The 57,671-nt window shown below is 62.3% G+C and carries 49 protein-coding genes and 4 pseudogenes (1 of these 53 running past the window's edge); 27 read left to right on the top strand and 26 right to left on the bottom strand.

The genetic code is table 11. The annotated features are described in order from the left end of the window. The 3 genes from SKA58_RS19015 to SKA58_RS19005 form a co-directional block, all read left to right on the top strand. Window positions 1-1,012, top strand: partial view of a replication initiator protein A gene (locus SKA58_RS19015; RefSeq protein WP_021224606.1) — the 3' portion only. 254 nt of this gene lie to the left of the window's left edge; 1,012 of the gene's 1,266 nt are visible here — the last part of the coding sequence; its start codon lies beyond the left edge, outside the window; its stop codon occupies window positions 1,010-1,012. Window positions 1,013-2,308: 1,296 nt separating this feature from the next. Next, window positions 2,309-2,659 carry an antitoxin Xre/MbcA/ParS toxin-binding domain-containing protein gene (locus SKA58_RS19010; RefSeq protein ID WP_009824070.1) on the top strand — a complete coding sequence of 117 codons (351 nt, stop codon included), beginning with the start codon at window positions 2,309-2,311 and terminating at the stop codon, window positions 2,657-2,659. A 107-nt stretch (window positions 2,660-2,766) separates the two neighbouring features. Continuing rightward, entirely contained in the window at window positions 2,767-3,243 is a 477-nt protein-coding gene (locus SKA58_RS19005) for an RES family NAD+ phosphorylase (RefSeq protein ID WP_232209513.1), read from the top strand. Between the two features lie 6 nt (window positions 3,244-3,249). On the opposite strand, the gene SKA58_RS19000 is transcribed toward SKA58_RS19005, so the two are convergent. Both SKA58_RS19000 and SKA58_RS18995 read right to left on the bottom strand, forming a co-directional pair. Then, entirely contained in the window at window positions 3,250-3,657 is a 408-nt protein-coding gene (locus tag SKA58_RS19000) for an antitoxin Xre-like helix-turn-helix domain-containing protein (RefSeq protein WP_009824068.1), read from the bottom strand. Window positions 3,658-3,738: 81 nt separating this feature from the next. Continuing rightward, on the bottom strand, window positions 3,739-4,905 hold the full coding sequence (locus SKA58_RS18995) for a hypothetical protein (protein ID WP_009824067.1): 1,167 nt from the start codon (window positions 4,903-4,905) through the stop codon (window positions 3,739-3,741). Between the two features lie 221 nt (window positions 4,906-5,126). Here SKA58_RS18995 and SKA58_RS18990 point away from each other — a divergent pair. Beyond that, window positions 5,127-6,286 (top strand): annotated as a pseudogene (locus SKA58_RS18990) (tyrosine-type recombinase/integrase). 313 nt (window positions 6,287-6,599) lie between these two features. On the opposite strand, the gene SKA58_RS18985 reads toward SKA58_RS18990, so the two are convergent. The 15 genes from SKA58_RS18985 to SKA58_RS18915 all read right to left on the bottom strand — a co-directional run bounded on the left by SKA58_RS18985 (window position 6,600) and on the right by SKA58_RS18915 (window position 23,399). Then, a complete protein-coding gene (locus SKA58_RS18985; RefSeq protein WP_009824065.1) occupies window positions 6,600-7,121 on the bottom strand; it encodes a molybdenum cofactor guanylyltransferase in 522 nt (173 codons plus the stop codon). A gap of 1 nt (window position 7,122) precedes the next feature. After that, window positions 7,123-8,340 (bottom strand): molybdopterin molybdotransferase MoeA, encoded by a 1,218-nt coding sequence (locus SKA58_RS18980; protein WP_009824064.1) that lies wholly within the window; start codon window positions 8,338-8,340, stop codon window positions 7,123-7,125. Between the two features lie 9 nt (window positions 8,341-8,349). Beyond that, entirely contained in the window at window positions 8,350-9,138 is a 789-nt protein-coding gene (gene cobA, locus SKA58_RS18975; protein WP_009824063.1) for a uroporphyrinogen-III C-methyltransferase, read from the bottom strand. Next, window positions 9,125-11,734 carry a nitrate reductase gene (locus SKA58_RS18970; protein WP_009824062.1) on the bottom strand — a complete coding sequence of 870 codons (2,610 nt, stop codon included), beginning with the start codon at window positions 11,732-11,734 and terminating at the stop codon, window positions 9,125-9,127. Before SKA58_RS18970 ends, cobA begins: the two co-directional genes overlap by 14 nt. Next, window positions 11,734-12,069 carry a nitrite reductase small subunit NirD gene (gene nirD / locus SKA58_RS18965; protein ID WP_021224520.1) on the bottom strand — a complete coding sequence of 112 codons (336 nt, stop codon included), beginning with the start codon at window positions 12,067-12,069 and terminating at the stop codon, window positions 11,734-11,736. Before nirD ends, SKA58_RS18970 begins: the two co-directional genes overlap by 1 nt. A 5-nt stretch (window positions 12,070-12,074) precedes the next feature. Continuing rightward, window positions 12,075-14,597, bottom strand: a complete 2,523-nt coding sequence (nirB, locus tag SKA58_RS18960) for a nitrite reductase large subunit NirB (protein WP_009824060.1) — start codon at window positions 14,595-14,597, stop codon at window positions 12,075-12,077. Between the two features lie 208 nt (window positions 14,598-14,805). Further along, a complete protein-coding gene (locus SKA58_RS18955; RefSeq protein WP_009824059.1) occupies window positions 14,806-16,014 on the bottom strand; it encodes a hypothetical protein in 1,209 nt (402 codons plus the stop codon). A gap of 79 nt (window positions 16,015-16,093) precedes the next feature. After that, window positions 16,094-17,338: a nitrate/nitrite transporter gene (locus SKA58_RS18950; RefSeq protein WP_009824058.1), complete on the bottom strand. Its 1,245-nt coding sequence runs from the start codon at window positions 17,336-17,338 to the stop codon at window positions 16,094-16,096. Between the two features lie 218 nt (window positions 17,339-17,556). Next, a complete protein-coding gene (locus SKA58_RS18945; RefSeq protein WP_009824057.1) occupies window positions 17,557-18,771 on the bottom strand; it encodes a CmpA/NrtA family ABC transporter substrate-binding protein in 1,215 nt (404 codons plus the stop codon). Beyond that, window positions 18,768-19,349, bottom strand: a complete 582-nt coding sequence (locus SKA58_RS18940; RefSeq protein WP_009824056.1) for an ANTAR domain-containing response regulator — start codon at window positions 19,347-19,349, stop codon at window positions 18,768-18,770. Before SKA58_RS18940 ends, SKA58_RS18945 begins: the two co-directional genes overlap by 4 nt. Window positions 19,350-19,634: 285 nt before the next feature. Next, the gene (locus SKA58_RS18935) at window positions 19,635-20,660 is read right to left on the bottom strand and encodes an HPP family protein (RefSeq protein ID WP_009824055.1); all 1,026 of its coding nucleotides are present in this window, start codon (window positions 20,658-20,660) and stop codon (window positions 19,635-19,637) included. 56 nt (window positions 20,661-20,716) lie between these two features. After that, window positions 20,717-21,928, bottom strand: a complete 1,212-nt coding sequence (gene hmpA, locus SKA58_RS18930; protein ID WP_009824054.1) for an NO-inducible flavohemoprotein — start codon at window positions 21,926-21,928, stop codon at window positions 20,717-20,719. A gap of 49 nt (window positions 21,929-21,977) precedes the next feature. Then, window positions 21,978-22,256: a DUF1971 domain-containing protein gene (locus tag SKA58_RS18925; protein ID WP_009824053.1), complete on the bottom strand. Its 279-nt coding sequence runs from the start codon at window positions 22,254-22,256 to the stop codon at window positions 21,978-21,980. Window positions 22,257-22,258: 2 nt separating this feature from the next. Further along, entirely contained in the window at window positions 22,259-22,945 is a 687-nt protein-coding gene (locus SKA58_RS18920; protein ID WP_021227573.1) for an alternative oxidase, read from the bottom strand. A gap of 16 nt (window positions 22,946-22,961) precedes the next feature. Beyond that, a complete protein-coding gene (locus SKA58_RS18915) occupies window positions 22,962-23,399 on the bottom strand; it encodes a group III truncated hemoglobin (protein WP_009824051.1) in 438 nt (145 codons plus the stop codon). A gap of 92 nt (window positions 23,400-23,491) precedes the next feature. Here SKA58_RS18915 and SKA58_RS18910 point away from each other — a divergent pair, with 92 nt between their 5' ends. The 6 genes and pseudogenes from SKA58_RS18910 to SKA58_RS18890 all read left to right on the top strand — a co-directional run bounded on the left by SKA58_RS18910 (window position 23,492) and on the right by SKA58_RS18890 (window position 27,793). Beyond that, a complete protein-coding gene (locus SKA58_RS18910; RefSeq protein WP_009824050.1) occupies window positions 23,492-23,917 on the top strand; it encodes an RrF2 family transcriptional regulator in 426 nt (141 codons plus the stop codon). 362 nt (window positions 23,918-24,279) lie between these two features. Beyond that, window positions 24,280-24,600: pseudogene (locus tag SKA58_RS18905) on the top strand (integrase); the annotation flags it as partial. Between the two features lie 64 nt (window positions 24,601-24,664). After that, window positions 24,665-25,012, top strand: a complete 348-nt coding sequence (gene tnpB / locus SKA58_RS18900) for an IS66 family insertion sequence element accessory protein TnpB (protein WP_009824048.1) — start codon at window positions 24,665-24,667, stop codon at window positions 25,010-25,012. A gap of 61 nt (window positions 25,013-25,073) precedes the next feature. Then, a pseudogene (tnpC, locus tag SKA58_RS18895) lies at window positions 25,074-25,934 on the top strand (IS66 family transposase); the annotation flags it as partial. After that, window positions 25,852-26,187, top strand: a pseudogene (locus SKA58_RS20445) (integrase); the annotation flags it as partial. The pseudogenes tnpC and SKA58_RS20445, both read left to right, overlap by 83 nt. Before the next feature lie 367 nt (window positions 26,188-26,554). Then, window positions 26,555-27,793 (top strand): integrase, encoded by a 1,239-nt coding sequence (locus tag SKA58_RS18890; protein WP_009824046.1) that lies wholly within the window; start codon window positions 26,555-26,557, stop codon window positions 27,791-27,793. Window positions 27,794-27,941: 148 nt separating this feature from the next. Here SKA58_RS18890 and SKA58_RS20160 read toward each other — a convergent pair whose 3' ends face one another. From SKA58_RS20160 to SKA58_RS18865, 6 genes are all read right to left on the bottom strand, one after another. Continuing rightward, window positions 27,942-28,499, bottom strand: a complete 558-nt coding sequence (locus SKA58_RS20160) for a hypothetical protein (RefSeq protein ID WP_176489146.1) — start codon at window positions 28,497-28,499, stop codon at window positions 27,942-27,944. 38 nt (window positions 28,500-28,537) lie between these two features. Further along, window positions 28,538-29,302 (bottom strand): class I SAM-dependent methyltransferase, encoded by a 765-nt coding sequence (locus tag SKA58_RS18885; protein ID WP_021245286.1) that lies wholly within the window; start codon window positions 29,300-29,302, stop codon window positions 28,538-28,540. Window positions 29,303-29,462: 160 nt separating this feature from the next. Next, entirely contained in the window at window positions 29,463-30,335 is an 873-nt protein-coding gene (locus SKA58_RS18880; RefSeq protein ID WP_021245287.1) for an alpha/beta fold hydrolase, read from the bottom strand. A gap of 215 nt (window positions 30,336-30,550) precedes the next feature. Continuing rightward, entirely contained in the window at window positions 30,551-31,492 is a 942-nt protein-coding gene (locus SKA58_RS18875) for an MlaD family protein (protein WP_009824042.1), read from the bottom strand. Between the two features lie 70 nt (window positions 31,493-31,562). Beyond that, window positions 31,563-33,176 carry an ABC1 kinase family protein gene (locus tag SKA58_RS18870; RefSeq protein ID WP_009824041.1) on the bottom strand — a complete coding sequence of 538 codons (1,614 nt, stop codon included), beginning with the start codon at window positions 33,174-33,176 and terminating at the stop codon, window positions 31,563-31,565. Further along, window positions 33,169-33,663 (bottom strand): MarR family winged helix-turn-helix transcriptional regulator, encoded by a 495-nt coding sequence (locus SKA58_RS18865; RefSeq protein ID WP_009824040.1) that lies wholly within the window; start codon window positions 33,661-33,663, stop codon window positions 33,169-33,171. The genes SKA58_RS18870 and SKA58_RS18865 overlap by 8 nt, the downstream gene beginning before the upstream one ends. Window positions 33,664-33,885: 222 nt before the next feature. On the opposite strand from SKA58_RS18865, the gene SKA58_RS18860 reads away from it, so the two are divergent. The 9 genes from SKA58_RS18860 to SKA58_RS18825 all read left to right on the top strand — a co-directional run bounded on the left by SKA58_RS18860 (window position 33,886) and on the right by SKA58_RS18825 (window position 43,776). Next, window positions 33,886-34,995 (top strand): ABC transporter permease, encoded by a 1,110-nt coding sequence (locus SKA58_RS18860; protein ID WP_031291247.1) that lies wholly within the window; start codon window positions 33,886-33,888, stop codon window positions 34,993-34,995. After that, window positions 34,992-35,780 carry an ABC transporter ATP-binding protein gene (locus SKA58_RS18855; RefSeq protein ID WP_009824037.1) on the top strand — a complete coding sequence of 263 codons (789 nt, stop codon included), beginning with the start codon at window positions 34,992-34,994 and terminating at the stop codon, window positions 35,778-35,780. The genes SKA58_RS18860 and SKA58_RS18855 overlap by 4 nt, the downstream gene beginning before the upstream one ends. Next, entirely contained in the window at window positions 35,780-36,709 is a 930-nt protein-coding gene (locus SKA58_RS18850; protein ID WP_009824036.1) for an MlaD family protein, read from the top strand. The genes SKA58_RS18855 and SKA58_RS18850 overlap by 1 nt, the downstream gene beginning before the upstream one ends. Further along, window positions 36,706-37,404: an ABC-type transport auxiliary lipoprotein family protein gene (locus SKA58_RS18845; RefSeq protein ID WP_139114816.1), complete on the top strand. Its 699-nt coding sequence runs from the start codon at window positions 36,706-36,708 to the stop codon at window positions 37,402-37,404. Before SKA58_RS18850 ends, SKA58_RS18845 begins: the two co-directional genes overlap by 4 nt. Before the next feature lie 399 nt (window positions 37,405-37,803). After that, a complete protein-coding gene (locus tag SKA58_RS18840; protein ID WP_225870697.1) occupies window positions 37,804-38,382 on the top strand; it encodes a DUF4142 domain-containing protein in 579 nt (192 codons plus the stop codon). Window positions 38,383-38,531: 149 nt separating this feature from the next. Beyond that, entirely contained in the window at window positions 38,532-39,005 is a 474-nt protein-coding gene (locus SKA58_RS19695) for a hypothetical protein (RefSeq protein ID WP_009824033.1), read from the top strand. Window positions 39,006-39,573: 568 nt separating this feature from the next. Beyond that, window positions 39,574-40,722 carry an HlyD family secretion protein gene (locus SKA58_RS18835; protein WP_009824032.1) on the top strand — a complete coding sequence of 383 codons (1,149 nt, stop codon included), beginning with the start codon at window positions 39,574-39,576 and terminating at the stop codon, window positions 40,720-40,722. Between the two features lie 53 nt (window positions 40,723-40,775). Next, window positions 40,776-42,281 carry an MDR family MFS transporter gene (locus tag SKA58_RS18830; RefSeq protein WP_009824031.1) on the top strand — a complete coding sequence of 502 codons (1,506 nt, stop codon included), beginning with the start codon at window positions 40,776-40,778 and terminating at the stop codon, window positions 42,279-42,281. A 7-nt stretch (window positions 42,282-42,288) separates the two neighbouring features. Next, window positions 42,289-43,776, top strand: a complete 1,488-nt coding sequence (locus SKA58_RS18825) for an efflux transporter outer membrane subunit (protein WP_050763085.1) — start codon at window positions 42,289-42,291, stop codon at window positions 43,774-43,776. Between the two features lie 204 nt (window positions 43,777-43,980). On the opposite strand, the gene SKA58_RS19690 is transcribed toward SKA58_RS18825, so the two are convergent. Next, on the bottom strand, window positions 43,981-44,859 hold the full coding sequence (locus SKA58_RS19690; protein ID WP_009824028.1) for an AAA family ATPase: 879 nt from the start codon (window positions 44,857-44,859) through the stop codon (window positions 43,981-43,983). After that, a complete protein-coding gene (locus SKA58_RS18815; RefSeq protein WP_004212864.1) occupies window positions 44,786-46,186 on the bottom strand; it encodes a Mu transposase C-terminal domain-containing protein in 1,401 nt (466 codons plus the stop codon). The genes SKA58_RS19690 and SKA58_RS18815 overlap by 74 nt, the downstream gene beginning before the upstream one ends. A 191-nt stretch (window positions 46,187-46,377) precedes the next feature. On the opposite strand from SKA58_RS18815, the gene SKA58_RS18810 reads away from it, so the two are divergent. Both SKA58_RS18810 and SKA58_RS18805 read left to right on the top strand, forming a co-directional pair. Then, complete coding sequence (locus SKA58_RS18810; protein ID WP_009824027.1) at window positions 46,378-46,950, top strand: recombinase family protein; 573 nt, start codon at window positions 46,378-46,380, stop codon at window positions 46,948-46,950. Between the two features lie 289 nt (window positions 46,951-47,239). Then, window positions 47,240-48,442: an aspartyl protease family protein gene (locus SKA58_RS18805; RefSeq protein ID WP_013039112.1), complete on the top strand. Its 1,203-nt coding sequence runs from the start codon at window positions 47,240-47,242 to the stop codon at window positions 48,440-48,442. Here SKA58_RS18805 and SKA58_RS18800 read toward each other — a convergent pair. Beyond that, on the bottom strand, window positions 48,436-48,771 hold the full coding sequence (locus tag SKA58_RS18800) for a MerR family DNA-binding protein (RefSeq protein WP_442852455.1): 336 nt from the start codon (window positions 48,769-48,771) through the stop codon (window positions 48,436-48,438). The genes SKA58_RS18805 and SKA58_RS18800 overlap by 7 nt on opposite strands. 158 nt (window positions 48,772-48,929) lie before the next feature. Between SKA58_RS18800 and SKA58_RS18795 the strand changes: the two genes are divergently transcribed. From SKA58_RS18795 to SKA58_RS18770, 6 genes are all read left to right on the top strand, one after another. Beyond that, window positions 48,930-49,556: a cation transporter gene (locus tag SKA58_RS18795; protein WP_004212870.1), complete on the top strand. Its 627-nt coding sequence runs from the start codon at window positions 48,930-48,932 to the stop codon at window positions 49,554-49,556. Beyond that, window positions 49,556-51,523 (top strand): cytochrome c/FTR1 family iron permease, encoded by a 1,968-nt coding sequence (locus SKA58_RS18790; protein ID WP_009824024.1) that lies wholly within the window; start codon window positions 49,556-49,558, stop codon window positions 51,521-51,523. Before SKA58_RS18795 ends, SKA58_RS18790 begins: the two co-directional genes overlap by 1 nt. Window positions 51,524-51,596: 73 nt before the next feature. Further along, window positions 51,597-51,893: a hypothetical protein gene (locus SKA58_RS18785; protein ID WP_007406840.1), complete on the top strand. Its 297-nt coding sequence runs from the start codon at window positions 51,597-51,599 to the stop codon at window positions 51,891-51,893. A 60-nt stretch (window positions 51,894-51,953) separates the two neighbouring features. Then, window positions 51,954-53,231, top strand: coding sequence for a TolC family protein (locus SKA58_RS18780; RefSeq protein ID WP_004212875.1), 1,278 nt, complete (start codon window positions 51,954-51,956; stop codon window positions 53,229-53,231). Further along, the gene (locus SKA58_RS18775; protein ID WP_004212877.1) at window positions 53,231-54,409 is read left to right on the top strand and encodes an efflux RND transporter periplasmic adaptor subunit; all 1,179 of its coding nucleotides are present in this window, start codon (window positions 53,231-53,233) and stop codon (window positions 54,407-54,409) included. The genes SKA58_RS18780 and SKA58_RS18775 overlap by 1 nt, the downstream gene beginning before the upstream one ends. Window positions 54,410-54,412: 3 nt before the next feature. Next, window positions 54,413-57,658, top strand: coding sequence for an efflux RND transporter permease subunit (locus SKA58_RS18770; protein WP_004212878.1), 3,246 nt, complete (start codon window positions 54,413-54,415; stop codon window positions 57,656-57,658). Window positions 57,659-57,671 lie beyond the last annotated feature (13 nt).

The raw sequence follows: 57,671 nt of genomic DNA, 5'->3' as shown, positions 1-57,671 counted from the left end.
GCCAACGATCAGGCTTCAGCCAGGCGATCTCCTTAAGCGCGTCTGCTGGGGGATCAGCGGCCGCGCTTACGAGCGTTTGATCGGCGCGCTTGATCGCCTGCAGGCGACGACGATCAAGACCAACATTCGGGCGAATTCGAAGTCGCGCGAAACCACCTTTTCGTGGATCGACAGCTATACCCATCTGGTCGACGAACGAACCCAGCGATCGTTGGGCATGGAGATCACGCTCTCTAAGTGGTTCTTCGACGGCGTAATGGACAAGCGGAACGTCCTCGCGATCTCGCCACTTTATTTCGAAATCACCAGTGGCCTCGGCAAATGGCTCTATCGAGCAAGCCGCAAGCATGCTGGCGGGAACGGTGTCGAAGGTTTCACGATCGGGTTCGAGACGCTTCACCAGAAGAGCGGAAGCGAAAGCTCCCTACCCTCTTTCAAGAACAAGATCCTCGAATTGGCGCGAGCGAACAGCCTGCCCGAGATAAGCCTGGAGGTGATCGGCGCCGACACCCCGCGCCCGAAGCTCAAGATGGTGATGCGCCGCCATCTCGAAGAGCAGAGCGCCAAGGCCTTGGAAGTTGCCCAGTCCGCCTTGCCTCCGCCTCAGGCCGCCCGCCCTGCTCCGACTCGCGCTAAGCCCGCGGCTGAGGTTCCGGAGCCCGCATCGTTCGTCAACGCGAGCCTGACACGTGGGCTGATCGCAAAAGCGGTTGCCGGCCTCAAGGTGGTAGATCCGGCATCGAGTACCGATCCTCATGATCCCGGCTATGCAGCGGCAGCCGCTACGATGCCCCGCGCTCGTACCGGACGTGCGCAGGATGTGCTCGATCGCGATATATATGACGCGATCCGCGCCGAATGCCCAGGCTGGGACCTCGACGTCCTCATGAAGCAATTCGACGCCTTCTTGAACGCGAACCCGAACGAGATGCCGCGAAACTACTCGAAGCGCTTCTACGGCTTCATGAAGAAGCACCACGAGCGCAATAAACACTCTCTCCCCGGCTTCTGATCGTACGCCGGCCGTCCGCGCCGTCAGAGGCTGGCATTTGGGTCCCCCGGCCGACGTGTTTTCAGAAATCGTCGCACGCTCACGCAGCGGATGTTTGTTCGCGCGAAATTTTGCCGTCCCTATGCCATTGTGGGATCTGCGACAGCGACCGCAGCGTGATTCTAAAAACACGTTCTGCAGTCCCGAGCATCGGGCCGCAGAACCGCGAATTCGCAGTCGCCCGGATGCTAGTTGGCTCGGATGCTCAGCGTACCACCATCCTCCGCCTTGGACGGAGGTGGCCTCTCAGATCTCAACGAGGGGAGGGAGGTGAAACCGCATTCCCGAAAACACGACGAAGGGGATCGACATTTCCGATAACACGACATGTCAGGACGAGCCCGACGATCTCGAGTGTGCGGTTTGGAGATCACTGGCCAATAGCGAATCAGAACGCCAACCTGATGCGTTGGTATGGTCAGGGATCAAACTTATCCACAGCTCCCGTGGTGGCCGACGTGTTATCGGATAAGATCCATCGTGTTTTTGGAATCGCTCCATCGTGCTATCAGATCGTCGGCACCGTGTTATCAGATTCTATCCACACGTCGCGAATCGCCGGATTTTCGCTACTTTCGCCCATGATCCGCGACAGTAACCTTTTAACTTCAAGAGATAACTCTCCTTAACGCCGCGCCTACGGCGGATCATTGATTTTCTGCTTCTTGATTTTGAAGAAAAAGGGGAGGGGGTACACCTCGACCGACCAGCACCACCACAGCCGTCCGCGCCCACTGATGCTCGCGTAGGCGATCGAGCTTATACAGGCCCTTTTCACGGCATGCCCGAAAACGGGTGCCGGATCGTCGATCCCTCGCTGACATTTCCAGCGCCTGCACCGGTGCAATTCTGTGTAGAAGGGAGTGGATGAGCAAGAGAATACGAACTACGCGGCTGGCGGAACTGATGGCAGCCTTTGCCGTCCCGCGGGATCCCAGGATCAAGGATCAAGGCGTAGGCCGTTCGCGTGGTGCCGATGGCAGTGCCGGCGTCATACCTGCAGCTCGTGCTGTCCGCCGATCCCCAAGAGGTCAGACAAGGCTGTGGATTACAAAGGTCGCAACTTACCTTGCTGACGCATGCGCGCTGAAGCGGAGACCGCTGCTCGACCGGCACTGATGTGCTCCTTCTCCGGTGTACTTGGTAAGCGCTGTGATTCGATCCAGATCGCGAGAATCACTGCGGAAATCTCGTAGCGTGACACACTCATTGAAATGATACGCTTTTGAGTGCATATATAAGGCATGGAGTGCACTCATGCTTGCTGCTTTTTTGGATGACATTCGCGAGGGCGACATGATCGCGCCGCGCCGCATGGCGGAACGCCTGCGCCTGCCGATGACGCGTCTATCGCGACTTGCGCACCTCAATCGCAACACCATGACCACACATCCCGGCAGCCCGGCTGTGCAGGCCAAGCTGGGGGAAATTGCCCGGATCATCGCGCGCGCCGCCGATCTGGCCGGCGATGAAGGCAAGGCGATCATCTGGTTCAAGCATCAGCCTCTGCCTGGATTTGGCAAGACGGCTGAGGAGTTGGTCGAGGATGGCCATGCTGATGTCGTGATCGAGGATCTCGATCGTATGGCCGCCGGTGTTTATTCCTGACGCGATTGACTCTGGTTCACAGGCTTGACCGTGGCCATGTTTCCGCACGCTGGTAGTGCGGCGCAATGACCTATGCTCTTGCGCCGTTGTCACTTCCGCTTTGGCGGATGATCCGGATCCGCCACCAGTTCAGTCCGACGTCGGGAGAAGGCGCGCGGCTTTATGGCGGACGCTGGAACAGGAAGGGGAAGTCAGCGCTCTATCTCGCGGCCGATGCAGTCACGGCGGTGGCGGAATACTATCAAGGGCTGCCCAAGCCCGGAACACTTGTCCCTTATCACCTCGACGCGGCGGCAATCGCGGATCTCACCACCGGCACGGCCGAACCGTGCGACACGCGGGTAGGGGAGGCCCTGGGGGCGAACTGGAAGACCATCGCGTTGCTCGAACGCCAGACGCCGCCGAGCTGGGCGCTGGCGGACGAGCTGATCGCGGCGGGTGCGCAAGGTGCGTTGGTGCCATCTGTCCAGAATCCGGGTGGGCGGAACCTGGTGCTGTGGCAATGGCATGAGAAGGATATGCAAGGGGAGGGCGCCGCGCTGACTGTCCTTGATCCTGACGATGCCTTGAGGCCTCCAGGCTAGACGAATCTAGCCACACACACGCGTTTGTCCGCTGCACTGTGTGTCGATATATTGGCGCACCACATAGAGATCGGCGACATTGCCTGAGGCCATCCGCTCGATCGCCGGACGTCCGGCGAACAGCGGCGCCTCGTTGGGTTTGCGCACCCATTCGTCGGCGGTACGCGGCACAAGCATCTGCAGCCCCTTGTAGATCCCCATGACATAGGAAATTCGCTCGAGCGCGTCCCTGGAAATCGCCGCGACCGCGCCGCGCTTCCAGGTCTGAAAGGTCGAGCGGCTGTCGAGCCCGAGCAGCTTCATCTGCTCGGCTTCTTGGAGGCCCCAGGCGTCGGCGATGCGGAAGAATGTGCGCAGCGCCGGAGCCGTCAGAGCCTTGCGGCTAAGCGTGTCAGCATCGGCTGACTTGACCATCGGCTTCCCTTTCTCCGTCCAACTCTATCGCATTCGCCCAAAAAGCGAATTCCGAAACATCATCTCTCGCGCGCGGCTTGGTCAACCTGGGCCAGAAGTGCGCGCCAGCAGTTGGTCGATATCGGTCATCGCCGCGTCGAACTCGGCGAGCGCTGGATGGGAGAGCGCGGGTGCTTGGTCCAGGGGGGCCGACAATCGCTCCCTTCGCGGTTCTTCGGCGACCAGCAGGACCTTCCCCTTGACCGTCTCCCGCCGTGCCATGCGCGCCGCCACAAGGGCGTCGCGAATCGCATAGGTGCCGCGCCGGCTGATCCCGAAGGCCGAGGCCATCTGATCGAGCCCGAGCGGCGCGAACGCGGCAAGGACGATCCACACCTGCGGCGCCCGCGCGCTCGCGCGCAGGTGCCCCAGCTGCGCGTCCATCAGCGCCGCGCGCCGCCGCGCTTTCACGACCAGATCTGCAAGCCGGGTAGCGCTGGCGCGAAGCGTGCGCGCTGAGACAATGGCGCGTTCGCCCGGCCAGAGCTGCGGCTGAAGCGGTTCGGCGGTCACGGCGCCGGGGCAGGGGAGGGCAAGCTGCCACGCGCCGCACGCGGTCAGCAGCCGCCCCAGCGCGGCGTCGACCGCCCAGAGCGGTGTGCGCGGGGCGGCCTGCTCGATCGCCACCGCGCGGTTCCCAAGCGAACGGATGTGCACCGCGCGCTCCACCGGCGCGAACAGCGGATCGGCGCGCAGCAGCGCGTACAGGTGGCCCAGACCCGCAAAGGGCAGGGGGGTCTCGTCCTCCGCGCCGGCCTGGCTCACCAGCGTGATCGCCCTGCCGATCGCCTCCTCCGCCAGCGCATCTTCGGCTTGCATCGGGCGGTCGGCCCCGAAGCGCGCGGCCAGAGCGATGGTCTGCGCGGCGTCGGCGAGCTGTTCCCACGGATGATGGCTGAGTTCGCCCAGCAGCGCGCGGACCACGGCAGTGGCGGAGCAGGCGGTGAGCGGCGTCTCTCGGGGGCCACGGTCGAGCCCGGCGAACCAGGAATTGAAGCGCAATTCGGCATCGGCGAATCCGCTCTGGGTCAGGCTTGAGAGCAGCACCGCGCGCACCAATCCCATGCAGAACAACGCCTTCTCGTCCTCCGTGAGTCCGGCGAGCAGCCCGTCGAGCCGGCCGAGCGCCAGCGCGCATTCGCCTTGCGCGAGCGCCAGCTTCTCGGGCGGGACGTCGGTGTCGGCGGCGAGGGGATGGAAGCGCTCCATGCCGAATGTGTAGTGAATGGCTAAACACTGCACAACCGCTCGGAGGGTCAGTGAATGAACATGCGATAATTGCACTTATCATATAAGCGTGTTTGACGTCTTCTATAAGGAAGGGTACAACAATCAGTATGGAAGCGAGCGAACCAGATGGACCGAAACGCCCTGAAACCGGCGAAATTAGCGCCACGGCGGACGTGACCGTCGCTTTGACGCCGGCGGCGATGCCCGAGCTTGCGTGGACCGCGACCCAGATGCGCGCGGAGGGACGCATCATCATCAACTCCGATCTGATCGCCGCCTATCAGGCCGCCAGTTCGCCCCATTCGATCCGGGCGCTGAAATCGGACCTCGAGGCGTTCGACCTCTGGTGTCGGCGCATGAAGCGGGTTGCGTGCCGGCCACGCCCGAAGTCGTCGCTGACTATCTCGACGCGCGGGCGGGGCAGGGGGCAAAGCCCGCATCGCTCGGCCGCTACAAGGCGTCGATCGCCAGAATCCATCAGCTGCTCGACCTTAAGGATCCCACCCAGGCTGACCTCGTGAAGCTGCGGCTGCGCGCGATCCGGCGCGAGAAAGGCACCGCGCAGGCTCAGGCGCGTCCGTTGCGCTTCAAGGGGCCGGTGCAAGACGTGGAGCGCGACAGTCCCCGCGGGCTTAATGTGCGGGCATTGCTGGACGCCTGCGCGGACGATCTGCCGGGCCTGCGAGACCGGGCGCTGCTATCAGTCGCGTATGACACGGGTCTACGTGCGTCGGAACTCGTAGCGATCAAGGTCGATGACATGCTCGAGGCGCTCGATCCCGAGGCACGCCTCCTCGCTATCGTGCGGAGCAAAGGTGATCAGGAAGGCGAGGGGGCAACAGCCTATCTGTCGCCCCGCTCTGTGCGGGCCGTCGCGGCGTGGAGAGAGGCAGCCGGGATCGAGGCGGGTCCGTTGTTCAGGCGGGTGCAGGTGCGGCGCTACAAGGCGCGGGCAGCCGTGAAGGGCCGTTCGATCGACAGCGTCTCAGGCCGCGAAACCTGGGATCTGCGAAAAACGCTCTCCAAGCCGGCTGTGAAGGCGCTGGTTGAGTATGACGTCGGAAATGTAGCGCTCCATCCAGGATCGATCGGGCCGATCTGGCGGGCGATCATCCAGCGCGCGTTTGATCGTGGTGCGTTAGGCGACCTGACCGCTGATGATCTTGCCCGGCTGCTCAAAGGCATCAGCGCGCATTCGACGCGGGTGGGCCTCAATCAGGATCTATTCGTCGCGGGCGAGGACTTGGCCGGGATCATGGACGCGCTGCGCTGGAAAAGTCCTCGCATGCCACTAGCTTACAACCGCAATTTGGCCGCCGAAGCGGGCGCTGTGGGTCGTCTCACCCGCAAGCTGGATTGACGGGGTTTGGGACAAACCTGCCATTCAGTTTTGTATTTGCGAGCGGCAGGTTTTGGTTTGGAAACAGACATCGGTAATTTTACCGTCATTGCTCTTTGAAACGGGCAGCCTTGGCGGAGAGGCTGGCGGCCCAGCAAGACCCTGGCGATAAAATTATTGAAAGGGTGCACCCCACGGGCCCGCCTCACCTGTCCAGGAACTATTAAAAAGATTAAACATCGCCGAAAGCGCGCGATTCTGATCAGGCCACATCTAAGTGGCCAGTCAACTCTGCGATTAGCAGTTTAAGAATCCCTTCGAGATGATGTTGTGATTATTCAAAAATTTCATGTAGATCTGTAGCTACATTAATGTTTCTCCAGGCGAGATTATCGACTTTTATTAATTGACAGCCTGAGGCGCTGATCCATGACCGCACGGACCGGTGGCCGCTGACAATATGCGCGTTCAAGCGAGCACATAGCGATGCTGGCCAAATACCCACCATATACTGGTCAGCGAAACAAACTGGCCCAGTTCCGAGCGAGCGAGCGAGGTCACTTGGAAGTGGATAGGTGTCTAACGGAACTGTCAGAACAGCGTCGAAGCCGTTACGGCGGCCATATTCCAAGGCCGCGGCCATGCCCCCCAACGGCCCAAGGCCCGGGCCCGGCACGTCCGGGATGGAGGTCCACTCCAGCCAGCTACGCCCGCACAAGACGATATCGTCGACCTGAGGCTGCAAGGCGGCATGGACGTGGTCCAGAAGCGTAACGCCATCAATCCGCGCCATGGCCTTGTCGGAGCCGAAGCGCCGCGACATGCCACCTCCAATGATCGCTCCCAGCAGGGCCATGTCAGAAGCGCAGGCATTGTAGAACGGAACCTGCCGGACCGGCAGGCACACCTGCCCGTCGCTCGACGAGGACATCCGCTTGCGCCAGCATCATCTGCGCCGACGCCTGCTGGCGTTCAATAGTTCGAACGGTATTGCCCTGCGTCACCCCGCATAAGAACTGATCCCTGTCGCCGCCTTCCTCCAAAGCAAGGGACGACGCATGGCTGGACCAGCGCAAGGCAGAGGCGAAACCGGCGCCTGACATGGCCGCGATCATCGGCGCCAGAAACAGACGCGCGGTCGTCAGGGCGGCAGTCGGATTTCCTGGTAGGCCCAGAATGTGAGTCCTGCCGATTCTGCCATACCACAGAGGCTTGCCCGGCTTCATGGCAACGCCCGCGAAGGCGAGGCGCAGGCCGAGCGGCAGGAGCGCTGCGCGGGCCAGATCCCGATGTCCATGCGATGCGCCCCCCGCCAGCACCAAAATGTCGGTTTCGGAAAGCGCGGCCTGCGCGGCATCGCGCAGGCTGTCGATCCGGTCGGTCGCGCGTGACATGCCGGTCAGCTTGCCGCCCCATTGCCGCGCTATCAGCGTCAAAGCTTCGCTTAGACTATCAGGAACGGTATCGGCCTGCATTGCGGCCTTGCCGGGTTCGACCAGTTCGTCGCCATTGGTCATGACATGCACGCGCGGCCGGCGCCATACGGTCACACCCTCTACGTCGGCGGCGGCGGTCACGACCATGGCCCGCGCATCCATGCGGGTGCCTGCGGTCAGCAATGTCTGGCCTCGCGCAAAATCATCGCCGCGCCTGCGGACATGGCCCTTGCCACCCCTGTCCGTCAGTATGACATGTTTCCCGTCGATCATCGCATATTCGCGCATGACGACACGGTCGGCACCCGGAGGCATCGGCGCGCCGGTCGATATTCGAACCGCCGTGCCGGGTGGCAACGGCACTGGAAGCGGTCCACCGGCGCCACTTTCGCCGGAGAGGCGAAACCGGATGACCCCTTGCGCAAGATCGCGGGAATGCACGGCATATCCGTCCATAGCCGCGCAGTCCCGCCGTGGCGAATCAATCCCGGCGACGACATCCCTGGCAAGGACGCGCCGGCCTGCCTTGCCAAGAGGCACGAACTCAAAACCTAGCGGCACGCAACTCTTCCGCACGATCGCCTGCGCTTCATCGAAGCCAATGGTCGCGGCGCACGCAATGCTGGTTGCTGCGGTCATGACGCGGCCCTAGTGCGTCATGACATTGTCGGCAACCGCCCCGGCTACGACGGTCAGATCGGGTTGCGCCACCGCTTTTCCTATCAGGATCAGCGTCGGGCGATCCTGGGCAAAGGACTCGATCACCAAAGGCAGCAGGTCCAGCCGGGTTCGCAGCATCTGCTCTTGCGGCAGGGACGCGTCGCACGTGATGAGCGCTGGGGTCGACCCGGGCAAGCCAGCGGCGATCAGGGCGCGACTGAGTTCGGGCGCGGCATCCCGGCCCATATAGACCGCTAGCGTGCTGGTCGGATCGGCCAGCGCATTCCAGTCCAGATCGAGCGCCTGCCCACGCCGACTGTGCGCGGTGACGAACTGAACGCGGCGGGCGATACCCCGGAGAGAAAGGGACACGCCCGCCGACGCCGCCACCGCGCTGGCGGCCGTCACGCCGGGGCAAATCCGAACGCGCGCGCCGATCGCACGCAGGGCGGACATTTCCTCGGCTGCTCTGGCGAACATGGCTGGGTCGCCGCCCTTCAGGCGCACGATGCGCCTGCCCGCCAGCGATGCGGCGACCAACATCTGGTCGATCGTCAATTGATCCTTCGAATGGCGGCCGGATCGTTTGCCTACGCTTACCCGCTCGACACTGGAGGGGATCAGGTCCACCACGCCCGGCCCGACCAGCGCATCATAGAAGACGACCTCTGCCGCTGCGATCAGCTTCTCGGCCTTTCGCGTCAGAAGGTCGGGATCGCCGGGGCCAGCCCCCACCAGCCACACGTCTCCGGGCGCGATCAGGTCATTCCGCGGCATCAAGCGTCTCCTGCATGGTCTGGGTAAAGATGGTCGCGATCGCGGGGCGGCACGATCCGCAATTTGTGCCCGCCCCAAGTGCGGCGCCGACAGCGGCGACATCCATCAGATGCTGGTCGCGGATCGCAGCGACGATCTGGTTGAGGCCGATGTCGAAGCAGACGCACACGGTCGCGCCTTTGTCGGGCTGACTGCCCGGACCACGTGCCGCGAGCACCGAACCACCCACGTTGACCGCTTCCAACTGCGCGATCAGCCAGTCGCGGGAGGGCAGGAGGCCGGTGCGCGTCACGAACAGGACGGCTTGCAAACGGCCTTCGTTGATGCTGGCGACGCGGCGCGTGCCCTTCGCCCGGTCCAGCGCCTCGACCCGCTCGCCATGAGGAAGCAATGCCTCGAGCCGAGCGGGATCGCCGTTCCCGGCTACTTCGAACAGGGCGCCCCCCGGCACGGTGATTTTGGTGGCCCACAGGCAGGGGATGTGCGGGAAGGTCTCTCCCCGCAGGATCAGGAAGCCCTTCCATTCGGTCTCGACCCGCGTGACGCTGGCGGGCGTGGACTTGAAGCCCGGCTGCCCCGAATGTGGGTCCACCAGCGGACGCGGCAGGAGCCCGGTGCGCCCGCCGCTGCTCGTGCGATCGGTCCAGTGGATCGGCGTGAAAATCTCACCCACACGCTGCCCTTCGTTCAGGGCGACGCGAAAGACGCTGTTCCCCTGCGCAGTATCGACCCGCGCCAGATCGCCATCGGCAAGCCCCAGCGCCGCCGCGTCCTGCGGATGGACTTCCACGAGCGGCTCTTCACGATGCCGCGACAATTTGGGCGACAGGCCGGTGCGGCTCATCGTGTGCCACTGGTCGCGATAGCGCCCGGTGTTGAGCGTCATCGGCCAGTCCTTGAGCGGCGGCTGCACGTCCATTTGTCTGGTCAGCACCAGTCGCGCCTTGCCCTCGGGCGTGGCAAACGAGCGATCGGCAAAAGGCCGACCGCCCCACCGGAACGGCTCCATCGCCTCATAGGCTTCGTTGCCGATCGTCGCCTTGTCCTTAAGGTTCAGCAATCGTTGCCCGTCATTCTGATAGGCGGTCAGGCGCGCATGTTCGCGCCATATGTCGGCGGGCCGGTCATAGGCGAAGGCGTTGGCCCACCCCATGCGACGGCCCACTTCCTTCACGATCCACCAGTCGGGCTTTGCCTCACCCGGCAGCGCCATGAAGGGACGCTGGCGGCTGATCGTGCGGTCCGAATTGGTGACCGTGCCGTCCTTCTCCCCCCATCCGGCGGCGGGCAGGCTGACATGGGCGTGCGTGCTGCTGTCGGTGTTGGCCATGATGTCCGACACGACGAGGAAGGGGACAAAGGCCAAAGCGTCGCGTACGCGGCCTGCGTCGGGCATCGATACGGCGGGGTTGGTCGCCATGATCCACAGCGCCTTGATCCGCCCTTCGTCCACTGCGCGAAACAGATCGACGGCCTTCAGCCCCGGCTTGGTCGCCATGTTGGGCGCGGCCCAGAAGCGGCCCACGCGCGCCACATTGTCCGGCGCAAAGTCCATGTGCGCCGCAAGGGTCGAGGCAAGGCCGCCGACCTCGCGCCCGCCCATCGCATTGGGCTGCCCGGTAATCGAAAAGGGTGCCGCGCCCGGCTTGCCGATGCGGCCGGTGGCAAGATGGACGTTGATGATCGCATTGACCTGATCGGTCCCGCGGATCGACTGGTTCACGCCCTGGCTGAACAGTGTGACGGTGCGCGGTGTCGCGGCGAACATTTCGAAAAACTGCTTGATGAGCGCGGGCTCGACATCGCATGTCTGCGCCGTCGTCCAAAGGTCATGACCGTTCCGGATATGCTCCCAGAAGCCTTCTGGCGCGGTGATCGAGCGCTCGATGAACGTCCGGTCGATCGTCCATGTCGCATTACACCAGGCCAGCAGCCCGTTCATAAGCGCAACGTCGGTTCCGGGGCGGATGGGCAGGTGCAGGTCCGCGCCTTCGCAAGTCTCGGTGCGGCGCGGGTCGATGACGACCAGCTTCGTGCCGCGTGCCGCCCGCGCCGCCTGTATCCGCTGATAGACGATCGGGTGGCACCAGGCGGTGTTCGATCCCACCAGGACGATGAGGTCCGCCGCGTCGAGATCGTCATAGCTTGCCGGAACGATGTCTTCGCCGAAGGCGCGGTTATGCCCCGCGACCGCGCTCGACATGCACAAGCGGCTGTTGGTGTCGATATTGGCCGACCCGATGAAGCCCTTCATCAGTTTGTTGGCGACATAATAGTCTTCGGTCATCAACTGGCCGGAGACGTAGAAGGCGACGCTGTCGGGGCCGTGGCGATCGATCGCGTCCCTGAAGCGCTTTGCCACAAGGTCGAGCGCCTTGTCCCAGCCCGCCCGCTTGCCCCCGATCATCGGATGCAGCAACCGCCCCTGAAGACCGACCGTCTCGCCCAGATGCGTGCCCTTGGAACAGAGGCGCCCGCCGTTGGCCGGGTGCGCCTCATCCCCCCTCACAGAAACCAATCGCGGGCCGGTCGGCGTCGCGACGATGCCGCAGCCGACGCCGCAATAGGCGCAGGTGGTGCGGACCGCCTCTTGCATCAGGCGGCCGCCTGCATGGCGTCGGGCTGCGCGATCAGGATGCGGCCGCCCTCCTGACGCACTTCGATGACAGGCGTGCATCCCTCGTCCGCACCCTGCGCCTGCCCGGTCCTGAGCGCGATGTTCCAGTTGTGCAGCGGGCAGGCGACGCTGTGCCCATGCACGATGCCCTGGCTGAGCGGCCCCTTCTTGTGCGGGCATTCGTTGACCAGCGCGAAGACATGATCATCACCTGTGCGGAACACCGCAAGATCCTTCTGCCCCGCGATCTGGACGGTGCGGGCACCGCGCTGGGGGATGTCGTCCAGCGTTCCGATGTCAATCCATGTGGTCATGTCGTTCACTCTGCTGCGATGGCGAAGGGGGCGATGGGCTGGTGCAGTTCGGCGTGCTGGCCAGCGGCGCGCTCTGCCCAAGGATCGTCCTGCGAAAAGCTCTGGGCATAGAGGAAGCGGGCGCGCAGGGCTTCCCGACCGGCGGCGTCTTCGACGATGCGCTGTTTTACATAGTCGACGCCGACGCGCTCGATCCACGGCGCGGTGCGTTCGAGATAGCGGGCCTCTTCGCGATAGAGCTGGATGAAGGCGGCGCAGTAATCCAGCGCCTCCTGCTCGGTCGAAATCTTGCACAGAAGGTCGGTGGCGCGAACGTGGATGCCGCCATTGCCGCCGACATGCAGCTCATAGCCTGAATCGACGCAGACGACGCCGAAGTCCTTGATCGTCGCCTCCGCGCAGTTGCGGGGGCAGCCCGACACGGCGATCTTGAACTTGTGGGGCATCCACGATCCCCAGGTCATCCGCTCGGCCTTGACGCCAAGGCCGGTCGAATCCTGCGTGCCAAAGCGGCACCATTCGGACCCGACGCAGGTCTTCACCGTCCGCAGCGACTTGCCATAGGCGTGGCCCGAAACCATGCCCGCGGCGTTGAGGTCGGCCCAGACGGCGGGCAGATCCTCGCCCTTGATCCCGAAAATATCGAGCCGCTGACCGCCCGTGACCTTGACCATCGGCGCGTTATATTTCTCGACCACATCCGCGATCGCGCGCAGCTCGCGCGGGTTGGTCAGGCCGCCCCACATGCGCGGGACCACCGAATAGGTGCCGTCCTTCTGGATGTTGGCGTGCATCCGTTCATTGACGAAGCGGCTTTGCTGATCGTCGTGATAGACGCCGGGCAGCGCACACAGCAGATAATAGTTGAGCGCAGGGCGGCACGACGAGCAGCCATCGGGCGTCGACCAGTGCAGCTTCTGCATCACCTCGGGGATGGAGCGCATGTCCTGCGCCACGATCTCGCGCCGAACGTCGTCATGAGTGAAGCTGGTGCATTTGCACATCGTCTTGGGACCGGACTTCACATCATCGCCCAGCACGACGCTCAGCAGATTTTCGACAAGGCCGGTGCAGCTGCCGCAGCTGGCCGACGCCTTGCACGTCGCGCGCACGGCGTCGAGGCTGGCATTGCCCGCCCCGATGCACGCCACGACCTGCCCCTTGCTGACGCCGTTGCAGCCGCAAATCTCGGCATCGTCCGAGAGCGCCGCAACGGCCGCCTTAGGGTCCAGCGCGCCCCCTCCCTGGGCGAAGGCTTGTCCGAAGATCAGCATGTCGCGAATATCCGCGACATTTTCCTCGCGTTTGAGCAGGTCGAAATACCAGCCGCCATCGACGGTATCGCCATAGAGCACGGCGCCGACGACGCGGTCGTCCTTCACCACGACGCGCTTGTAGATGCCACGCGATGCGTCGCGCATCACGATGTCCTCGCAGCCATCTCCGCCCGAAAAGTTGCCAGCGGAGAACACGTCAAGGCCCGCGACCTTGAGCTTTGTGGATGTGACCGAGCCGCGATAGCCGCTGTGCTGATCGGTGAGGCCATCGGCAAGGCTGCGGCACATGTCCCACAGCGGCGCGACGAGGCCATAGACATTGCCGTCATGTTCGACGCATTCGCCGACCGCCAGGATGTCGGGATCGCTCGTCACCATATGATCGTCGACGCAGATGCCGCGATTGACGGTGAGGCCCGCCTCGCGCGCCAGCGCCGTCGCGGGGCGGATGCCCACCGCCATGACGACGAGGCTGGCGGGGATTTCGCGACCGTCCTTCAGGCGGACGCCCTCGACCTTGCCGTCGCCATAGATGGCTTCGGTATTGGCGCCCGTCAGGATCGTCTGGCCGCGCGCCTCCAGCGCCGTCTTCAGCAGCCAGCCCGCCGCCTCGTCGAGCTGCCGCTCCATCAGCGTGTCCATGAGGTGGATGACCGTCACTTTCATACCGCGCAGGGTCAGGCCATGCGCCGCCTCCAGTCCCAGAAGGCCGCCGCCGATCACCACCGCGCTGCCGCCGCCATTGGCCTTCCCGGCTTCCGCCGCCGCCAGCATGGTGTCGACATCCTTCATGTCACGGAAGCTGATGACGCCCGGCAGATCCTTGCCCGGCACCGGGATGATGAAGGGGTCTGACCCCGTCGCGATCAGCAGCTTGTCATAGGAGACGCTGCGCCCGCTCTGCGCCGTCACGCGCTTGGCGGTGCGGTCGATCGCCGTCACCGGGTCGCCCGAGATCAGCTCGATGGCGTTGTCGGCATACCAGGCGGCATCGTTGATGACGATCTGCTCGAAAGTCTTTTCCCCCGCCAGAACCGGCGACAGCATGATGCGGTTGTAGTTCACATGCGGTTCGGCGCCGAAGATCGTGACGCGATAGCGCCCCGCGTCGCGCGCCAGCAGTTCTTCGACCGCACGGCATCCCGCCATGCCGTTGCCCACCACAACCAGATGTTCGCGCGGGTCGGGGGAGGTGACGAGAAGATCGTCAACGCGCTCCGCGACCGGAACAGTCTCACGCTGAAATTCCATCCCAGTGCCTTTCGGAAAACAAAAAAGCCGCCATCCGGACCATCGGTGAGAACCGAGAGTCTGGATGGCGGCTTTGCCATCATATCGTGCCTTGCCGACCCGTCTGTGGATCGTCGCGGCTATGTGAAGGAGGACATCCTTGTCCCTTGCGTCGCAGCATAGGACGAATCGCTAGGTGGCTCAAGCGATTCGTCGCGATGCTTTCAAATCAGATGGCCCAGTCCGCCTGAAGCCAGACTTTGTTCGTGTCGGTCGCCAGCGCTCGCGCATCATAATGGGCGTAGCGCACCGACAGAGCCGTCTTTTTCACCTTCGCGGTCGCCAGAAGATCGACCTCATTGCCATAATGCTGGTCGAGCCTATCGCTGTCGAACCTGTGCCAGCTTGCCGTCAGGGTGATGGCCGACAACCTGCCCCACTTCTTCCAGTCATAGCCGCCGCCGACATAGAGGTCGCGCACGCCGTTGGCGGGCGTGGTCAGGAACTTGTCGGCCCATCCCTGAAACTTGAAATTGGTGCCGAGCGGCGTCTGAAAGCTGGTGAAGGGTCGTCCGTTGTCGGCGCCTAGCACTTCGTAGCCGCCATTGAGCTTCCACCCCTTCACGTCCAGCGTGGCGTCCGCCAGCCAGTAATCGGCGCTATAGTCGTTGGGATTGCGATGATAGTCGGACTGGCGCGCATAGCTGAGCTGGTAGCTGAGCTTCGCCGCCTTCGACAGCGCCTTCGCGCCGGCGAGCCGCACGCCGTAGGTCTGGCTCGACAGGCGATATGCCTGCACCGCCGCCTCATCCTGATTTACCAGATAGGCAAAGCCCGTCATCGTGCCGATGGGCGTCGTGTAGGAAAGATTGGCGAGGATATTGTCGCCGCTCACCGCCTGCTGCCGGGCACGTGTCCCCTGAACGCCCCAGATCGACCTGACGCTCCAGGCATAGGCGACGTCCAGCTTCAGGCCCTTTACCGGCGTGAGTTCGGCCCGCACTGCATCGAACGTCTGCGCATTGTCGCGGAAGGCGACATTGCCGACAAAGCGTTCGTCATCGAGCACGATCTTCTGGCGTCCCGCCGTCAGGGCGACCGCCTTCGTCTTATATTGAAGCTGCGCGATGTAGAGCGCGACATTTTCCGGATCGGCGACGATCGGCCGTGTCGGCGCGCCATTGAGGCCGTCATAATAATGATCGACGATCGCCAGCGTCCCTTGCCCGACGATGGAGGCGGACAGCGCGCCGCTGCTCGCGGTAAGTCCGGCGCGGGCGCGGACCGTAAGGGCATCGGCCTTCTCTTGCGGCAAGCCATCCTGATCGACATGCTCGTAGCGCAGTCGTGCTTCCGCGAGCGGCTTCAGGGCAATTGTCTGGGCGCAAGCGGGGCGTGCGACGACCAGCGCGGCCGCGGTTACGATAAAAACCTTCATGGGATGCGTCCCCCCGGACGAATGGTGAAGCGATGAAACCGGGGGCGGCAAAAGCTGCGCCGCCCCCGGTTTCAGATCGTCAGATGCGCGCTCCGGTGCTCCAGGTCGCGCGCCACCGGGCCTTCACCGCCGTCAGGCCCAGCACCGCCAGAACCGCAAGTCCGGCGAAGATCAGGAAGCCGGGCGCGAAGCTGCCGGTGATCTGCTTTGCCAGACCCAGCGAGCTGGCGAGGTAGAAGCCGCCGATCCCGCCGGCCATGCCCACCAGACCCGTCATCACCCCGATTTCCGGCTGAAAACGCTGCGGGACGAGCTGGAAGACCGAGCCGTTACCCGTGCCCAGCGCCAGCATGGCGAGGACGAACAGGCCAAGCGCACCGGCCAAAGTCGTGGCATAGCCCACGCCCGCCAGCGCCAGTGCCGCGACGATATAGACGATCGTCAGCGCCTTGACCCCGCCGATCCGGTCAGCAAGCGCGCCGCCCAACGGCCGCACCAGCGATCCGGCGAAAACGCAGCCTGCGGTGCAATAACCCGCAACGATCGGCGTCAGGCCGAACTGGTCGGTGAAATAGATGGGCAGGCTGGCGGCAAGTCCCACGAAACCGCCGAACGTCACGGCGTAGAAGGCCATCAGCCACCAGGCATCAGCCTGCTTGAGTGGCGTGAAATAATCGACGATCTTCTTGGGTGCGGGCGCATTGGGCGCGTCCTTGGCCATCAGCATATAGGCGACAAAGACGATCGTCAGCGGGATGCAGGCGAGGCCAAGCACGGCATTCCAGCCGAACATCTTGGCAAGCACGGGAGCAAAGAGCGACGCAAGCACCGTTCCCGAATTGCCCATGCCCGCCAGGCCCATCGCCTTGCCTTGATGTTCCGCCGGATACCAGCGGCTGGCAAGCGGCAGGGCGATGGCGAAGCTTGCGCCTGCAAAGCCCAGAATGACGCCCAGCGCCAGCGTACCGCCAAAGCTGTCGACGCCCAGCGCCCAGGCGCAGAACAATCCGGCAATGACGATGATTTGGCTGATCGCGCCCGACCGCTTCGGTCCGATCCGGTCGACGAGCAGGCCGTTGACGACGCGCAGCAAGGCTCCGGCAAGCGTCGGCGTCGCGACCATCAGGCCTTTTTCGGCGGGCGTCAGCATCAATGTCTTGGAAATCATCGGCGCCAGCGGCCCGAGCAGAACCCACACCATGAAGGCGAGGTCAAAATAGAGAAAGGCGGCGATCAGGGTCGGTGTGTGACCGGCCTTCCAGAAACTTGTCGCGGGCGCCGGCGCGGCGCCAGTCTGTTCGCGGTCCCAATAAGCGGTTGCCATGGTGCTTCCCCCATAAATGGAAAATAGACACGAAAAAAGCCGCAGCCCGGACGTCACCCCTATGGGCAAGTCCGGTCAGCGGCTCTGCTGCGATAGAAATTGGGGATGGCGATCCCACCTTTGGGACAGCGCATCGATATAAGCGCGCTTCGTCGCGCGACTCCTATAGTCTTATGGAATCTGCAGGCTGTTGCAAAGCACAATTTTCGCCCGGGAAATCAACGCGTCTGCGAAAATTCCGCGAGATATGCCTCGATTCGTTCGGGATCGAAAATCCGCCCGTCGAAGAAACGGTCGGGGCCAAGGGTCAGGTCTCCCCGACGCGATCCGACTGCAAGCGGCAGCTGGACCGCGCCCTCCACCTTCATGCTCGCGCCGGGCATTGCCACATCTCTGCCCGTCAGCGCGCGCCGGAAAATATCGGGGCGAAAAACCGCCGCAGCGCGGGTCGCCGTTGCCGGGTCATGATCCACCATGCCCCACCGCACAAGCTGCGAGTAGATCCACAGCGCCTGACTGCGCCATGGAAAGGGCGTCGCTTCCCGGCCGAACAGGATGAAGTCGGGACTGGCCAAAGCCGGCTCGTGCGGCCGCGCCATAATCTGGCCGGCAAGGGCGCGCCGGATAAGATGCGCCGGCTGGTCGATATAGCGTGGATCGGAAAGCAGCTCGGACAGCCTGTCGTGACTGGCCGGATCGTCGCACCATGCGGCGGAGCGTGCCAGGGCGCGCAGCAACCTGTCGACCGTTTCGGGATTCTCCTCCATCCAGGCTTCGCGGAAGGCCAGAACCTTCTCCACGCCGCGCTGCCAGATGCGTTCGCCGATCGCCGCCGCCTCGGCCAGTCCGGCTTCGACCGCTGCGCTGCCCCACGGTTCGCCCGCGATAAATCCGTCGATTTCCCCGGCCTGCATCGCCTCGACCGTCAGCGACGGCGGCAGCACGCGCAGCACGACATCCTTGTCCGGATCGACGCCCGCGCTCGCCAGCCAGTAACGCAGCATCAGCGAATGGCTGGAGAAGCGATGGACCACGCCGATGACGGGTTTGCGCCGCCACAGGCCGATCGCTGCGGCAAAGTCGTGCGCAGTGCCCAGCGGATCGGCCAGACGCGCCGCCACATCGGGGTCCAGCGCCTTTGCGAAGTCGTTTGCCATCACCAGCATGTTACCGTTCACGTTCAACTTGTACGGCGCGGCGAGGGGGGCGGGCTGCTGGCTGAGGCCCAGCGTGACCGCAACCGCCAGCGGTGCCAGCATCTGCGCGGCGTGAACCTGCCCGTAAATCATGCGGTCGCGCAGCGTCGCCCAGCTCGTGCTGCGGACCAGATCAAGGTCGATACCTTCCTCTTGCGCAAATCCCTGCTCGCGCGCGGCGACCAGCGCGGCTGAATCGGTCAGGGGCAAAAAGGAAATCTTCACTGTCGTCGTCATGCTCCCCCTCCCAACAGGTCGCTGGCGGTAATCAACGCTTGCGCCACGTCGACGATTTTCTTGCCCTGGTTCATCGCGGTCGATCGCAGCAGCGTATAGGCATCCTGTTCTGACATGGATCGCTGGTTCATCAGGATGGACTTGGCGCGATCAATGACCTTGCGCTCGGTCAGGGCGGCGCGCGCATCGTCGCGTTCGGCCTGCATCCGGGCAAAGGCATTGAAGCGGCGCACCGCCAGTTCCAGCACCGGCTTCACGCGTTCCTTGCGCAACCCGTCGACGACATAGGCGGATATGCCCGCGTCGATCGCCGCACCGATCATGGCGTCGTCCGACTGATCCACGAACATCGCGATCGGCTTGGCCAGCGCCCGGCTGACCATCAGCATTTCTTCCAGCGTATCGCGGCTGGGGCTACCCAGGTCCATCAGGACGACATCGGGCGCCATGCGCTCCAGCCTCGCAACGAACGCGCCGCGCGGCGGGACAATGTGGATGTCGTCATAGCCGGCATCGCGCAGCCCGTCTTCCAGAACGGACGCGCGCAGCCCGCTATCGTCGATAATGACAATCCGCATGACGTCCCCTTTGGGCGCGACAATAACGTCCGGTCAGGCCGGTGGGAAGCGGAGGCCAATGCCGGGAAGCGTGATTTTCTGGCCATACCCATGTGTCCGACCGTTTAGGAAGATGCGAGGCGCTGCCGCTTCTGCCGGAAGCAGACCTTCATGACAGTTGATCCTAGCAGCTGGGATTGGTCGCTTGCTGCTGGTAAAGTATTCTGTTGTTGTCCTGCAGATCTTAGCGACCCCACACAGATTACTCAGATATGGCTCGCATTTCAGTCGCGGGAGACCCCCTCCTCATTCATCCTCCGACAAATGCCGCATGCCAGCGAGCAGGTCAGTCTGCGTAATGAGCCCCGCTAGCGTGCCGTTGCTCCAGACCACCACGGCATGATGGTGCACACCATCGGACAGCAGCGGCACCAGCGTAGCAGCCGGCCTGTCCACCGCCACCAGGCACGCGCCCTTCAGCATGACCTCCCGCACCGTTCCCTGTGACGCTGGCGCGAGCACATGGCGCGGGACCAATCCGATCACATGATCCTTCTCGTCCAGCACGGGCAGAGCCGAGACGCACCGTTCGTCCATCAGCGCGAGGGTCGGCGCGATCTCGTCGGTGGCGCGGCAGGTGATCACGTCGCGCGACATGATGTCGAAGCACAGCGGCAGCGGCTTGCGCCGGGCGAAGGCTTCAGCTTCGACTGCGCGCAGCAGGCTGGCAAGATCCTCGGCCTCGATATCGGGCCGGTCTTCCAACCGGTCGAGCACAGCTTCGACGTCGCTGTCGCTGAAGCCGGTTCGCTCGGCGGCAGGTTGGTCGCTTGTGCGGGGACTCGCAGTTGAGGCAGTTTCGGCCCGATGGGGGTAGCGGCTGCCGGCCAAATTGTTGAAAGCTATGCCAAGCCCCACCAGCAGCAGCGAGTTGAGCCCGACCGGAAGAAGCGCAAAGGCAAAGCCTGCCTCTCGCACGGCATCGCCGCCGAAAGCGGCGAACAAGGCCACGGCCCCGCCCGGCGGGTGAGTGCAGCGCAGCAGCTGCATGGCCAGAATGGCCGCACCAGCGCCAAGCGATCCCGCCACGAGCGGATCGGGGAACAGCTGCACGGCGGATACGCCAAAAAGCGCCGAAACGAAATTGCCGAGCAGTACCGCGCGCGGCTGGGCAAGCGGGGCGGCTGGCAGGGCGAAGACCAGCACCGCCGATGCCCCCATCGGCGCCACCAGAAATGGCAGCGCCGAGGGATCGGGAAGCAGCCAGGCTGTGACAAGCCCGGTCAGCGCGAGAGCGATTCCCGCACCGATCGCCGAACGGGCCGGATGCATGCCGGGTTGACGCCAGAAGGCGGGGCTTTTCAATCGATGCAACGGATAGGGGCCTCTCAGGCGGCCAGCAATTCGTCTGCCGGTCCGAAGAATTCATAGTGGATGCGACTAGCCGCTACACCAGCCTGCGAGAGTGTGGCAACCGCGTGACGCAGAAAGGCGCGGGGCCCGCAGATGTAGTAGTCCGCTTCGGCAATGGGCGTGTTGGCCACCAGCCATTCGTCGGTGATGATCCCGGCGATGTCGTAGTCGCGCCCCGCCACTTCGTCGCCCAGCGGGTGCTGATGAAAGTCGGTGACACTTACCAAACCGGCGCTCGCCGCCAGTGCCTGGACGTGATCGCGCATTGCGTGGGTGGTACGATCATGTGTGCCGTGGACATAGTGGATCGGCGCGGTGCCTCCCTTCGCCACGAGCGCCTCCAGCATCGCGACCATTGGCGTCAGACCCACTCCGCCCGACAGCAACACCACCGGTCGTTCGCTCGTATCATCAAGGAAGAACTCGCCCGCCGGAGCTGCGACCTTGAGTCTGCTGCCGACGCCCGCAGTATCGTGAAGCCAACCCGAGGCCAGCCCCTGTGGTTCGCGCTTGACCGAGATGCGATAGGTCTCGCCATTGGGCGCCGCGGAAATCGAATAGTTGCGCTTCACTGACGGATGACCGGGGATGTCGAACCAGAAGGTCAGATACTGGCCGGGCTTGTATGCCATTACAGGGAGCCCATCGGCGGGGCACAAGATAAACGAGGTGATGACCGCGCTTTCCGGCACGACTTCGACCACCTTGAACTCGCGCCAGCCGCTCCAGCCTCCGTCGGCCGATTGCTGTTCCGAATAGAGCCGATCTTCACGCGCGATCAGGATATTGGCGAGGAACCAGTAGGCTTCGCCCCAAGCAGCGAGAATCTCATCGGTCGCAGCATCGTCCAGCACCGCCTTGATCGCGCCGAGCAAGGCATCGGCGACATAGGGGTAATGCTCGGGCAAAATCTGCAAACCGACATGCTTTTGCGCGATGCGCTCCACCGCCGGCGCGAGTGCCGCGAGGTTCTCGATGTTGCTCGCATAGGCAAGGATGGCCCCGGTCAAGGCGCGCGGTTGCGATCCCGCATCACCGTGGTGCGACTGGTTGAACAAGGCGGCGATCTCGGGGTTCTGGAACAGGCGGGCATACATTTCGTGCACGATGGCGAGGCCATGGGCTTCGAGTGCGGGGACCGTGGCCTTGACGAGCGCGATCGTCTGCTCGCTGAGCGGCTGCGACATGGAATTCTCCTGAGATGGAAAGGTGGTTCGGGAAGGGGGCAGGTCGTGGTCAGAAACCGGGTGGAGGCCGGTCCCAGAAATCGACCTGCATTTTCATCGTGCCCAGTGGCGTGACGAAATGCGGTTGTTGCGGCTCGATCAATCCGGGCCGATCAGGGGTAAGGATCACCTCGCTGGTTGGATCGAGATAGGTGAGCCGGAGCTCTCCCTCGATCACCCGGATCACGCCCCACACGCCCGCCTTGGTATCGTGGCGGGCGCGCAGGGCAGCGGGCAGGCTATCCTGATCGAACACGGGGGTGGAGCGATAGGGGCGCGGTTTTGACATGGTCAGGCTGCCAGCCGGATATCGTCCGCGTGCTCGGGATAAGGAGCAACACTCAGCGGTGCAGGCTTGCCCGCCAGTTCATCGGCAAAGCCGTGGTTGACGTCGCGATGATGCGCTTCGTCGGCGCGGACCACCAGCACCACGTCGCGCAAGGTGGCCGTATCGGGCAGCTTCCAGTAGCGACGGGCGATCATCGGGGCGGCGACATCCGGGCTGCGACCCTCGTCGATCTCCTTGAGGTAGAGAGTGTAGCTGATCACGGCCTCCTCCTCGAAATAGCCGACCACGCGGTGCGCGGTCCGTGCGCTCACCAGATAGAGGCCGAAGAAGGCGAGATAGAACGCCCACTGCACCAGCAGAATCACCAGCCGCTCGAACAGCGACGGCTGGGCGACCTCGATGAAGGTCATCAGGTGCATCCGCTCGTTCTCCGCCTCTTCCATCAGGGTGCGGATCCAGCCGTTGTCACCCTGCATCCGGCGCAGGCACCTGAGGTGAGTGAGTGTGGCGCCGACCATGCCGGGCACGGCGGCGACGGTTTCGAGCACGATGGCGCGATGGCCGTAGCGCTTGGCGAAGAAGGTATCGGCGCACAAGCGCAAGACCTTGGTGAAGCCGAGCGCGATCCGATCACGCAGGTCGCGCGGGGTGTGGTGAACGGTCAGATCGACCAGCGGAATGTCGGTCATGGCAATATGCTCCTTTTCAGGCATGGTCCGTCGCGGCTGCTGTGGGGCTGCCGGGTCGGTGGGAAGAGGCGGGCACTGGCTGGGCTTCCAGCCGGAAAAACATCGCGAGCTTCAGGCTCTCGGCGATCCGCGCGGCCTTGGCCTGCAAGGCAGCAGCGGCTTCGGGGGCCATCAGTTCATCGGTGGTCTCGGCCCAGAGTGCGAGCCAGCGCTCGAACAGGGCGGGGGTGATGCGATCGCGATGCTTCACATGCGCAGGCACCGGCTGGCCCTTGTAGCGTCCGCTGGTGAGCATGACGGAGGACCAGAAGGCTCTCAGCTTCTCGAGATGTTCGGGCCAGTCGTGGATGGCATCGTTGAAGATCGGGCCGAGTTCTTCATCGCAACGGACGCGGGCATAGAACGCGTCGACCAGCCGGGTGAGGCCGGGTTCGGTTATGTCGAGTGCTGGCATGGCTGCGACTCCAAATCATGTATCTAGGATGCATCTATACTGACGCTGAAAAACATGCAATGAGAATACATGATTATTTTTGCGGAGCTGCGATGCGCCTGACGCGCTACACCGATTATGCCATGCGGGTGCTGCTATACCTCGGGCGGCAGCCGGGCGAGCTGGCCTCGATTGCAGTCATTGCGCGCGCCTTTGCCATTTCGCAGAACCACCTGATGAAGGTGGTCAACGATCTGGTGAACGCGGGCTATCTGGAAAGCGTGCGCGGTCGCAACGGCGGGATCCGCCTCGCCCGCCCGCCGCACGAGATCAACGTCGGCGCACTGGTTCGCCAGACCGAGGACGATTTCGATCTGGTTGGCTGCGGGGCCTGTGTGATTGCCCCGGCCTGCGGCCTCACTAGCGTGCTCGACGAGGCGCTGCTGGCATTCCTCAAGGTACTCGACGGCTACTCACTGGCCGACGTGCTGGCGCGCAAGGGCGATTTTTCACACCTCCTCGCGCCTGTGGATGCATGAATTAGCAGGTAATTCTCTCTGCACAGTGCTCATAGTTGATCAATCAGTCTTGCAGCGGCGAAACGCCGTGGACGACTTGCACTCCCAGCTGTCCGAACAGCGCGTCAGTTCCTCTAGCAGCAGTTTTCAAGACGCTAGAACGGCGACTTTTTGCTGACGGTCGTTGCACCCGAATGTTGGAATTTCGTGCGAGTTGTCGACAGACCGTCCTGCGTTGATCGGAGGGGTGGTTCTGGCGAAAGCTGCCGATTGCAGACCCACGGGCTAGCGGCGCAAGCTGATCGGCACGAGCCAAGAGGCATTTCCACATTAGGCCGGCAATCGTTCTTCAGAAGGCCAATTCTGGCCATCGGAGAACGAACATGGACATGCCTGAGAACACACTCGCATCCCACAAGCGTCAGGTCTGGAACGCGGGGCGCACTGTCGGTGCCAAGCGGGCGCTGAAGCCGAAGCAGATCTGGGAGATCCGCTTCTACCTCAACCAGCGCTGCCGCTTGCGAGATCGAGCTCTCTTCGACCTTGCTATCGACAGTAAGCTGCGTGGCTGCGACCTCGTGCAGATCAAGATTGGCGATATTGTCAGCGGTGGACAGATTCGCACCCGCGCAATCGTGATGCAGCAGAAGACCGGACGACCGGTTCAATTCGAGCTGCTGCCAGATACCCGCACCAGCTTGCTCGCATGACCGTGGACGCCGGTGTCGATGCCGAGGCCCTGGCACGGGTCATTGCCGTTCTCACGCGATGATACCGCTGCCACCTTCCACCCGGATCTATTTGGCCTGCGGCGCGACCGACATGCGCAAGGGCTTTGACGGCCTGGCAGTGCTGGCCCAGCAAGTGCTGGAGCAGAGTCCACATTCTGGGGCGCTATTTGCCTTCCGGGGCAAGCGTGGCGATCTGGTGAAGCTGCTCTGGTATGATGGCCAGGGCCTATGCCTGTTTTCCAAGCGGATGGACCGTGGCCGGTTCGTCTGGCCAGTGACGAAGACGGGCAAGGTCGGCCTGACCTCTGCACAACTTTCCATGCTGCTTGAAGGCATTGACTGGCGACGCCCGGAGCGGACAGCCGCGCCGCTGCTGGCGGGCTAAAAAGTACGGATTCCTGTGGGTTTATCTGGCATCGATGGTGCCGCTTTGATACTATTCCAAGGTGTCGGATCGAGGCTCTTCCCCCGTCGATAAGGACGCCCGCATTGCCGAGCTGGAGGCAGCTCTGGCGGCCCGCGACACGCTGATCGATACCTTGCGTTTCCAACTGGCCCAGCTCCAGCGGCTCACCTTTGGTCAGTCTTCGGAGAAGCTGTCCCTCCAGATCGAACAACTCGAACTCACCCTTGAGGAGTTGGAAGGCGAAGCCGAGCTTACCGACATCCGCAAGGTCCAGGCGGATCAGAAGGAGCGACCGGCGCCGGTCCGTGCCTTGCCGGCGCATCTGCCGCGGGCCGAACGCCGGATTGAGCCGGAAGCAGGCACCTGCACCTGTCCTTCCTGCGGAGGCGCCCTGCGTCCGCTCGGGCAAGACAGCGACGAGATGCTCGATGTCGCGCCGGTGCAATGGCGCGTCATCCGCACTGTCCGTCCTAAATATAGCTGCCGATCCTGCGAGCAGATCGTGCAAGCCCCGGCACCCGTAAAGGCGATTGCCCGGGGCAAGGCCAGCTTCGCCACACTCGCCCATGTCATCGTCGCCAAGTTCGATCATCATCTCCCCCTCTATCGCCAGGCCGAGATGATGGCGGCACAGGGCCTCGATATAGACCGATCGACGCTGGCAGGCTGGGCAGCACAGGCCGCACATCTGCTCGACCCGATCGTCAGTCGCATCCGGGAAGAAGGGATCAAGGCCGGCAAGATCCATGTCGATGACACGCCCGTGCCGATGCTGATGCCCGGTAAGGGCAAGACGGTGCAGGCAAGGCTCTGGGCCTATGTCGTCGATGATCGTGCCGCTGGCGCATCCACGCCCGCGCTGGCCTGGTATCGCTTCACCCCTGACCGCAGCGGCGTCCACGCTTACTTTCTATCTCAATCAGCGGCGGCACCTGCGAGATCGGGCGCTGTTCGATCTGGCGATCGACAGCAAACTTCAAGGCTGCGACTTGGTGCAGATGAAGATCGGCGACCTTGTCAGCGGAGCGCGGATCCGAACGCGGGCAATCGTAATGCAGCAGAAAACAGGGCGGCCCGTTCAGTTCGAACTGCTGCCAGATGCTCGAGCGAGCTTGCTGGCATGGCTCGAACGCCGGGGCAGCACGGTGGACGATTAGCCGACCTGCCCTTAGCCCGTTCTATGTAACCCCTCCAATTTAAAACCCGAATGTTTGAGATCGGACCATCACACGGCAAACAGCTGTTTTTCGGCATGGCCGGTTTGGGGTGCGCGCCTGTGGCTGCGGAGCACCCGACTTAGGCGCATTGCGCCCCCGCTCGGCGCGGCTAGACCGGCAGCTTTTTGGGGGGCCGGACATTCACAGGTCCCGCCGTTAACGACCGGCTCTGGTCGACAACTGACGGCTCTGACGACGCGCGGCTTCAGGAAGCGCTTATTGCGATAATACAGTTATCACATAAGCAGATTTGACCGTTCTTTATAAGGTGAGCTACAAGGGCCGCTGAGGAGCGTGGCGCAGGATGGGCACCGAAACCGGCTTAGAAGGGTCAGAAAACGCTGTGGCGGCGCCTGAGGCGATCCTGCCAACCGTTAGCGCGCCGGCCGACCTTGCCTGGACGATCGTGCAGATGCGCGCGGGCGAGCGCATTGCCGTCAACGAGGCGCTGATCGCCGCCTATCAGGCCGCTTCGTCGCCTCACAGCATCCGCGCGCTCAAGTCCGACATCGAAGCATTCGACAGCTGGTGTCGGCGCACCAACCGGATCGCGCTGCCGGCGACGGCTGAGACCGTGGCCGATTATCTGGATGCGCGGGCGGGGAAGGGGAGCCGTCCAGCGTCGCTATCCCGCTACAAGGCGTCGATCGCCAAGATCCACCAGCTGCTCGAGCTCAAGGATCCGACGCCGGCGCCGCTGGTGAAGCTGCGGCTCCAGACGGTGCGCCGCGAGAAGGGGGCTGCGCAGAAGCAGGCGCGGCCGCTGCGGTTCAAGGGCCCGGTGCGCGACGTCGAGCGCGACAAGGCGCGGGGGCTCAACATCCGCGCGCTGCTCGAGAGTTGTGGCGAGGATCTGCCGGGGCTGCGTGATCGGGCGCTGCTATCGGCCGCTTATGACACCGGGCTGCGCGCCTCCGAACTGGTGGCGGTCGCCATTGAGCATATTGAGGAGGCGATCGATCCCGAAGCGCGGCTGCTGCAGATTCTGCGTCATAAGGGCGATCAAGACGGGGAGGGGGCGACCGCCTACCTCAGCCCGCGCACCGTCGCGGCGATCGCGGCGTGGACCGAAGCGGCGGGGATCACGACAGGGCCGCTGTTCCGGCGGGTGCAGGTGCGGCGCTACAAGGCGCGGGCAGCCGTGCGCGGTCGGCCGATCGACAGCATCTCGGGCCGGGAGACGTGGGATCTGCGCAAGACGCTGTCCAAGCCGGCGGTGAAGGCGCGCGTCGAATATGACATCGGCACCGTGGCGCTGCACCCGGGCTCGATCGGACCAATCTTTCGGTCGATCATCGGCCGCGCGTTCGACCGTGGCGCGCTGCCCGATTTGACGGCGGACGATCTGGCGCGGTTGCTGAAGGGGATCAGTGCGCACTCGACGCGGATCGGGCTCAATCAGGACCTGTTCGCCAGCGGGGAGGATTTGGCCGGCATCATGGACGCGCTGCGGTGGAAGTCGCCACGAATGCCACTGAGCTACAACCGTAATTTGGCCGCCGAAGCGGGCGCCGTCGGCCGCCTGATGGACAGGTTGAAATGACCGCGCCCGGTATCGACAGCTGCTCCCTAGCCCCTTTGTATTTCGAGGCCTTCTTTGGTGCCAGCACGGGGCGGTGCAACGGCTTTCTTAGATTGTGCCCAAGGTGTTGTCTAATCGCGAACCGCTGAGCAAGCACCTTTTCGCAACATCACTGGGCTGCCGTGGCGGGATGACAGGCAGCTGCAGTCATAAAGATCGACAGGCTCGGTACCCTGGCGCCTTTAAGGTGGGCGCTGCCAGGAGCATGGTTGTCTGCGCGGTCGACATGTTCCGCCGCATGATGGGTTTCGCAAGAGAGGCCTTCCAGTGTGGTGCGCGCATTTTGCCGACAGTAATTGCAACTGGAACGTTGTTGGACGGAATGGCCTGACCAACGTCCCGACGAGACGACCGGGCGCCGGATACCGGCGTGATCGGCTATGGTTTTTCCTTCTAGCTTCCTCGTGAACTGGTTTAAGGCTTTGCGTTTGCTGACCTGTCGAACAGCTCGCCAGTCTTCAGCATCTGATGCATTATGACTGCCAGCTTGCACGCGTCGCTCTGGTGCCCCGCAAACGAGCTGCTTCCCGAGCTCTGCGGTCTGGCTGCGCATGCTGCGCCATGCTTCGAGGATGGGCAAGATGATCCGCTCCAATGCAGCATTGGTGCTCAAAAGGCTCCGGACGTGCCCTTCAAAGACTCGTCCGGAACCCTTGGGAATGATCAAACCGAATCAGCAACGGAAGTCGATAATGCATTGCAGCGTCACTTTTGGCGATTATCTGATCCGTCGATCCTCCGTCCCGTTAGCAGGCCTTTGGCGCCCTTGCCTTCGAACTTGAACTCGAAGTCTCTCCAGGTTTTCCTCCAGCGTCGCGCCACGTATCTTTCTCCTGGTCTTGCTGCATCATCGAGCATGATAAGGCCTCCCGGTGCGATACGTTCGAAAAGGCGTTCCGCCATTCCTCGGGTAAAGGGATGTATTGACCAAGGCGGTCCATCTATGACAAGCAGATCAATTGTCTTTGGAAGGTGATGCAAGACATACCATAATCCAGGCCAGGCCTTGTCCCGAAAGTTCAGCGGAGCATGGCTGAAACTTGCCGACAGGTGGTGCTCAGCGAGCCAAATGCCCATCTGCTCAACGAACGGTTCATACTGATCGTAGCTGTATAAATGCCCGCCACCGTGAAGCGACAATGCTTTGGCGATAACCAGCGAAGTTACTCCGGAACCTAATTCCACAACATTTTTCGGTTGTCGGACTTCAATCTCATCAACAATCCTGTGAAGAAGGTAAGTGTCTGCTTTCCAGCTGCCAAGATGAGGCAAGGCGTCCTGTTCAAGGTTTATACGCTCAAGAACAGCATTTTTTTCAGCTTTGTTTCCCCCATAAAGGCTTTTCAACAGCCAAGGCCATTGGATGAGCGCAAAGAATAGCTGGAACAGGGTTTCGCCCTTTGTGCGCGCGGTGCCTGTTTCCTGCGGCATCTTTTTGGCCAGCATGCCGGTCAGATTTTTGGTCGTCAACTTTCGTCACCTTCGTTATGGATAGCAGTCCAGTGAGCGAGGCAGCAGCCAGTTACCGAGTGTCATCTTAGGCAAACCCACCAATGTATGGCGCTCTGCACAGCAAGTCGTCCGACCCTCGATGATCTGGAGCAAAATCTCTTCTCCCATGCTCGTCCCTCTAGGAGGTCGACTGGCGCCCTAAAAAGCCGAGAATTGCGGCAGAAAAGGCGTCGTTTGCATCGCCTGCGACCATATGCGTGGCATCGATTATGTCGGTATATTCAGCATGCGGCGCCAATTCGCGTAGATGTTCGACAGCGCCTTTCGAGACAAGATCACTAGATCCGCCCCTGATCAGATGAAGCGGTAGCGTCAAATTAGCGGCAGCCTTGTATAATATATTGACTTGCTGCTCCTGATGCGCGGTATCGCTGCAATGTGCAGCCACCATATTGCTAATAAATGCTGGATCCCAGTGCCAGTAATAGCGGCCATCCTCTTTATGCCGGAGATAGTGCCGCAGGCCATCACCCGCTCTGCGCTTGCGACGATGAGGCATGTAGCGCGCAATGACTTGTGCAGCTTCTTCCGGAGACGAAAAGCCAGTCTCGACATGTTCTTGCATGAAGCTGACCACCCGCATCACGCCGCCCGGATCGATACGCGGGGCTATATCTACAAGAGTGAGCGACGCGAAGCTGCCTGGGGCGAGGTCTCCTTCGGCTATCATTCCGGCAAGGCCGCCAAGGGAGGCGCCTACCAGAGCCGGTTTGCGATCCATTCTTGATGCTACCGCGACGAGATCGGCCGCAAAGTCGCGCACGTCATAGGCACCTGCGCTCGACCAGTCGCTGTCGCCATGCCCACGCATGTCGATAGCGATAGCGCGAAACCCCGCCTCGACCAGATCTTGCATTACCCGCTTCCAGGCGCGGCGAGTCTGACCCGCCCCGTGGGCAAGCAAGACGGGCATCGCCCCGCACTCGCCCTTCACTTCAACAGCCAGGCTGATACCAGCGGCTCCATCGATTGTGCGATTCTTCCCGGTCATCCACCAGTCTCGGTCTTGCAGGCCCGATTGAAGATAAACCCCTTAGTCCATTTTTGGCGTTGCCTTTGCGCCACTTCAGGACGTTGCATCCACACACGCGCGAAGAATTGAGAGGGTCGTTCTATCGTCCTGACTTCGTGCTTCACAGAAGCTGATTGCGCGCCTGTGCATGAAGACGAGGGTTGGTCCGTTCCTGAGCGGTCGATCGCGATCATCTATTTCCGTTCCTCAGTCGTGGGCCGGTAGTCAGGTAGTTTGGGAGATCCCAAGCCTTCCCGGTCAATCTTCTTGGCCGCATCGCCCACGCGTCGAACTGGTTCGCGAACGGAGCGGGCGGTTTCGGCGATTTGTTGCGCATCCCCTTCCAATTGCCTGATCCGGGGCCGTGCGTGTGCAATGGATAGGCCCAGAGACCGGGCCTTGCCTTCGGCATCATGCAAGGGCCGGCCGAGGCTGTCGCGAAGACCGCCCCGCGATGCCTCGAGCCTCAGGCGAAGCCTCTCCGCGTCGTCTCCCGCCCGAGCCATCACATTCCCTAGAGAATGGATCCTGTCTTCCTGCAGGACCTCCGCCGCGATTTGACTGGCATCGCTTTTCCAGTCCCGCGAGCGCAGCGCGAGTTGGCCAAGACGTTCCTCGATTGATCGCTGACCGGCAGGGTCCAGCTTCTTTGAGATGCTCTCGGCACCTGACGATATCTTGGCGATCATCTCGCCTGGATTGAGATCACCGCTCAGGAGACCGCCGGTCTTCACTGGCACAAGCGGGAATGGCTGTCCCGCTTGAACTGTAAGTGCCGGTTCACGCTTGTTGCTTCCCGCCAGGCTTATTTCTGCCGATCCATCGAAGAATGATTTATCGATCGACGCTGTCACGCCGCGATGGAGTAAGATGTCCTTGGTAAGGACGAACCGGACCATCACCGTACCCGGATTTGAAGGTTGGAGCCGGACCTGGGTTACTTTCCCGACGGGAACACCAAGAAGGTTGACGCCCGATCCGATTTGAACGCCGTCGACCGATTGTTTAAACTGCACCTCATACGTGGCCCCGTCAGCCTCACGCGACTGGATGAGCCACAGGGTGAACCCAATGACGGCGGCTATGAGCAGGCCGACAACAAGGCTCACCTTCAACCAGTTCGAACGCGTTTCCATGCGACCTAGAAATCCTGGAGCCGGCAGCGCGACAAATAAGCTTTGACTTTTCGCGAGATTTGGAACGTGATCATCGCCGCTTCACTCGTTCGCCAATTGCCAGGGCAATGGAAAGCACCGCCAGCAGCCCGGCGATCATCGGTTCCGAGGCGAAAAGGATTGCAGCACATATTCCCAATGCTGCGGGGTAGAGCTGGGGAGTGGCTCTGCTGTTGCGCTCATCGCCGCGCAATCGTTCAAGATCCCTGGGTGCGATACTGACGGTGATAGACCCGGTACGCGCAACTCTCTCGATCTGTCCCACCAGGCTCGGCGTTGACAAGGCGGCTCTTCCAAGCGCTGCAAATAGCTTGCCCGCTTCGCCACGCAATCGCGCAGGACTCGTTCGCTCGCGCATCAGTTCCTTTGCCAGCGGAGCCAGTTCTCGAGTGATGTCAAATGTCGGATCGATGCGCCGGACAAATCCCTCTGCTGTGAGCAGCGTCCGGAGCACCAGTGCCAGATCGGGCGGGAGCGCGAGATGAAAGTCGCGCAGTATCGCAAAGACCATCTTGAAAATGTCGGTAAGGTCAATTTGCTCCAGCAGAACATTGCTGAAACGGTTGATCAGTTCGTCCAGGGCCTCTTCCAGCCTGACACGGTCAACATCAGGGTCGCCCGCCCAAAGCAGCAGAATATCGACGACCCCGCTTGTGTCCGCCGCCGCGATCGCCAGGCCAAGCCGTACCAATTCCTCCCGGCGTCTCGGCAGAAGCGTCCCCACCGCTCCGAAGTCGATAAGCGCCAGCGTTCCGTCCTCCAGGAAAAAGACGTTGCCGGGGTGGGGATCGGCGTGGAAATGACCATTGATGACGATCATGTGGAGGATCGCCTGCGCATAGGTGCTGGCGAGGCTCGTGAGATCAAGGTCGCCCTGCCGTGCCGCCTCCAGATCGCTTGCCGCGAGGCCTCGAAACCGCTCCTGTATGTTGACACGCCTGCCGGACAACTCCCAGTCGAAGCGAGCCGTTCGCACGCCGAAAGCTTTGAGATACTCTCCGATCGTATCGCTGGCGCGAGCTTCCGCGCCGAGGTCCATTTCCCGATCGATACTTTCAGCGAAGTGGCGCAGCAGTTCGTCCGGCTTGAGTCGCGCGATCTCGGGGATGCGGCGCTCTGCGATCCGGGCGACGCGGCGCAGCAGCCGAAGGTCGGCGTCGACAATCCGCTCGATCCCGGGACGACGGACCTTGACGATAACGTCCCGGCCGTCGAGCAGCGTTGCTGCATGGACCTGAGCGATCGAGCCGGCCGCAATCGCTTCGTCTTCAAACGAGGCGAAATAGCTTTCCACAGTTCCGCCGATCGCCTCTTCGATAAGTGGTCGCACGGTGGCGAACGGCAGCGGCGGAACCCGGTCCTGAAGTTTCGAAAGCGCATCGATCCAATCGGGCTCCAACAGATCACTTCGCATTGCAAGAATCTGCCCGAACTTGACCGCCGCAGGACCGATATCTTGCAGCAGCGCAACGACTGCTTCTGGTCGAGCGCTATCAAATGGTTCCTCACCACCCAGTCTGAGACCTAGCCGGGAGGCCATTCCCTTGAGGCCATGTCGCCCGAACAGAAGCAGGATTTGTGCGAACCGCTCCCGCTCCTTCAATGCGACCGCTTCAGGCCCGTCCATCAAATGAGGATCAGCCATCGTTATGTGCCTTGAGCGTGGGGACCCGACCTTGGCGGAAGCCAGCTTGCGTTTCGAGTTGATCCACGACCTTGTCGAGGTGAAGGATCGCCCTATCCAATGCTTCCAGTTCTTCCGCGGTCAAGCTGCCGAAGGTCTTTGCCACAATGCCATCGTAGAGTGGCAGGGCCTGCTCCAGCATCGCCCTGCCTGCGTCCGTGATTTCCACGAGCTTTACACGGCGGTCCTCTTCAACGGGCGAGCGTGTGACCAGACCATTCTGCTCCAACCAGTCAATCGCCTGGGTTACCGTGCGCGGGGCCTGATCGAAGAAGCTTGCAATATCGGTTGAGCGGCTGGGTTGCTCGGCGAGATATACTAGCAGCTTAAGACGGGCCATCGATGCACCTTGGGACGCAAGGTGCGCGTCGATCAGCCGCCGCATTCTGTACCAGGTCCAGCCAAAGGCCGTCGCGAGCGCGCGCAAATGAACTTCCTGAGGTTCCATATGTTATGTCCTTGCTCAATCTTTGATGGCATGGCAAGAGGAGAGGATAAAGTTATGACTGCGACGAAGCTGACCGCTCTTGGCCTTTGGCGCGCCATTGCTCGATCGTCATCGTGAGACCCCAATGCTTGACCATGGCGTAGTTCAAGATATGCGCTGCGTGGCGTTGATGCCAGCAGCAGCCGAAATCGTCCGCTGTTCAATTCCCATGCTGCCAGTGCGATGATCGCGGCAGATTGGCATATTGACGAGGGTGGCGGCCAGACTCTGCATGTGAGCGGTGACTGGACTTCGCTTGCTTTGGGCGATGCGGAAGGGCGCCTGGATGCCCAGGCGGCCAGGAGTCTAGACGTGCAGCGTCTCGATCTTTCTGCTCTAGGGCGGATCGACACTGCTGGTGCCCTCCTACTTTTGCGGTCCATGGCTCCAGGCGCCGAAATTGACTTTGGCGAAAGAGAGGATTTGCAAAGGCTGATAGACCTTGTTCGACCTGCCCTTGAACAAGAGTCGTCCGGTAAGGCTGGCGTCACTGGTGTTCTAGGATTTTTCGAGCGCTTCGGCCGTCAGGTAATCGGGACCGCCGGTGACGCCTACCAGATGCTGGTGTTCACTGGACAGCTTATTATCGCGCTCGGCCGTACGCTTGGCAATCCTCGCCGATTGCGCATGACGCCGCTTGTCGCTTTCATGCAGGACGCGGGCATTAATGGGCTTCCGATAGTTTTTATCATGACCTTCTTCATCGGCGCGGTCATTGCGCTTGTTGGCACCAACCTTTTGACAACGCTTGGCGTTGAGGTGTTCACGATCCAGTTGGTGGGCGTGGCCATCCTGCGCGAGTTCGGCGTAGTGATCACCGCCATCCTTCTGTCTGGACGTTCCGCATCTTCCTTTGCCGCTCAGATCGGTTCGATGCGGATGAACCAGGAAACCGATGCGATGCAGGTTATGGGTGTGGACCGTTTCGATGCGCTGGTAATCCCGCGCATATTAGCCGCGCTTCTCATGATGCCTCTCATGACCTTCTGCGCGGATATCGGCGGTCTTGCTGGCGGACTGTTGGTCAGTTGGGTGACGATTGATATCAGCCCGGTCTTTTTCATCCAGCGTACGCTCGAAACGGTAGACATTAAGCATTTCTGGATAGGCATGTGCAAAGCGCCGTTTCTGGCTCTGATCATCGCTGCTGCGGGCTGTCGGCATGGCCTTATGGTCGGCGGCGATGTCCAAAGCCTTGGTCAAAATGTGACATCCGCGGTCGTCCAGTCAATCTTCATGGTCATTATGTTCGATGCGATTTTCGCGGTGATCTTCATGGCGCTCGATCTGTGAGCGCGCCTCTGGAAACCGATGCCGAAGACGTGCCCATTCGCGTCAAAGGCCTGCGCACGGCTTTTGGCGACAAGGTCATCCATGAGGATCTCGGCCTTGAGGTCAAGCGCGGTGAGATATTGGGTGTGGTTGGCGGATCGGGTTCCGGTAAGTCGGTGCTGCTCAACACTATCCTGGGCCTCAAGCAGCCCGATGGCGGATCCGTCGAGATATTCGGGCAGGACATCCGCGATCCGCAAGCGCACAGTGAAGTCGAGCGTCGGATTGGGGTGATGTTCCAGCAAGGCGCATTATTCTCCTTTCTCACCGTACAGGAAAATGTCGAGGCGCCACTTCTAGAACATACGAAACTCACACATGAGTATGTGCACGATCTTGCAAGGCTGAAGATCAAGCTTGCTGGTTTGCCGGAAGATGCAGGCTGCTTGAAGCCTGCCGAGCTATCTGGCGGAATGCGCAAGCGCGCGGGGGTAGCCCGCGCAATCGCGCTGGATCCGGATATCCTCTTTCTCGACGAGCCGACTGCCGGCCTCGATCCAATTGCTGCAGCCGAATTCGATGATCTTATCAGAACATTGCGGGATGCTCTTGGCTTCACCGTGTTCATAATCACCCACGACCTCGATACTCTGTACGCGATTTGCGACCGCGTTGCGGTTGTCGCTGACAAGAAAATCGCCGCTGTTGCAACGATCAAAGAACTTGAACGGTCAGATCACCCGTGGATCCGGAGCTATCTTCTGGGACCGCGAGGCCGTGCCGCCAAAAAAGAGAAAGAAAGCTGATGGAACGCCATGCCAACTATGCTCTGGTAGGCGCCGCCTCCATCGCGTTGCTTATCGCCACGCTTGTTTTTGTTGTCTGGCTCGGCGGTTCGGCCAAAGGAAGTGATTCTTACCAGATCGTGTTTCATGGGCCGGTCAGAGGCTTAAGCGTTGGAGGCGAAGTGCAGTTCAACGGCATCAAGGTCGGGGAAATCGGCGGAATCCGCCTCGACCAACGCGACCCCAACCGTGTTATCACGGATATCGAACTGACGCGCGGGACACCGGTCCGCGAAGATTCGGTCGCATCCTCTGAAAGTCAGGGCATCTCAGGGGTCAGCATCGTTCAAATCAGCGCTGGCACGCCGAGCAAGCCCCTTCTCAAGACCAATGATCACGGTAAGCGACCTGTCATCCCCAGCAAGCCCAACGCTATGTCTTCGTTGCTGCAAGGCGGCGGACAGGTGGTGGCAAGCGCGACCGAGGCACTGAGCCGTGTGAACAAGGTCCTGTCTGACCGTAATATCGCCAACATCGGCGGCGCCATTCGCGATGTCCGAATGACTACGGCGGAACTGGCGGCCAATCGGACCATGTTCGCCCATGCCGGTTCTGCGCTCGCCAAACTGGATCGGGCGGCTGACGATATTCAGGGCGCGGCCTCGTCCGTTCGGCAGATTGCCGATGGCGATGGCAAGCGCGCCTTCGCCGACATCTCCCAAGCGGCAAACGAGCTCAAATCGGCAGTTCATGAGGCTCGCGGCGTGATCGCCAAACTCGACACGCAAAGCGCCGATATCGGCACGACCACGATCCCTAATATCAATGCGACTATGCTGACATTGCAAGAAACAGCTGAATCGCTGGACGGGCTAATTCGCGGGATCCGACAAAGTCCCCGCGAAGCTCTGGCCAAAAGCCGGGGTACTGAACTGGAGTTGCCTAAGTGACATTATCAACCAGGAATCGGACTTTTGCACTTCTGTCGAGCGCCTTGCTGCTGGCTAGCTGTGGAAACCTGCTAGGCGGCGGCGAGCGCGCTGACCTTTTCAGGTTTGGCGTGGTTGACCCCACGCCCGTCACCGGGATGCAGGGTGCGCTCCCGACTCGCTCTGTATCTCTGCTTCGCCCCCGGTTCTCGCAGGAGGTGGAGGGCGATCGCATGCTCACCACGCGGGGGGAGCGTGCGCTCTACCTCAAGGGGGTTCGTTGGGTGGCGCCGGTCCCCGATCTTTTCACCCAGGCGCTGATGCGTCAATATGCGGCGCGGGCACCTGACGTGCGCCTGACGGGCGTGAGAAACGCCACCGGGGCATCGCATGCGCTGCAGATTGATATCGAGCGATTCGAAGCAAGGTATGCCCTAGATGGGGGTGAAAAAGCACCGCCCACTGTCATTATCGAAGGCGATGCAACCCTGTTTGATCTTTCTGATCGTCGTCCCGTCGAGGCCAAGCGCTTCTTGGTGCAGGAGCCAGCTTCCGCAAATACCACAAGTGGGATAGTCGCCGCTTTCGATCGTGCAGTAGCTCGCTCAACCACAGAATTGACGGATTGGTCCGCGGATACAGCGCGGAAGCATTCCACAGAGCGCGCGCTAGATACATCCAAGGATCGGATGGATCGCAAGCAGGAGATAAATTGATCATGAGCCTGTCGCCGATCTCAGCAACTTTCGGGCGTAATTGCATGTACAAAATCGCCATGCGCCGGATACCTTCGTAGGTATCTACGAGTTTTGTTTTTATTTGAAGGACCGACCCGATCGGAGCCAAATTAAGTAAGATAGTGAATATCGGGTTCCAGGTCTTAATAAGCGATAGCATATCGACCATGTGATAAGTCAAATCTTGCAATTCCTAATATTTCTATCCGATTAGCCAATGGAATCTGCTGCCGATTCAATTGCTATTGATTTGACAATTCAATTTATGCAATGCGGGTGATGGTGGAACGATTATCCAACAGCATCGTTACGACGTGGTCACGTTTAACGTGATGCGGCCACTTGACCGCTCGCAATCTATTCTACGGAGAAGGTACTATGCTGAAAGTCATTATGGCCGCGGGCGCGCTAGCGCTTTCAGGTTCAGGGGCTCTTGCCCAAGCTGTTTCGCCAACGAACACAGGTTCAATGTCGAGCATGGATACCGGCACGACACCGATAGCTGGACAGAATGAGCCAGCGTTTGTGATGGCTGCATCGGATGCGAACCTCTATCAAATAAAAGCGGCGCAGCTCGCCGTGACCAAGGCCCAGCGTGACGATGTGAAGGCTTATGCCAAACGTGTTCAGACAGAAGCGCAAATCGCCCAGAAAGCTCTCATGGCGGCGCTGCGCAACGATCAGCGGACGATAAAAGCGCCATCGTCATCGCTTTCCTCCGACAGAGCCGCACTCGTGAAGCTGCTCCAGAAGACGCCGCGCGGCAGCTTCGATAATCTTTATCTATCCCAGTCCGCCCAGGTACTGCAGGCGGCATGGGCCATCAACAAAGGCTATGCGCAAGACGGCACCGACCCAGCCTTGAAGCAAGTCGCGGGCACCGCCGTTCCCACACTTGAGCAAGAACTCACCAACGGGAAGGCACTTCTTCCTTCAGCATTGACCGGCGGTCAATGATCATAGTGGCGCCCGTTCTTCACGGGCGCCACTCAATGTGATCGTCATGCCCTTGTGGGCATCTGCTGTTATTTCAAGCGCGGCAACAGTGAACCCCACAGCGGTCGTGTTTATGCTTTCAACCTTGTCTTCAGGATATTTGGCGGATGATGATACTTATTTTTGCCATGGCGGCTCTTGGACAAAGCCCCGAGCAACCCGCCAGAAAAGATGAGACAGTTGACCGCGGTCGGGAAATCGTCACTCAGCCGGCGAAAGATATTGGCGCGGCCAAAACTGAAATTCCAGTTATTCTGGAAAGAGCGCAAGAAAATCCATATGGCCTCTCCGGTTTGAAATCCTGTGCGCAGATCAAGGCCGCAACCACGGAGCTCGATAGCGTCCTCGGACCTGATTTTGCCGTCGGCAACAACAAAAAAGAGAACAGGCCTGGTCGGCTAGCCGAGGCTGGAGGAAAAACTATTGTTAACACAATCATACCGTTTCGGGGCTTAGTTCGGGAGATTTCGGGCGCAGCTCCGGCCGAAAGACGCCTGGCGTCAGCAATCGACGCCGGCTTCGCGCGCCGCGGCTTTCTTCGTGGAACAGCGCTCGCACGGCGCTGTCCGGGTAGTAAAAATTAACGACGAAAGCTGACGCTATTGAATTCAATGCCGCTGTGTGAGGCTGCGCATTATCTCGTGAGCTTGGCATTGCAGGGCAATAACTCCGGCGAGACTAACAAGAAAGTACTAGCGGTCGAGACCGCCCATAATATCGCTGTCGGACAAGGTGACGGCACCCATCCAATCAAAGTGGCACGGCAATTTTCGGATGGCGCTGCTCATATCACGATAGCCCATCGTTGCGCGGATTGAACCTGGACATCGGATCTCGGCTCAGTTTTTATCGACCGTCCTGTAGGCACCAGTAATCTTCTCGCCGAAATGGTGGGCATCATGCGCGTTCAGCTTCTGTATTTGTGCCCCAGCTTAACAAATCGTTCCTCGGTATATTCTGATTCTGACGTGAAGTTGGGGGGAGCTACAGCCTGATAGGGCGGCTGATGGTTAGTACCGGTCCAGCGGCGTCGGGCAAGAGCGAATGATAGGGGCGTAAACGCTGAGGTTCCATATAATATGCAATTGCCGAGCGCCCTTTAATGCTGCAAGAGCAGAACCGCACCGCGCATCATGGGGAATTGTAATTTATATGGCGGACAAGTCGGCCACTGCTTCGGCGGATCCTGAGGGCCTCGGCGAATCGGCAGCGTCCCCGCTTAAATCGCCACGCGTTCGCCTGGCGATGCTCATTAGCGCGATCTTGCTGCTCATTGGTGGCCTTGTCTGGTACTTGGATCATCAGAACCGGGGCCGATACATGCAGGTGACCGACAACGCCTATGTTGCGGCGGATTCCGTCATCACAGCGCCCAAGATCGCCGGATATGTTGAACGGGTGTTCGTTATCGAGAATCAGACGGTTCGGCAGGGGCAGTCTCTAGCTGAACTCGATCCCCGCGAATATCGGGCGCAGACTGAACAGATTACCAGCCAGATCGAAACGGCAACGGCTGCGGGGGATACGACGCGCTCTCAGATTTCCGAACAACAGGCAACCATAGCGCAAGCGCAAGCCCAGCTCGACGCGGCGCGCGCCGAGGCTGCTTTCGCCGCACAGCAGGTTACGCGATATCAGCCGCTTGCCGCATCCGGCGCCGAGCCAGGGGAGCGTTTCGCGCAGCTTCAGACGCAGGCACGGCAAGCTCGCGAGCGAACCAATGCTGCGCATGCCGCGCTGATTGCCGCGCAACGGCGTGTCGGTACACTGAGCGCGCAGGTACGTCAGGCCCAGTCGCAAGCAGAGGCCGCGCGTGCCCAACTCAAGGTGGCGCGCGTCAACGTCGAATCGACAGTGCTTAAGGCTGCCATCAATGGCCGTGTGGGCGACCTGGCTGTCCGTGTCGGGCAATTCGTGCAGCCCGGTACGCGCCTGATGACACTGGTTCCTGTCGATCGATTGTTCATAGAGGCGAATTTCAAAGAGACTCAACTGGGGCTTATGCGCGTCGGCCAGCCTGTTGGCATCGAAATCGATGCGCTCCCTGGCGTCGAACTGACCGGGCGTATTGCCAGTGTCGCTCCTGGCACGGGCGCCCAGTTCTCGGTGCTCCCCCCCCAGAATGCGACCGGAAACTTCACAAAGATCGTACAGCGCGTGCCTGTACGCATTGCAATCGATGCTCCTCTCGAAGTGCGCAGGCTCCTTGTGCCGGGAATGTCGGTTGGAGTAACGGTCGATACGCGTTCAGCCAGAGGAGAGATGGATCGACTCCGTCAGGCCGTAAGCCGGAAGCGTTGACAGTGGTCACGGTCACAGCATCTCCAGACGCAGCTCGTTCCGCGCGTGCGGACTTGACCGCTTGGATCGCTGTGGCTGCCGGCTCGCTCGGCGCACTGCTGGCGACCCTCGACATCTCGATCGTCAACTCGGCACTGCCAACGATCCAAGGCGAAATCGGAGCAACCGGCACTGAGGGAACGTGGATCGCCACCGCCTTTCTCGTTGCCGAGATCGTCGTCATTCCGCTGAGCGCTTGGCTGGAGCGGCTTTTGGGACTGAGAACCCTCCTTCTCATTTCCGTGACTGCCTTTACCGGGTTCTCCATCCTATGCGGCATCGCCACCGACCTTATGACGATGATCATCGGACGAACCGGGCAGGGCCTTATGGGAGGGCTGCTGATACCGACCGCCATGACGATTGTCGCAAAGCGACTCCCGCCACCCCAGCAGCCTATCGGGATGGCCCTTTTCGGAATGACAGTAATCTTGGGGCCCGTTCTTGGCCCCTTGCTCGGTGGCTGGCTGACGGAAAATTTGAGCTGGCATTATGCCTTCTTCGTCAATGTGCCGGTCTGCGGGATACTCCTCTTGCTCCTGTTGCTCGGCCTGCCGCACGAACGTACGAATTGGGTCTATCTTCGCGAGGCCGACTGGTTGGGTATTATAGGCCTGATCCTTGGCCTTGGAGGACTGACGATCGTGCTCGAGGAGGGGCACCGTGAAGACTGGTTCGAATCGACGCTTATCATCCGGCTGACGTTTATAACAGTAGCAGGGTTTGTGATGTTGGGGATCGGACAGATCCGGGCAACAAAGCCCGTCCTTAAGTTGCGAATCGTCATGAGCAGACAGTTCGGCAGCGTCGTTATAATGGCGCTAGCGCTGGGCATGGTGATGTACGGATCGACCTTCGTCATCCCGCAATTCCTGTCGCTTATCGCCGACTATAATGCCCTCGAGACCGGACAGGTCATTTTTCTCATGGGCGTTCCTGCCTTCTTTGTGATGCCATTCGTACCGTTTCTGATGCGGTTTGTCGACATCAGGCTGGCCGTTGGTGCTGGCCTCGCGCTTATGGCTGCTAGCTGCTTTGTGAACACCAGTCTCACAGTGGAATCCGCAGGCGAAGCCTTTACTACCGGTCAGCTGCTGCGCGGGGTGGGGATGATCTTTGTCATGCTCTTTCTGAACCAAGCCGCCATTACCTCAGTCAGCAAGGAGGATGCTGGAGATGCCTCGGGCATCTTCAATGCTGCGCGAAACCTCGGTGGCTCATTCGCTCTGGCGGCCCTGACGTCGTTCCAGGACCAGCGCATGTCACTCCACAGCCGACGGATGGAGGAAACGCTGTGGGCAAACGATCCAAGCGTGCAGGAGTATATCGCGGGGATGTCTCATACTCTGGGAAATATGGACGCCGGCCTTCAGTCGCTCGCTGGCACTATTCAGCAGCAGGCGTTCGTCATGACCTATAACGACATATTTTTGACGATGGCGGTAGCGACTTTTGTGACGCTCCCGTTCGTGTTTTTCCTTCGCCCGCTCCCCAAGGGGATGTCGCTGACGATGCATTGAGGTGGTAATGGCAAAGTTAAGTGGTCTCATCCTTCCGCTGCTCCTTGGTGGATGTGTGGTCGGCCCGGACTATTCCGGACCACCAGAGCTCGGCCAAGCCGCGCCGCGGCCAACATTCGTTCGTCAACCAGCAGATGCATCGACCAGCGAGCCTGAACTCGCCGAATGGTGGGCGACGCTGCAAGATCCGGTTCTCGATGAGCTCGAGCGGCGCACTCTTGTCGCGAATCCCTCGATTGATGTTGCGCAGGCCCGACTTCGCCAAGCCCGTGCGTCTGTACGCCAGGAGCGAGCAAACCGCCTGCCGACGGCTGGTGCTCAGGGCACGGCCATATTTGCCGATCTTCCCGGGATCGATCTCCAGACCAGTCAAGGAAGTACTACACCCACACCTGTTCCGGCGCCTTCATCCGCCCAGGATGCGGACACGTCTCTGCGTTTCTACAACCTTGGTCTGAACGCAAACTGGGAAATAGATCTCGCGGGCGGGCAGGTGCGAAAAATCGAAGCGGCAAACGCGCTGGCGGCGGCAGCGGCGTATAATGTTGCAGACGCAAAGGTCCAGCTCAGCGCTGAAGTCGCGCAGACCTATACCAATCTTCGTGACCGGCAGCAGCGCGCCGCCGCTTTTCGCGAAGGTCTCGACATTCAGCGGCAGCAGCTCGCCCTAGCCCGGCAGCGTTTCGGGCAAGGCACAATCCCGGCCTTTACTGTCGGCCAAGCGAACCGCGCGGTTCAGGCCACGATCAGCGATCTCGCCGCAGCCGATGCTGAGATCGTAATATATATGAATGCGCTAGCGGTTCTCGCCGGTGAAGCGCCGGGATCTCTCGATCCGCTATTGACGCCACGGCGCGATATCCCGATGCCCCCTGCGCGGGTGTCGATCGGAGACCCTTCGGCGCTCCTGCGTCGCCGTCCCGACATCCGCGCTGCGGAGCGCAGTCTCGCTGCCACAACTTCCCGGATAGGAGTCGCGGAAGCAGCTCGTTTTCCGAAAATCAGCTTCATGGGGATTCTCGGGATTGGCGGCACGTCGATCGGAGACCTGGTAGATCTGGGCAATATTTCCAACATCGCCGTCCCTCAGCTGCAATGGGGCTTGCTCGATTTTGGACGAACGTCAGCGGCGATATCACAGGCACGCTCTGGTCGCGATGAAGCCGAGGCACAATATCGGCAGGTAGTGCTCGGCGCGCTTGAGGATGCGGAGACGTCGCTTGCGCGCTTTGCACAGCAAAGGCGAAACGTCGCCGCTTTTGCCGAAATCAAGCGGTCAGCAGATGAAGCGGCAACGCTGATGCGGCAGCGCTATGCGCGGCAGGTCATTTCGAGAGGCGACGCTCTTGAGGCTGACCGCCAGCAGCGGCTTGCAGAGGCAAACCTGCACAGTGCGGTTGCGGCCCTCACCGCCAGCTATGTTGCCATACAGAAGTCGCTTGGACTGGGATGGACAGAAGCTGGGAGTCAAGCCTCAGCCCTTATGAGCAAATAATGATGGTATCTGTCCGGACTTGCCAATACAAGAATCGGCGGCCCTGCCCACCGCCAATGATGACTTTTGGCACAGGGCAACCCGCCTGTTCGGCATCCATCCTGCGGCCCTTGCGATTATACAGAGTTTCGCGGGGTAACGCGCCCCGGGGCGATTGCGTGTAAACGCTCGCGCTAAATGGCGGCGTTCTGATCGCGCTATTTGTCAGTTGCCGGGTCCGATGACGAGGCAATCGCGCGCGGCCTGAACGATGTCAGCGGTGACCTCCTCGACGCGGTTGAGGGTCATGATCCGCCGCATCTGCGCGAACAGGCGCTCCATGAGCCGGAAGTTGCCGCGCGTGATGCGGATCACGGCTGCCTGCGCTTCGATCGCGTCGAGTTGGGCCGGGTCGAAGCTGATCCCGAAATCGCCGGCGTGGGTCGCGAGCAGCAGCCGCATTTCGGTCTCGGTAAGCGGTTTGAACTCGTGGACGAAGCCGATCCGCGAGTAGAGCTGGGCATAGCGGGCGAGGCGCTTCTCCAAGCCCGGCATACCCATCAGGATCAGCCCGAAGCCGTGGCGATCGGCCATGTCGCGGAGATGTTCGAGCGACTTTATGGTCAGGCGGTCGGCCTCGTCGACGATGACGAGGGGGCAGGCGATGCGGGCGGCGTCATGGGTGATTTCGTCCTGCGAGCCGCCCGCGACCGTCAGCCGGGCATAGCCCAGCTTAATGAGGTTGAGGCCCAACACCGCGTCGATCGTCTTGGGCGTGTTGCTGACCGACACGGTGTAGAAGACGGCGCGGCAGCGAGCGACCTTTTCGCCAAGGAGCGCGGCAATGGGACGGAGCGCGGCATATTCCCCCAGGTCGGGGAAGCTGGAAAACTCGCGCGCCGATCGCGTCTTTCCGACGCCCGGCCGGCCATGACACACGCCGATATAGCGGTAGTGCGCGCAGGCTTCGGCAAACTCGACGAACCGGGCATGTTCGCGGGTCGCCAGGAACGGCTGCTCGACCAGGAACTCAATCGTCAGCGGCGTAGAGCCGGAGCCCTCGGTAGGTGGTGGGCCGGGAAGCCGTATCCTCTTGGTCGCCATCGAAGGTCTCCGTGGGGGCAGGCACCTGCTTGTCGCGCTCCTTCGCGCCGCGCCGGGCGCGCTGGATCGCGCGCAACGACGGGTGCCCAGCGTGCTCGGAGCTGAGCGCACGGCAGACGAACCGGCCCTGGTGGTAGACGTGGATCTCGGTCAGGTCGCGGGGGTCATAGACCGCCTCGACCTGCTCGCCGACGAAGGCCGCGAGCGTGGGTTCGACATAGCGCCTGCCCATCAGACGGATGCCGTCGCGCAGCACTTTACGGGGCTTGGGCACGTGCACGAGCAGCATGTCGAGCTGTTCAAGGCTGTCGGGCATTGCGGGCAGGAACCCGCCCTTCTGCCAGCGCGTGATCGGCGGTTCGCCGGTGCTGCCATGCGGGCGACGATGATAGACGCCGCACACGAACGCCTCGAAGCGGGCGCGCAGCTCGTCGAGCGTGAGCACTGGCGCCGACAGCGGCTTGCCCGCGATCAGGTGGCCGGGCAGGTCGGGCAGGAACATGTCGTTGATGGTGCGGAACAGCCGCTCGATCTTGCCGCGCCCGCGAGGACGCCCCGGCAGCGAATGGATGAGGCGGATTTTGAGGGCGATGCACGCCTGCTCGATATGCTCGGAGATGAAATCCGAGCCGTTGTCGACGTAAAGCTGTTCGGGAATGCCGCTGACGATCCATTCGGGATTGGGCTTGCGCCAGATCGCCTGCCGCAAGGCGAGCGCCGTGTTGAGGGCACTGGGGGCATCGAGGCTGAGGAAGTAACCGGCGATGGCTCGGCTGTGATCGTCAACGATGACGGTCAGCCAAGGACGCACCGGGGTTCCGGCATCATCGAGCACGAGAATGTCGAGAACGGTATGATCGGCCTGCCACATCTCGTTCGAGGTCGCGGCTTCGCGCCGATGCACTAGCTCGTGCTGGTCGCGGTAGACGGCCGGATCGGAGGCTGCGGCGATCTGGCTTGCCGGTATCGCCCTGACGACACGCGCGACGGCCGCATAGCTGGGGGTTCGGTGTCCATGCGCGATGGCGAGTTCCTGCACCTTTCGGTGAATGGCGGCGACCGGGGGTCGCGGGCGCTTGGTGGCGAGAGTGCGGGTCAGTTCGACCAGATGTTCCGGCAGGTGCAGCCTGCCCCGATCGTTGCGCGGCAGACGCGCGAGACCGGCAAGTCCTTCGGCACGGTAGCGCCCGAGCCAGCGCTGCAACGTCCGCTCGCTCAGCGTGCCGGTGCGGGCGAGGTCCGCGAGCGGGATGCCATCGGCGAGGTGCGGTTCAAGGACGCGGTAGCGCTCGATCGCCAGCGGCGGGACAAGCGCCGGATGCGTCACCGCCGACGGTCCGTGTCGCAGGTAAGGAAAACGGAGATTTGCCTGCCCATCGCCATGCGAGTCCGCTCGCGTTGCCAAACCGGCCTGTTCGACGTAAATCTACCCGGTAAAGAAAACTAGGGCAACATAGACCTGCCGATGACGACTTTCTTCCCAAACCGCGCCCGATCGGGGCGCCACCGGCCCTACGCATGAAAATCGGTTACGCCCGCGTATCGACCGCCGAGCAGAACCTGGACCTCCAGCGTGATGCGCTGAAGGCTGCCGGCTGCGAGAAGGTCATCACCGACAAGGCCTCCGGGGCGACTGCCGCTCGCCCTGGATTGGAAAAGGTGAAGGAGCTGCTTCGCGCCGGCGACACACTGGTGGTCTGGCGCCTCGACAGGCTCGGCCGCTCGCTCCGTGATCTGATCGGATGGATGACCTACCTCGACGAGGAAAAGGTCGGGCTGCTGAGCCTGCACGAGGCGATCGACACGACCACCACGTCGGGCAAGCTTACCTTCCACCTGTTCGGGGCATTGGCGGAGTTCGAGCGCAACCTGATCCGCGAGCGGACCCAGGCCGGTCTCACCGCAGCCCGCGCTCGCGGCAAGAAGGGTGGCCGGCCGGCCGCACTCGGCAAGGACAAGCGCGACCTGCCCGTCAGGCTCTACCACGAGAACACGATGCCGATCGCCAAGATTTGCTCGATGCTCGGCATCTCCAAGCCAAAACTCTACGCCTATGTGCGATCGGCCGAGACCAAGCCGGTAGCCGCGTAGCGACGCTCGCCGACAAATAGCGCGATCAGAATGCCGCCACTTAGCGCGAGCGTTTACACCGTTCGCGGTCCCGATCGGCCCAGCGTCCCCCGGAACCGTTCGTTATCGGGAAGGCATCTAAGCGGTCTGCACCATCCTTCATCTAAAGTTCTCCAAGCGCTTCTGAGGATTTTCGGGCGCACCAAAAGCACTTGCTCCTCCAGTGGCTGGAGCATGTAACCGCAATTTGCTCTCCTGCGGACGGGGGGCTGGAGGTGGCTTTTTGACGGCCCGTGTTGAAGCAATCGGTATGTCTCGACGCTCATTAGTGGCGCGGCTGGTGGCCTGTGGAACCGGCTTGGTGCTCGGTTCTCCAACGCTCGCGCGACAGACTTCCCGGTCTGCGGGCTCGTGGAACTTCGGTGCGGCTCACCTCGAATGGGAGCCGCTGGAAGTCGGCACGGGTGATACCCTCCTTGTTTCGGCACAAGTGCGCGGAGTGCCGGTGCGGGCGGTGCTCGACAGTGGCAGCGGCGCGTCGATCATGAGCACGGCGCTCGCGGCGAAGCTCGGCTTGAACGATGGTGAGCGGCGCATGATTAGCGGGCTGAGCGCCAAGGCCCCGGTGCTGCTGGTCCGCGACATCGACGTACAGCTCGCCCGCGAAACCCGTCGCTTACCCTTTGCCGTCGTTGGTGATCTGAGTTCAGTGTCGGCGGCCTTCGGACGACCGATCGATATCCTCCTCGGTGCCGATATGTTCACGGGTAGCTGCATCGCGCTCGATTTCGCGAAAAGGCGTATGGCGGTCGTCAAGTCAGGCACGTTTCTCGCCGGTCCCGACTGGCGCGCTGTCGCGCTCGGGCGCGGTGCCAAGCAGGAGCTGTTCATTCGAGCTTCCGTCTCGGGTTTGCCTCCCGTGCCCTTGATGATCGATCTTGGCAGCTCGGCCGCGCTGATGCTCTCGTCGGCCTATGCCCGCGATCAAGGGCTGTTGAACGGGAAGCTCGTCTCGACCGCGGCGATCGGCGGCGTCGATGGTGTGCGTATCAACGATGCTTTCACGATCCAGAACATCAACATCGAAGGGCTTGGCGTCTCGAACGTCCCCACACTCGGGATGAGAGCTTGGCTCTCCACCAGCACGGTTGGCAATGTCGGCCTACCGCTGATCGCTCAATTCGACGTGGTGTTCGACGTGACCGCCGGATTCGTGTGGCTCCGGCCACTCGGTCCTCGTCGTCGCCTGCCGATGCTGAAGGACCGTAGCGGCCTTGGCCTCGCGGCCTCACCAACGGCGCTCACCGTTGTTCATGTGGCGGCGAACAGTCCCGCGGAAAAGGCTGGCTGGGCGGTCGGCGACCGGATCGTGGCGGTGAACGGCCATTCGATCGATGCGAACTATACGCGTGGGGAGCTCTGGCAAGTGCGCTCCCGGCCTGCTGGCACCCTCGTAAAGCTGACGATGGCCTCGGGTGATGTGCGCGAGCTCAGGCTGGCCGATTATTATTGATCGGCTTGAGGGTGGCCTTTGCCGATCGCCTTCATGATCCGACAATCGGCCATGCGCGCCTTGGTGCAGCTCTGGCTGAGCATTGCCAACTCATCCCGCAACACCGCGAGTTGCGCCAGTCTCTCCTCCACATCCTTGAGGTGCTGAGCAGCGATAGCTGAGGCGGCACCACAATCCTGGTCCGGGTTCTGCGCCAGCCCCATCAACGAACGGATCTCGTCGACGGAGAAGCCAAGCCGGCGACCGTTGCGGATGAAGTGCAAACGCTCAATGTCACTGGCATCGTAGGTTCTGCGACCCGACGCCGTGCGAGGGGCGGATCGGAGCAACCCGATCGACTCATAAAGCGGATCGTCGTCACCTTCGTCGAGGTCTCGCTGGCGAGCTGCCCAATCATCACCGGCTTCATCATGCCATCCTTGCTTATGCGAACGTGTCGCACATTTCGCTTGCTTCTACAGCGACTGGAGGTGGTAAGGAAGGCCGCATGAATGCTTCTACCGAAAGCTGCGGGTGCCACGGGGAGCCCGCGCGCGCGCAAACCGATCCGGCCTATCGCCGTGCGCTGCTGACCGTCGTGGTGCTCAACCTCGGCTTCGGAGTCGCCGAGCTGTTCGGCGGGTTCATCGCCGATAGCCAAGCGCTGAAAGCGGATTCCCTCGATTTTCTCGGGGACGGGTCGATCAGCCTTATCGGTCTTCTCGCGCTTGCCTGGTCCGCACGGGCGAGGGCAAAGGTCGCGCTGACGCAGGGGTTGTTTCTCGGTGCGCTTGGCGTGGGCGTAATCGGTTTCGCGATTTGGCGCGCCCTGAACGCAACCGCGCCCGATGCCGAACTGATGGGCACAATCGGCGTTGTCGCGCTCGCGATCAATGTCGTGTCCGCCTTGGTGCTTGCGCGTTTCCGGGAAGGGGACGCCAATGTTCGCGCGATCTGGCTGTTCAGCCGCAACGACGCGCTCGCCAACGTGGCGGTGATCGCCGCGGCCGGTCTGGTGGCGTGGACAGGAAGCGCCTGGCCGGACCTCGCCGTCGCCGGCCTCATCGCCCTCCTGTTCCTCCACTCCGCTTATGAAATCGTCACTGGCGCTCGGCGCGAATTGGGAGAGCGGTAGTGCGTCTGCTCGCGTTGATCCGGGCAATGCTCTCGTTGCGGCTGCTCTCCGCGCTCGCGGCGCTGCTGATCCCTGCTGCGGCAATCGCCGAACCCGGCGACGTGCAAACCGCATGGCGGCTGCTCGACTATATGGCCGTCGATTATGGCGGCGCGGTCGCCAACGGTCGGATCAAGAGCACGTCGGAATATGCCGAGATGACGGAGTTCGCCGCGTCGGTCTCGACACGGTTTCAGGGCCTGCCGGCGAAGCCGGAGCGTCAAGCCCTCATCCAGCGGGCTGCCAACCTCCAGGCGGTGATCGCGGAAAAGGGACCGACTGAACAGGTGGCAACATTGGCGCACGGGCTCGCGGCCGATCTGTTGCGCGCCTACCCGGTGCCGCTCGCGCCCGATAAGGCTCCGAACCTCGTCTCCAGCGATGCCCTGTTCCGACAATCCTGCGCGTCCTGCCACGGGATGACGGGCAACGGCCGTGGCCCTGACGCCGCCAAGCTCGCTACGCCCCCGATTGCTTTCACCGATGCCGAGCGCGCGCGCCAGCGCAGCGTGTTCGCGCTCTATCAGGTGGTGACGCAAGGCATCGACGGGACCGCGATGCAGAGCTTCGCCGATCTGCCCAACGATCAGCGCTGGGCGTTAGCATTCCGAGCCGGGAGCTTCGCCTTCACGGATGCGCAGGCGCGCGAAGGCGAGCGGCTTTGGAAATCCGACCCGACCCTTCGCCGGCGCATTCCGGACCTGAAAACCCTGGTCGCGCTCACCCCGGCCGCGCTCGGCGCGGCGATCGGCGACGCCAAGGCTGACCCAGTGCTCGCGTTCCTGCGTCGTCATCCCGAACAGGTGATACAACAGGCTCCCGGCTCGCTCGCGGTCGCCCGCGCCAAACTCGCCGAAAGCGTGGCGGCTGCGCGGCGCGGCGATGCGCGCATGGCGAAAGAGCTGGCGCTGTCGGCCTATCTCGATGGGTTCGAGCCGATCGAGCCAACACTCACCGCGCGCGACGCGACGCTGATGGGTCGAATCGAGGGCGCGATGGGGGAGTTCCGCGCCTCGATCGACCGGGGCGCGTCGCCCGATGATCTCGCGGAGAAGGTCGCAGTACTGGGCGGCCTTTTCGACGATGCGGAAGCGGCGCTCGCGCCTGATGCCGCCACCGAAGCGTCCACGTTCCTGGGCGCGTTCACGATCCTGCTGCGTGAAGGGCTCGAAGCCCTGCTCATCGTTGTCGCCATGATCGCGTTCCTGCGTAAAGCCGAGCGCGGCGAGGCGCTGCGGTACGTGCATGGCGGCTGGGTCAGCGCGATCATCGCGGGCGGGATCACCTGGGCGGTCGCCACCTATGCGATCGGGATCAGCGGTGCGAGCCGGGAGCTGACGGAAGGGTTTGGCTCGCTGTTCGCCGCGGTCGTGCTGCTCTCGGTCGGGATTTGGATGCACGGCAAGGCGCAGGCCGATCAGTGGCAGCGCTATATTCGCGAGAAGATGTCGCGGGCGCTCTCGGGCGGGTCGGGCTGGTTCCTGTTCGGGCTGGCGTTCGTCGTAGTTTATCGCGAGGTCTTCGAGACGATCCTGTTCTATGCCGCGCTTTCGGCGCAAGGTGACAACGGGATGCTTCTCGCGGGGGCCGGGTCGGCGATTGGACTGCTCAGCCTGATCGCTTGGGCCATGCTTCGCTACAGTCGCAAGCTGCCGATCGCGCAGTTCTTCCGCTATAGCTCCTGGCTCATGGCGGTCCTGACCGTCGTGCTGGCGGGTAAAGGCGTCGCCGCGCTCCAGGAAGCCGGCCTTATCAACATCGCACCGCTCGCGGACGTGCCACGGCTGTCGATGCTCGGCGTGTTTCCCACTTGGCAATCGGTGCTGGCGCAACTCCTGATGGCGGTCGCCATTGCGGTCGGGTTCGCCTGGAACGGGCGCGACCGATCCCGCTCGGGTTCCGGCTCAGTGACCCTTGGTTCGAATTAGTGCAATGACATGAAAACCCTTCCGTGATAGAGGCAAGCTAGTGCGAGCCTTTTTGCCTTTCCTGACATGCCTGATGCTGGTCCTGACCAGCTTCTCCGGCATGGCCCATGCCGCCGATCTGGCGGGGGGAAGCATCGCGGGCGTTGAGTTCACGGTCCATACCGCCGGTGACATCGATCAGGTGCCATCGGACTCGGACAAGAATGTCCCGCATCATCACAATTATTGTCACGGACACGACGTCGGCGCGCCTGCGCGCACGACGATGGAATATACCCCCGTCCTCACAGTGCCCAAGCCGACAATCTCCGCCTCTGCGTCGCTCGACGGCCGCACCGGCATGGTCCATTTGAGGCCCCCCCAAGCCTGACGTCCGATTTGGGCGTGCGTTGGCGCGCCCCTGTCGATCATCGTCAGGAGTCCTATTTTCATGAATCGTATCCTCGCGGCCATGCTGGCCGCAGCGTCTTGCGCCACGATGGCGCAGGCGCAGGTCGGACCGTCCGCGCCTGTTGCGCAGGATGCGCCGGTCTACACGCTTGACCAAGCGGTCAGTGCAGCGGGCGGTTCGGCCCCTGCTGCGGAAGCGGCGACAGCTGGAATCGACGCGGCCCGTGCAGGTCGCACAGTCGCCGGCTTGCGGCCCAATCCGGTGGTTCAAGGCCAAGTCGAGAATGTCATCGGCTCCGGGCCGTATCGGGGGGTCCGCAGCGCGGAAACCACGGTCGGCTTTGCGATCCCGATCGAGCTAGGCGGCAAGCGCGGCGCCCGCGTCGCGGTCGCCAATGCGCAATTGTCCCGGGCCGAGATCCAGGCCGCGATCATCGCGGCGGATGTCCGGCTTCAGGTAACGCAGCTCTATGTCGAAGCGGTCGCGGCCGATCGCCGGGTAATGACAGCCCGCGATCAGGCCCGGATCGCCAGCGATGCGCTGCGGGCCGCGAGCGTTCGCGTGCAGGCAGGGCGGGCATCGCCACTCGAGCAACAGCGCGCGGATGTCGCGCGTATCAATGCCGACGCCAATGTGGAGCGGCAGCTTCGCTTGGCCGAGGCGGCCCGCGCCAATCTGGCGCGTCGGATCGGACGGCCGATCGACGGCCTGCTCGATGACACGCTGCTCGATCGCCTTCCCGGTGTGAACGTCTATGGGCCGTTGGCACCGGTCAACACGACCGGCACACTCGCGCTGGCGGCAGCCAACGCGGATTTCTCCATTGCCGAAGCCGGCGTGCGGCTCGCGCGCGCCAATCGCGTGCCTGACCTGAACGTCGGGCCGTCGATCCGCCGCCTGGAAGCGACCAACGACATGGCGGCGGTGTTCAGCGTGTCGATCCCGATCCCGGTGTTCAACAATGGTCGCGCCGCGATTGCGCAGGCGACCGCGCAGCGGACCCAGGCGGATGCGCAGCGCCGCGTGACCGCGCTCGACATCGAACAGGCGATCACGGACGCGCAGGCGCAGGCGGCCAATGCCGCAACGACGGCTCGTGCGGCGTCGGGGCCGGCGCTGGCGGCTGCACAGGAGGCCGCCCGCATCGCGCGGATCGGCTATCGCGAGGGCAAGTTCGGCCAGCTCGAATTGCTCGATGCTGAACGCACGCTCGCCGAAACGCGGGTCGCCGCGATCGACGCGCTTGCCAATTACCAGAATGCCCGCGCGCAAGTGGAGCGACTGACCGCTCGTGCGCCCAATGGGGGGAATCAGTGATGAAGAGCTTTTATCTCGCGGGCGCGGCGTCGCTCGCCCTGCTCTTGGCTGCCTGCGGCGGCAAGGATGGCGGAAACGAGGCAACTGCCGAAGGCGCAGCTGCCAATGAGACGGCAGCGGGCACGGAAAAGGGCGGTGCTGAAGGCGGTCATGCCGGTGAAGGCGTCGTCACATTGGGTGCCGACCAGATCGCCACAGCGGGCGTCCAGGTCGGACGGCCGATCATCGGCGGGGCCGGGACGATCGAGCTGCCCGCGATCATCGAGGGCGACCCACAGGGAACGCAGGTCGTCTCGGCCGCAATTGCGGGACGCGTGGTCGCGCTCACCCGTAACCTCGGCCAATCGGTCGGACGCGGCCAGACCATTGCGGTCATCGAAAGCCGCGAGGCGGCGCAGATCAAGGGCGAGGTCGAGGCGGCGCGGGCGCGGCTTCAGCTCGCTAATTCGAACCTCGCGCGCGAACAGCGGCTGTTCGCGCAGAGAGTCTCCCCTGAACAGGATCTGATCGCCGCCCGCACAGCGGCGACGGAGGCGCGGATCGCCCTGACGCAGGCGCAGAGCATGGTTTCGGCGGCGGGTGTCGGCGGCGGCGGGCTCAACCGGCTCGGCATTGCCGCGCCGATCTCGGGCCAGATCATTGCGCGCCCCGTGACGCTGGGACAAACGGTCGCGGCGGATGCCGAACTCTATCGCATCGCCAACCTGAGCCAGGTGTCGATCGCGCTTAATCTCAAGCCCGAGGATGCGGGCCGGGTGCGTCCCGGCAATACGGTGCTGGTGAAGGCGGCAGGCCGTCAGGCGACCGCCCGCGTGACCTTCGTGTCGCCGGCGCTTGATCCGCAGACGCGGCTCGTGCCTGCGCTCGCCACCCTCGACAATCGCGGTGGCGAATGGCGGGTCGGCGAGCCTGTGACGGCAGCCGTGCAGCTCACGGGCAGCGGCGGGAGCGGGGCGGTCCGCGTGCCGACGACGGCGGTCCAGAGTTTCGAGGGCAAGTCGGTCGTGTTCGTGCGCACGCCCACCGGCTTCAAGGCGACCCCGGTCCAGCTCGGCGATGCGTCGGGCGACACGGTGATCGTCCGGTCGGGCCTGACCGGCAACGAACAGATCGCCACCACCGGAAGTTTCACGCTCAAGGCCGAGATCGGCAAGGGCGAAGCGAGCCACGAGGATTAAGCCATGATCGCCCGTATCGTAACCTGGGCGGTCGAGAAGCGCTGGCTAGTCCTGCTCCTCACCGTCATCGTCGCCGCCATCGGCGCCTTTTCCCTCTACCGGCTACCGATCGACGCGGTGCCGGACATCACCAACAATCAGGTCCAGATCAACGTCCGCGCGCCTGCCCTCTCGCCCGAGCTGGTCGAGAAGCAGGTGTCGTTTCCAATCGAAACCGCGCTCGCCGGCACCCCCGGCCTGGAATATACGCGCTCGTTGAGCCGCAACGGCTTCGCGCAGATCACGGCGGTCTTTTCGGACGCGACGGACATCTATTTCGCCCGCCAGCAGGTGGGCGAGCGTCTGCGGGGCGTGCAAGAGAATCTGCCCGACGGCGTGAACCCTGAAATGGGTCCGATCGCGACAGGCCTGGGCGAGGTGTACATGTACACCGTTCGTCTCGATCATCGCGAGGACGACAAGCACAAGCCCGGTGAACCGGGCCAACAGCCCGATGGCAGCTACATCACGCCAGAGGGCGAGCGACTGACGACCGAAGAGGACAAGGCGACCTACCTGCGCACCGCGCAGGACTGGATCGTGACGCCGCTTCTGAAGACCACACCGGGCCTCGCCGGTGTCGACTCGATTGGCGGTTACGCCAAGCAGTTCCTCGTCGTGCCCGACGTGCAGAAGCTGGCCTCGCTCGGCATCACGCTGACGGACCTGGGAAATGCGCTGGAGCGCAATAACACCAGCGTCGGCGGTGGCTTCGTCAATCGCAATGGCGAAGGTCTGGCTGTTCGCTCGGATGCGCTCGTTCGCAATGCCAGCGAGTTGGCCAGGACCGTGATCGCGACACGTAACGGCGTGCCGATCACGGTCGAACAAGTTGCGACTGTGAAGACGGGTCAGGCGATCCGCATGGGTTCGGCATCGGAGAACGGTACCGAAGTCGTCGTCGGCACGGCGATCATGCGGATCGGCGAGAACAGCCGCATCGTGTCGACCGCGGTCGCTGAGAAACTGAAGACGATCAACGCTTCGCTGCCTCCTGACGTCGTAATTCAGCCGGTGCTGAACCGCACCGAGCTGGTCAATTCGACGATCAAGACGGTCGCGAAAAACCTGTCCGAAGGCGCGGTGCTGGTCATCGTCGTGCTCTTCCTGCTGCTCGGCAACTTCCGTGCGGCCCTGATCGCGGCGTTGGTCATCCCGATCACCATGATGCTGACAGGCTTTGGTATGCTGCGCGCTGGGGTCTCGGCCAATCTGATGAGCCTTGGGGCTTTGGACTTCGGTCTGATCGTCGACGGCGCCGTCATCATTGTCGAAAACGCGCTGCGCCGGCTTGCCGAGCAACAGCATCATGAAGGCCGATTGCTCAGCGTCAAGGAACGGCTCGCGACCGTGGCAGCCGCTGCGCGTGAGATGATCCGTCCCTCTGTGTACGGGCAGGCAATCATCATCCTCGTCTACGTACCGCTGCTCACGCTGACCGGCGTGGAGGGTAAAACGTTCGGACCGATGGCGCTGACCGTCATCATCGCGCTCGCCTTCGCCTTCATCCTCTCTCTCACCTTCGTGCCGGCGATGATTGCGATCTGGCTGTCGAAGAAGGTCGAGGAGAAGGACGGCCGCATCATCACGTGGCTGAAGAAGCGCTACGAACCCGGTCTCGACCGGGCCATGAAGCGCCCGACGCTGACGATCGGTGCGGGTGTGGGAAGCCTTGTGGTGGCGGCGCTTGCTTTCACTACGCTCGGCTCGGTGTTCCTGCCGCAGCTCGACGAAGGCGATTTGCTGATCCAGTCGCTCCGCATTCCGGCAACGTCGGTCCAGCAGAGCCAGGCGATGCAGGTGCCGATCGAGCGGATGATGTCGAAGCAGCCGGAGGTGCAATTCGTCTATTCCAAGACGGGCACCGCCGAGCTGGCGGCCGACCCGATGCCGCCGAACGCGACCGACATGTTCGTCATCCTGAAGCCGCGCAAGGATTGGCCGGATCCTGAGCTTCCCAAGGAGGAGCTGGTCAGCCGGATCGAGGGTAATCTCGCGAAGATTCCGGGAAATGCCTACGAGATCACCCAGCCCATCCAGATGCGCTTCAACGAGCTGATCGCCGGCGTGCGCGGCGACATCGCGGTGAAGGTGTTCGGGGACGACTTCAACCAGATGAACCGGACGGCCGAGCAAATCGCGGCGGTGCTGCGCAGAACGCAAGGCGCAGCGGACGTGAAGGTGGAGCAGACGACCGGTCTTCCCATGCTCGACATTCGCGTCAACCGCGACGCGATGGCGCGGTTGGGCGTTACGGCTCAGGATGTGCAGGACACCGTGACTGCGACGATCGGCGGGCGAACATCGGGCCAGATCTTCGAGGGCGACCGTCGCTTCCCCGTGGTGATCCGCCTGTCGGAGGCGCAGCGTGCCGACATCGGCCTGCTCCAACAGGTGCAGGTGCCGGTGGCAGGCGGCGGCTATGTACCGCTGTCCAGCGTCGCCGAGATCAAGGTGGTCGATGGTCCGAACCAGATCAGCCGCGAGAACGGCAAGCGGCGCGTGGTGGTGCAAGCCAACGTGCGTGGCCGCGACGTCGGATCCGTCGTGGCGGATGCGCAGGCGGCGATCGGCAGCCAACTCCGGCTGCCTGCCGGCACCTATCTCGAATGGGGCGGCCAGTTCGAGAACCTCCAATCGGCAAGCGAACGGCTGAAGCTGGTCATTCCGGCTTGCTTCATTTTGATCCTGCTGCTCCTCTACGGGGCGTTGGGATCGGTCCGCGACGCCGCGATCGTGTTCACCGGCGTGCCTTTCGCGCTGGTGGGCGGCGTCCTGTTGCTGTTCCTGCGGGGCATGGACTTCTCGATCTCGGCGGCAGTGGGCTTCATCGCCCTCTCGGGCATCGCGGTCCTCAACGGCCTCGTCATGGTCAGCTCGATCCAAGATCTGATCCGATCAGGGATGAGCCGCGAGGAAGCCGCGCATGTTGGCGCGATGCAGCGTCTGCGACCCGTCATCATGACCGCGCTAGTCGCCAGCCTCGGCTTCGTGCCGATGGCGCTGGGCGAAGGCGCCGGCGCAGAGGTTCAAAAGCCTTTGGCGACGGTCGTCATCGGCGGTCTGATCTCGGCGACGCTTCTTACGCTGTTCGTGCTGCCGACACTCTATGCCCGGTTCGGGCAGAAAGTGATCGAGAAACCCGAGCACTACAATGAGGAGCATGAAGGGGACGACCACGGTCAGACCTTCGTGAACAACTTGGCCTGATGGATGGGCGGGG

Origin of the sequence: Sphingomonas sp. SKA58, assembly GCF_000153545.1 — a bacterium.
Taxonomy (GTDB): Bacteria; Pseudomonadota; Alphaproteobacteria; order Sphingomonadales; family Sphingomonadaceae; genus Sphingobium; species Sphingobium soli.
The sequence above is the reverse complement of the archived record's forward strand: the minus strand, read 5'-3'. Positions and strand labels throughout refer to the sequence as shown.

What these genes read in the sequence shown, in the direction of transcription:
- SKA58_RS18870 (WP_009824041.1), bottom strand. Translation starts at nt 33,176, where the DNA reads ATGGCTGATCCTCATTTGATGGACGGGCCTGAAGCGGTCGCATTGAAG.
- SKA58_RS18795 (WP_004212870.1), top strand. Translation starts at nt 48,930, where the DNA reads ATGAATGCTTCTACCGAAAGCTGCGGGTGCCACGGGGAGCCCGCGCGC.
- SKA58_RS18995 (WP_009824067.1), bottom strand. Translation starts at nt 4,905, where the DNA reads ATGGAGCGCTTCCATCCCCTCGCCGCCGACACCGACGTCCCGCCCGAG.
- SKA58_RS18810 (WP_009824027.1), top strand. Translation starts at nt 46,378, where the DNA reads ATGAAAATCGGTTACGCCCGCGTATCGACCGCCGAGCAGAACCTGGAC.
- SKA58_RS18785 (WP_007406840.1), top strand. Translation starts at nt 51,597, where the DNA reads ATGCTGGTCCTGACCAGCTTCTCCGGCATGGCCCATGCCGCCGATCTG.
- SKA58_RS19010 (WP_009824070.1), top strand. Translation starts at nt 2,309, where the DNA reads ATGCTTGCTGCTTTTTTGGATGACATTCGCGAGGGCGACATGATCGCG.
- SKA58_RS18935 (WP_009824055.1), bottom strand. Translation starts at nt 20,660, where the DNA reads ATGCATCCGGCCCGTTCGGCGATCGGTGCGGGAATCGCTCTCGCGCTG.
- SKA58_RS18945 (WP_009824057.1), bottom strand. Translation starts at nt 18,771, where the DNA reads ATGACGACGACAGTGAAGATTTCCTTTTTGCCCCTGACCGATTCAGCC.
- SKA58_RS18770 (WP_004212878.1), top strand. Translation starts at nt 54,413, where the DNA reads ATGATCGCCCGTATCGTAACCTGGGCGGTCGAGAAGCGCTGGCTAGTC.
- SKA58_RS18780 (WP_004212875.1), top strand. Translation starts at nt 51,954, where the DNA reads ATGAATCGTATCCTCGCGGCCATGCTGGCCGCAGCGTCTTGCGCCACG.
- SKA58_RS18875 (WP_009824042.1), bottom strand. Translation starts at nt 31,492, where the DNA reads ATGGAAACGCGTTCGAACTGGTTGAAGGTGAGCCTTGTTGTCGGCCTG.
- SKA58_RS18955 (WP_009824059.1), bottom strand. Translation starts at nt 16,014, where the DNA reads ATGAAGGTTTTTATCGTAACCGCGGCCGCGCTGGTCGTCGCACGCCCC.
- tnpB (WP_009824048.1), top strand. Translation starts at nt 24,665, where the DNA reads ATGATACCGCTGCCACCTTCCACCCGGATCTATTTGGCCTGCGGCGCG.
- SKA58_RS18805 (WP_013039112.1), top strand. Translation starts at nt 47,240, where the DNA reads ATGTCTCGACGCTCATTAGTGGCGCGGCTGGTGGCCTGTGGAACCGGC.
- SKA58_RS19695 (WP_009824033.1), top strand. Translation starts at nt 38,532, where the DNA reads ATGATACTTATTTTTGCCATGGCGGCTCTTGGACAAAGCCCCGAGCAA.
- SKA58_RS18865 (WP_009824040.1), bottom strand. Translation starts at nt 33,663, where the DNA reads ATGGAACCTCAGGAAGTTCATTTGCGCGCGCTCGCGACGGCCTTTGGC.
- SKA58_RS18825 (WP_050763085.1), top strand. Translation starts at nt 42,289, where the DNA reads ATGGCAAAGTTAAGTGGTCTCATCCTTCCGCTGCTCCTTGGTGGATGT.
- SKA58_RS18850 (WP_009824036.1), top strand. Translation starts at nt 35,780, where the DNA reads ATGGAACGCCATGCCAACTATGCTCTGGTAGGCGCCGCCTCCATCGCG.
- SKA58_RS18980 (WP_009824064.1), bottom strand. Translation starts at nt 8,340, where the DNA reads ATGACCGCAGCAACCAGCATTGCGTGCGCCGCGACCATTGGCTTCGAT.
- SKA58_RS18840 (WP_225870697.1), top strand. Translation starts at nt 37,804, where the DNA reads ATGCTGAAAGTCATTATGGCCGCGGGCGCGCTAGCGCTTTCAGGTTCA.
- SKA58_RS18925 (WP_009824053.1), bottom strand. Translation starts at nt 22,256, where the DNA reads ATGTCAAAACCGCGCCCCTATCGCTCCACCCCCGTGTTCGATCAGGAT.
- SKA58_RS18860 (WP_031291247.1), top strand. Translation starts at nt 33,886, where the DNA reads ATGATCGCGGCAGATTGGCATATTGACGAGGGTGGCGGCCAGACTCTG.
- SKA58_RS18835 (WP_009824032.1), top strand. Translation starts at nt 39,574, where the DNA reads ATGGCGGACAAGTCGGCCACTGCTTCGGCGGATCCTGAGGGCCTCGGC.
- nirD (WP_021224520.1), bottom strand. Translation starts at nt 12,069, where the DNA reads ATGACCACATGGATTGACATCGGAACGCTGGACGACATCCCCCAGCGC.
- SKA58_RS18950 (WP_009824058.1), bottom strand. Translation starts at nt 17,338, where the DNA reads ATGGCAACCGCTTATTGGGACCGCGAACAGACTGGCGCCGCGCCGGCG.
- SKA58_RS19000 (WP_009824068.1), bottom strand. Translation starts at nt 3,657, where the DNA reads ATGGTCAAGTCAGCCGATGCTGACACGCTTAGCCGCAAGGCTCTGACG.
- SKA58_RS18880 (WP_021245287.1), bottom strand. Translation starts at nt 30,335, where the DNA reads ATGACCGGGAAGAATCGCACAATCGATGGAGCCGCTGGTATCAGCCTG.
- nirB (WP_009824060.1), bottom strand. Translation starts at nt 14,597, where the DNA reads ATGGAATTTCAGCGTGAGACTGTTCCGGTCGCGGAGCGCGTTGACGAT.
- SKA58_RS18890 (WP_009824046.1), top strand. Translation starts at nt 26,555, where the DNA reads ATGGGCACCGAAACCGGCTTAGAAGGGTCAGAAAACGCTGTGGCGGCG.
- SKA58_RS18940 (WP_009824056.1), bottom strand. Translation starts at nt 19,349, where the DNA reads ATGCGGATTGTCATTATCGACGATAGCGGGCTGCGCGCGTCCGTTCTG.
- hmpA (WP_009824054.1), bottom strand. Translation starts at nt 21,928, where the DNA reads ATGTCGCAGCCGCTCAGCGAGCAGACGATCGCGCTCGTCAAGGCCACG.
- SKA58_RS18915 (WP_009824051.1), bottom strand. Translation starts at nt 23,399, where the DNA reads ATGCCAGCACTCGACATAACCGAACCCGGCCTCACCCGGCTGGTCGAC.
- SKA58_RS18775 (WP_004212877.1), top strand. Translation starts at nt 53,231, where the DNA reads ATGAAGAGCTTTTATCTCGCGGGCGCGGCGTCGCTCGCCCTGCTCTTG.
- SKA58_RS18910 (WP_009824050.1), top strand. Translation starts at nt 23,492, where the DNA reads ATGCGCCTGACGCGCTACACCGATTATGCCATGCGGGTGCTGCTATAC.
- SKA58_RS19005 (WP_232209513.1), top strand. Translation starts at nt 2,767, where the DNA reads ATGATCCGGATCCGCCACCAGTTCAGTCCGACGTCGGGAGAAGGCGCG.
- SKA58_RS18985 (WP_009824065.1), bottom strand. Translation starts at nt 7,121, where the DNA reads ATGGCCCTGCTGGGAGCGATCATTGGAGGTGGCATGTCGCGGCGCTTC.
- cobA (WP_009824063.1), bottom strand. Translation starts at nt 9,138, where the DNA reads ATGCCGCGGAATGACCTGATCGCGCCCGGAGACGTGTGGCTGGTGGGG.
- SKA58_RS18920 (WP_021227573.1), bottom strand. Translation starts at nt 22,945, where the DNA reads ATGACCGACATTCCGCTGGTCGATCTGACCGTTCACCACACCCCGCGC.
- SKA58_RS18970 (WP_009824062.1), bottom strand. Translation starts at nt 11,734, where the DNA reads ATGCAAGAGGCGGTCCGCACCACCTGCGCCTATTGCGGCGTCGGCTGC.
- SKA58_RS19690 (WP_009824028.1), bottom strand. Translation starts at nt 44,859, where the DNA reads ATGGCGACCAAGAGGATACGGCTTCCCGGCCCACCACCTACCGAGGGC.